At 71.7% G+C, this 55,280-nt stretch carries 45 protein-coding genes, 5 tRNA genes and 1 riboswitch (1 of these 51 only partly in view); of the genes, 26 read left to right on the top strand and 24 right to left on the bottom strand.

Going from position 1 to position 55,280, the window contains the following annotated elements:
- On the top strand, nt 1-131 hold the final stretch of the coding sequence (locus tag AC5WRL_RS25465; RefSeq protein ID WP_496090998.1) for a serine/threonine protein kinase. The gene continues 1,810 nt to the left of window position 1, outside the view; 131 of the gene's 1,941 nt are visible here — the last part of the coding sequence; its start codon lies beyond the left edge, outside the window; it ends in the stop codon at nt 129-131.
- An 11-nt stretch (nt 132-142) separates the two neighbouring features.
- On the opposite strand, the gene AC5WRL_RS25470 is transcribed toward AC5WRL_RS25465, so the two are convergent.
- Nucleotides 143-838, bottom strand: coding sequence for a maleylpyruvate isomerase family mycothiol-dependent enzyme (locus AC5WRL_RS25470; protein WP_496090999.1), 696 nt, complete (start codon nt 836-838; stop codon nt 143-145).
- 143 nt (nt 839-981) lie between these two features.
- On the bottom strand, nt 982-1,701 hold the full coding sequence (locus AC5WRL_RS25475; RefSeq protein WP_496091000.1) for a PIG-L deacetylase family protein: 720 nt from the start codon (nt 1,699-1,701) through the stop codon (nt 982-984).
- Nucleotides 1,702-1,866: 165 nt separating this feature from the next.
- On the opposite strand from AC5WRL_RS25475, the gene AC5WRL_RS25480 reads away from it, so the two are divergent.
- Entirely contained in the window at nt 1,867-2,352 is a 486-nt protein-coding gene (locus AC5WRL_RS25480) for a pyridoxamine 5'-phosphate oxidase family protein (RefSeq protein ID WP_496091001.1), read from the top strand.
- 80 nt (nt 2,353-2,432) lie between these two features.
- Here the strand turns inward: AC5WRL_RS25480 and AC5WRL_RS25485 are convergent, their stop codons facing one another.
- From AC5WRL_RS25485 to AC5WRL_RS25495, 3 genes are read right to left on the bottom strand one after another with little or no spacing between them, the layout of a single operon-like run.
- On the bottom strand, nt 2,433-2,975 hold the full coding sequence (locus tag AC5WRL_RS25485; protein WP_496091002.1) for a hypothetical protein: 543 nt from the start codon (nt 2,973-2,975) through the stop codon (nt 2,433-2,435).
- 18 nt (nt 2,976-2,993) lie between these two features.
- Complete coding sequence (locus tag AC5WRL_RS25490; RefSeq protein ID WP_496091003.1) at nt 2,994-3,692, bottom strand: response regulator; 699 nt, start codon at nt 3,690-3,692, stop codon at nt 2,994-2,996.
- Nucleotides 3,689-4,876 (bottom strand): sensor histidine kinase, encoded by a 1,188-nt coding sequence (locus AC5WRL_RS25495; protein ID WP_496091004.1) that lies wholly within the window; start codon nt 4,874-4,876, stop codon nt 3,689-3,691. The genes AC5WRL_RS25490 and AC5WRL_RS25495 overlap by 4 nt, the downstream gene beginning before the upstream one ends.
- A gap of 132 nt (nt 4,877-5,008) precedes the next feature.
- Here AC5WRL_RS25495 and AC5WRL_RS25500 point away from each other — a divergent pair, with 132 nt between their 5' ends.
- Complete coding sequence (locus AC5WRL_RS25500; protein ID WP_496091005.1) at nt 5,009-5,731, top strand: ABC transporter ATP-binding protein; 723 nt, start codon at nt 5,009-5,011, stop codon at nt 5,729-5,731.
- A complete protein-coding gene (locus AC5WRL_RS25505) occupies nt 5,721-6,494 on the top strand; it encodes an ABC transporter permease (RefSeq protein WP_496091006.1) in 774 nt (257 codons plus the stop codon). Before AC5WRL_RS25500 ends, AC5WRL_RS25505 begins: the two co-directional genes overlap by 11 nt.
- A gap of 44 nt (nt 6,495-6,538) precedes the next feature.
- On the opposite strand, the gene AC5WRL_RS25510 is transcribed toward AC5WRL_RS25505, so the two are convergent.
- Nucleotides 6,539-6,946 (bottom strand): MerR family transcriptional regulator, encoded by a 408-nt coding sequence (locus AC5WRL_RS25510; RefSeq protein ID WP_496091007.1) that lies wholly within the window; start codon nt 6,944-6,946, stop codon nt 6,539-6,541.
- Nucleotides 6,947-6,974: 28 nt separating this feature from the next.
- Between AC5WRL_RS25510 and AC5WRL_RS25515 the strand changes: the two genes are divergently transcribed.
- The gene (locus tag AC5WRL_RS25515) at nt 6,975-7,733 is read left to right on the top strand and encodes a siderophore-interacting protein (protein WP_496091008.1); all 759 of its coding nucleotides are present in this window, start codon (nt 6,975-6,977) and stop codon (nt 7,731-7,733) included.
- A 43-nt stretch (nt 7,734-7,776) separates the two neighbouring features.
- Here AC5WRL_RS25515 and AC5WRL_RS25520 read toward each other — a convergent pair whose 3' ends face one another.
- Nucleotides 7,777-8,262, bottom strand: a complete 486-nt coding sequence (locus tag AC5WRL_RS25520; protein WP_496091009.1) for a PH domain-containing protein — start codon at nt 8,260-8,262, stop codon at nt 7,777-7,779.
- A gap of 158 nt (nt 8,263-8,420) precedes the next feature.
- On the opposite strand from AC5WRL_RS25520, the gene AC5WRL_RS25525 reads away from it, so the two are divergent.
- From AC5WRL_RS25525 to purM, 3 genes are all read left to right on the top strand, one after another.
- On the top strand, nt 8,421-9,206 hold the full coding sequence (locus tag AC5WRL_RS25525; RefSeq protein WP_496091010.1) for a sterol carrier family protein: 786 nt from the start codon (nt 8,421-8,423) through the stop codon (nt 9,204-9,206).
- A 102-nt stretch (nt 9,207-9,308) separates the two neighbouring features.
- A complete protein-coding gene (gene purF / locus AC5WRL_RS25530; RefSeq protein ID WP_496091011.1) occupies nt 9,309-10,850 on the top strand; it encodes an amidophosphoribosyltransferase in 1,542 nt (513 codons plus the stop codon).
- Between the two features lie 110 nt (nt 10,851-10,960).
- Nucleotides 10,961-12,043 carry a phosphoribosylformylglycinamidine cyclo-ligase gene (purM, locus tag AC5WRL_RS25535; protein WP_496091012.1) on the top strand — a complete coding sequence of 361 codons (1,083 nt, stop codon included), beginning with the start codon at nt 10,961-10,963 and terminating at the stop codon, nt 12,041-12,043.
- 106 nt (nt 12,044-12,149) lie between these two features.
- Here purM and AC5WRL_RS25540 read toward each other — a convergent pair whose 3' ends face one another.
- Together AC5WRL_RS25540 and AC5WRL_RS25545 are read right to left on the bottom strand one after the other, a co-directional pair.
- Entirely contained in the window at nt 12,150-12,455 is a 306-nt protein-coding gene (locus tag AC5WRL_RS25540) for a DUF3073 domain-containing protein (protein WP_496091013.1), read from the bottom strand.
- A gap of 295 nt (nt 12,456-12,750) precedes the next feature.
- Complete coding sequence (locus AC5WRL_RS25545) at nt 12,751-13,884, bottom strand: Leu/Phe/Val dehydrogenase (protein ID WP_496091014.1); 1,134 nt, start codon at nt 13,882-13,884, stop codon at nt 12,751-12,753.
- A gap of 177 nt (nt 13,885-14,061) precedes the next feature.
- Here AC5WRL_RS25545 and AC5WRL_RS25550 point away from each other — a divergent pair, with 177 nt between their 5' ends.
- Nucleotides 14,062-14,979, top strand: a complete 918-nt coding sequence (locus AC5WRL_RS25550; protein WP_496091015.1) for a DUF8083 family protein — start codon at nt 14,062-14,064, stop codon at nt 14,977-14,979.
- Nucleotides 14,980-15,431: 452 nt separating this feature from the next.
- Entirely contained in the window at nt 15,432-15,638 is a 207-nt protein-coding gene (gene bldC, locus AC5WRL_RS25555) for a developmental transcriptional regulator BldC (protein WP_019431930.1), read from the top strand.
- Nucleotides 15,639-16,130: 492 nt separating this feature from the next.
- Here the strand turns inward: bldC and AC5WRL_RS25560 are convergent.
- A tRNA-Asp gene (locus AC5WRL_RS25560) sits at nt 16,131-16,205 on the bottom strand.
- A 72-nt stretch (nt 16,206-16,277) separates the two neighbouring features.
- Nucleotides 16,278-20,243 carry an ATP-dependent RNA helicase HrpA gene (hrpA, locus tag AC5WRL_RS25565; RefSeq protein WP_496091016.1) on the bottom strand — a complete coding sequence of 1,322 codons (3,966 nt, stop codon included), beginning with the start codon at nt 20,241-20,243 and terminating at the stop codon, nt 16,278-16,280.
- A 77-nt stretch (nt 20,244-20,320) separates the two neighbouring features.
- Between hrpA and AC5WRL_RS25570 the strand changes: the two genes are divergently transcribed.
- A complete protein-coding gene (locus AC5WRL_RS25570; protein WP_496091017.1) occupies nt 20,321-21,301 on the top strand; it encodes an ABC-2 transporter permease in 981 nt (326 codons plus the stop codon).
- Between the two features lie 68 nt (nt 21,302-21,369).
- On the opposite strand, the gene AC5WRL_RS25575 is transcribed toward AC5WRL_RS25570, so the two are convergent.
- The 5 genes from AC5WRL_RS25575 to AC5WRL_RS25595 form a co-directional block, all read right to left on the bottom strand.
- Nucleotides 21,370-21,443 (bottom strand) — tRNA-Phe (locus AC5WRL_RS25575).
- A gap of 4 nt (nt 21,444-21,447) precedes the next feature.
- Nucleotides 21,448-21,522 (bottom strand) — tRNA-Asp (locus AC5WRL_RS25580).
- Between the two features lie 71 nt (nt 21,523-21,593).
- The gene (gene aroQ, locus AC5WRL_RS25585) at nt 21,594-22,022 is read right to left on the bottom strand and encodes a type II 3-dehydroquinate dehydratase (RefSeq protein ID WP_496091043.1); all 429 of its coding nucleotides are present in this window, start codon (nt 22,020-22,022) and stop codon (nt 21,594-21,596) included.
- Between the two features lie 108 nt (nt 22,023-22,130).
- Nucleotides 22,131-22,206: transfer RNA gene (locus AC5WRL_RS25590), tRNA-Glu, on the bottom strand.
- Between the two features lie 78 nt (nt 22,207-22,284).
- Nucleotides 22,285-22,635 carry a metallopeptidase family protein gene (locus tag AC5WRL_RS25595; RefSeq protein ID WP_496091018.1) on the bottom strand — a complete coding sequence of 117 codons (351 nt, stop codon included), beginning with the start codon at nt 22,633-22,635 and terminating at the stop codon, nt 22,285-22,287.
- A gap of 81 nt (nt 22,636-22,716) precedes the next feature.
- Here AC5WRL_RS25595 and AC5WRL_RS25600 point away from each other — a divergent pair, with 81 nt between their 5' ends.
- The 10 genes from AC5WRL_RS25600 (at nt 22,717) to AC5WRL_RS25645 (ending at nt 34,139) form a co-directional block, all read left to right on the top strand.
- Complete coding sequence (locus AC5WRL_RS25600; protein ID WP_496091019.1) at nt 22,717-23,262, top strand: hypothetical protein; 546 nt, start codon at nt 22,717-22,719, stop codon at nt 23,260-23,262.
- Nucleotides 23,263-23,470: 208 nt separating this feature from the next.
- Complete coding sequence (locus tag AC5WRL_RS25605; RefSeq protein WP_496091020.1) at nt 23,471-25,375, top strand: DEAD/DEAH box helicase; 1,905 nt, start codon at nt 23,471-23,473, stop codon at nt 25,373-25,375.
- A 120-nt stretch (nt 25,376-25,495) separates the two neighbouring features.
- A tRNA-Lys gene (locus AC5WRL_RS25610) sits at nt 25,496-25,568 on the top strand.
- Between the two features lie 94 nt (nt 25,569-25,662).
- Nucleotides 25,663-26,742, top strand: coding sequence for a PP2C family protein-serine/threonine phosphatase (locus AC5WRL_RS25615; RefSeq protein WP_496091021.1), 1,080 nt, complete (start codon nt 25,663-25,665; stop codon nt 26,740-26,742).
- Nucleotides 26,743-26,829: 87 nt separating this feature from the next.
- Nucleotides 26,830-27,264 carry an effector-associated constant component EACC1 gene (locus AC5WRL_RS25620; RefSeq protein ID WP_496091022.1) on the top strand — a complete coding sequence of 145 codons (435 nt, stop codon included), beginning with the start codon at nt 26,830-26,832 and terminating at the stop codon, nt 27,262-27,264.
- A 36-nt stretch (nt 27,265-27,300) separates the two neighbouring features.
- Nucleotides 27,301-29,856: a caspase family protein gene (locus AC5WRL_RS25625; RefSeq protein WP_496091023.1), complete on the top strand. Its 2,556-nt coding sequence runs from the start codon at nt 27,301-27,303 to the stop codon at nt 29,854-29,856.
- A gap of 38 nt (nt 29,857-29,894) precedes the next feature.
- A complete protein-coding gene (locus AC5WRL_RS25630) occupies nt 29,895-31,286 on the top strand; it encodes an extracellular solute-binding protein (protein WP_496091024.1) in 1,392 nt (463 codons plus the stop codon).
- A 185-nt stretch (nt 31,287-31,471) separates the two neighbouring features.
- Nucleotides 31,472-31,625: riboswitch (cyclic di-AMP (ydaO/yuaA leader) on the top strand.
- An 11-nt stretch (nt 31,626-31,636) separates the two neighbouring features.
- Nucleotides 31,637-32,644, top strand: a complete 1,008-nt coding sequence (locus AC5WRL_RS25635) for a M23 family metallopeptidase (RefSeq protein ID WP_496091025.1) — start codon at nt 31,637-31,639, stop codon at nt 32,642-32,644.
- An 81-nt stretch (nt 32,645-32,725) separates the two neighbouring features.
- Nucleotides 32,726-33,655, top strand: a complete 930-nt coding sequence (locus AC5WRL_RS25640) for an aldo/keto reductase (RefSeq protein WP_496091026.1) — start codon at nt 32,726-32,728, stop codon at nt 33,653-33,655.
- Between the two features lie 19 nt (nt 33,656-33,674).
- A complete protein-coding gene (locus AC5WRL_RS25645; protein ID WP_496091027.1) occupies nt 33,675-34,139 on the top strand; it encodes a very short patch repair endonuclease in 465 nt (154 codons plus the stop codon).
- Here AC5WRL_RS25645 and AC5WRL_RS25650 read toward each other — a convergent pair.
- The 4 genes from AC5WRL_RS25650 to AC5WRL_RS25665 form a co-directional block, all read right to left on the bottom strand.
- Nucleotides 34,068-35,438, bottom strand: a complete 1,371-nt coding sequence (locus AC5WRL_RS25650) for a DNA cytosine methyltransferase (RefSeq protein ID WP_496091028.1) — start codon at nt 35,436-35,438, stop codon at nt 34,068-34,070. The two genes, AC5WRL_RS25645 and AC5WRL_RS25650, sit on opposite strands and share 72 nt — an antisense overlap.
- A gap of 142 nt (nt 35,439-35,580) precedes the next feature.
- Nucleotides 35,581-37,410: a DEAD/DEAH box helicase gene (locus AC5WRL_RS25655; protein WP_496091029.1), complete on the bottom strand. Its 1,830-nt coding sequence runs from the start codon at nt 37,408-37,410 to the stop codon at nt 35,581-35,583.
- Entirely contained in the window at nt 37,407-38,867 is a 1,461-nt protein-coding gene (locus AC5WRL_RS25660) for a ParB N-terminal domain-containing protein (RefSeq protein ID WP_496091030.1), read from the bottom strand. Before AC5WRL_RS25660 ends, AC5WRL_RS25655 begins: the two co-directional genes overlap by 4 nt.
- A 41-nt stretch (nt 38,868-38,908) precedes the next feature.
- On the bottom strand, nt 38,909-39,598 hold the full coding sequence (locus AC5WRL_RS25665; RefSeq protein WP_496091031.1) for a KpnI family restriction enzyme N-terminal domain-containing protein: 690 nt from the start codon (nt 39,596-39,598) through the stop codon (nt 38,909-38,911).
- 297 nt (nt 39,599-39,895) lie between these two features.
- Between AC5WRL_RS25665 and AC5WRL_RS25670 the strand changes: the two genes are divergently transcribed.
- Entirely contained in the window at nt 39,896-40,783 is an 888-nt protein-coding gene (locus AC5WRL_RS25670; protein ID WP_496091032.1) for a hypothetical protein, read from the top strand.
- Here AC5WRL_RS25670 and trmB read toward each other — a convergent pair.
- The gene (gene trmB / locus AC5WRL_RS25675) at nt 40,752-41,474 is read right to left on the bottom strand and encodes a tRNA (guanosine(46)-N7)-methyltransferase TrmB (RefSeq protein WP_496091044.1); all 723 of its coding nucleotides are present in this window, start codon (nt 41,472-41,474) and stop codon (nt 40,752-40,754) included. The genes AC5WRL_RS25670 and trmB overlap by 32 nt on opposite strands.
- Before the next feature lie 146 nt (nt 41,475-41,620).
- Nucleotides 41,621-43,030 (bottom strand): NsdA family TPR-like regulatory protein, encoded by a 1,410-nt coding sequence (locus tag AC5WRL_RS25680; RefSeq protein ID WP_496091033.1) that lies wholly within the window; start codon nt 43,028-43,030, stop codon nt 41,621-41,623.
- Between the two features lie 515 nt (nt 43,031-43,545).
- Here AC5WRL_RS25680 and AC5WRL_RS25685 point away from each other — a divergent pair.
- Both AC5WRL_RS25685 and AC5WRL_RS25690 read left to right on the top strand, forming a co-directional pair.
- Nucleotides 43,546-45,540: an asparagine synthase-related protein gene (locus tag AC5WRL_RS25685; protein ID WP_496091034.1), complete on the top strand. Its 1,995-nt coding sequence runs from the start codon at nt 43,546-43,548 to the stop codon at nt 45,538-45,540.
- A gap of 140 nt (nt 45,541-45,680) precedes the next feature.
- Nucleotides 45,681-49,007 (top strand): ATP-binding protein, encoded by a 3,327-nt coding sequence (locus AC5WRL_RS25690; protein WP_496091035.1) that lies wholly within the window; start codon nt 45,681-45,683, stop codon nt 49,005-49,007.
- Here AC5WRL_RS25690 and AC5WRL_RS25695 read toward each other — a convergent pair.
- Together AC5WRL_RS25695 and AC5WRL_RS25700 are read right to left on the bottom strand one after the other, a co-directional pair.
- Nucleotides 48,994-50,892: a sigma-70 family RNA polymerase sigma factor gene (locus AC5WRL_RS25695; RefSeq protein WP_496091036.1), complete on the bottom strand. Its 1,899-nt coding sequence runs from the start codon at nt 50,890-50,892 to the stop codon at nt 48,994-48,996. The two genes, AC5WRL_RS25690 and AC5WRL_RS25695, sit on opposite strands and share 14 nt — an antisense overlap.
- A 123-nt stretch (nt 50,893-51,015) precedes the next feature.
- Nucleotides 51,016-51,723, bottom strand: a complete 708-nt coding sequence (locus AC5WRL_RS25700; protein ID WP_496091037.1) for a TetR family transcriptional regulator — start codon at nt 51,721-51,723, stop codon at nt 51,016-51,018.
- A 258-nt stretch (nt 51,724-51,981) separates the two neighbouring features.
- Here AC5WRL_RS25700 and AC5WRL_RS25705 point away from each other — a divergent pair, with 258 nt between their 5' ends.
- Both AC5WRL_RS25705 and AC5WRL_RS25710 read left to right on the top strand, forming a co-directional pair.
- Nucleotides 51,982-53,349 (top strand): NAD(P)/FAD-dependent oxidoreductase, encoded by a 1,368-nt coding sequence (locus tag AC5WRL_RS25705; RefSeq protein WP_496091045.1) that lies wholly within the window; start codon nt 51,982-51,984, stop codon nt 53,347-53,349.
- Between the two features lie 61 nt (nt 53,350-53,410).
- The gene (locus AC5WRL_RS25710) at nt 53,411-55,078 is read left to right on the top strand and encodes an ATP-binding SpoIIE family protein phosphatase (RefSeq protein WP_496091046.1); all 1,668 of its coding nucleotides are present in this window, start codon (nt 53,411-53,413) and stop codon (nt 55,076-55,078) included.
- Nucleotides 55,079-55,280: the final 202 nt, after the last annotated feature.

The following is a 55,280-nucleotide window of genomic DNA, read 5'->3' on the forward strand; positions in this document are numbered from 1 at the left end:
CCAACGTCTACGTCACCGGCCGCACCAGCACCTACAACGACGCCTCCTTCTGCGGCACCGACGGCTGGACCACCTGGCAGAACCCGGACTTCCCCGAACTGGGCTACACGGTCTGCTGGCGCTGGCTGTGACCAGAGCCGGGTCAGGGCGTCAGCGGCCCCGCCAGGGCGGCGGCCCCGGCCGCACGGTCGCCGCTCCACGTCAGCGGGCCGCGCTCGTCGTCGGCCGCCATCCGGCCCCACAGCAGCAGAAGCAGCCGCTCGGCCGGCCCGGAGAGGATCGCGACCGGCTCGCCGGGGCCGTACGTCCACGCGTCGCCGGTGTCCGTCGCCGTCAGCCGCACCGCGTGCGGCGGCTCGGTGGCGGCGCCACGGCTCACCATCAGCGGGGTCATCGTGTCGAAGACCTCCGCGACACCGTCCGCCGCCGCCGCCGGATCGAACGGCTTCGGCACGCCGAGCGCGTGCTGCGCGTCCCAGCGGTGGATCAGCGTCTCCAGCAGCCGCCGCCGCTGCCAGAACCCGACGCTCCGCCGGGGGACGAACGTCCAGGCCGGCGTGGCCGGATCGGTGTCCAGCGCGGCGAGCATCGCCGCGGTCCCCTCGTCGTACCAGCGCAGCAGCGCCCCGCTGCCTTCCGGCGCGGCCGGGGCGTGGTCGCCGCGGCCCTCGGTGATGGCGGCGGTCACCCACCGGTGCCCGGTGCCCATGTGCCCGGCGAGGTCGCGCAGCGTCCACGCCCCACAGTGCTCCACCGGCGCGCCGAGATCGCCGTCCAGACAGGCCCGGAAGGCATCCAACTCGCCGCGCAGGAGCCGAAGACAAGCGGAGGAATCCATGCGGCCGACCCTACGCCCGCAGCGGTCGGGCACCACAGGTCACGGCGGGTACGGGCCACCGCGGGCGGGCGCGTACGGGGCCGGCCCGGGGCGGGGGCGGGCGCGTACGGCTGTGGCTCGTGGCTTGTGGCTGGGGCCTTTCGCTAGTGCTGCTGCCGCACTTCCCGGAACCACTCGCGGCCCAGCAGCGCCGCGAAGACGGGCGGCGGGAGGCGGACCAGCGTGCCGGGGAGCCTGCCGGTGGTCTGGGAGCGGTGGGCGGCCAGCGCCCGCTGCTTGCGGCGGGCGTAGCGGCGTACGTCGATCGCGTGGGTGATCTCCGCGCGCGGCAGGAACATCCGGTCCATCCCCGTGCCGTCCTGCCGCAGCACCCGCACCAGCCGGGCCGCCGTCTCGCGCGGCACGGTGGCCTCCAGCAGGCGTGGCACCGCGCCGAGCCGGAAGGCGAGCCGGGCGACCTCGTGGACCTTGACGTGGTCGCGGTGGCCGTAGCCGCCGTTCCGGTCGTAGCCGAGCAGCAGGTCGGCGCGCTCGCGGCGCAGCACGCCGGCCAGCCGCCCGGCGGCCTCCGCCGGGTCGGCCCGCACGAAGCGGGGCCGGTCGGCGGGGTCAGGGTAGAGGTCCTTGCCGTGGCCGCTGTCCGCGTAGCCGAGGTGGACCACCCGGTGCGCGCCGAGCACCCGGGCGGCGGCCCGCAGTTCGGCCAGCCGGGGCGCGCCGCCCTCGGGCACCTCGTCCATGTGCCCGTCCGCCGCCACCACGATCACCACCCGGTGCCCCTCGGCGGCGGCCCGCGCCAACGTGCCGCCGGTCAGCAAGGTTTCGTCATCAGGATGCGCGTGGAACGCCACCACCGTAGCCATCCCCCCATCCTGCACTCCCCGGCGGAGACCACCCATCCGCAGCGGGAGGTACGGGGGCCCACGCCTTCGGCACCGCTGACCGCAGCCGGGCGGAGCACGGATGACCGAGGCCGGCTACGACCGGGGGCCGAGGCGCCCCGACCCGGTGGCGGCCATGATCGGGGGGTGACTGATCACCCGTTCGACGTCGACGCCTTCCTCGCCCGTCCGCTCACCGCCCGCGTCTCCACCACCACTGCGGCCGGCCCCGCCGTGCGTCCGGTCTGGTACCTGTGGGAGGACGGCGCGTTCTGGACGCTCACCGGCCCCTGGGCGAAGCTCCGGCAGCACGTCGAGGCCGACCCCCGGGTGGCGTTGGTCGTGGACGAATGCGACATCGCCACCGGCCTGGTCCGGCAGGTCTTCGCCCGGGGCGGCGCCGAACTGCTGGCGTTCGACGCGCCCCGGGGCCGCCGCAAGCTCAGCCGCTACCTCGGCCCTGACCCGAGCCGCTGGGACGCCCGGTTCCGCCGCTATCTCGACTCCGACCCCGCCGAGAGCGGCGCCACCTGGCTGCGCCTGGCGCCGGCCCGCCTCACCGCCAAGGACTTGAGTTACGTTCCGGCCCGCCCGTCATCCGTGCCGTCATCCGTGCCGTCATCCGTGCCGTAATCCGTCCTGTATTCCGTCCCGCAATCCATCCGACCACCGGCCGTTCCGGATGGCCCACGGCTGACCGCTGAGCCCCGGCGTCAGCCGCCCAGCAGCCGGGACTGTTCCGCCTTCAGCTCCGTGAACCCGCGCCGCGCGTAGGCGTGGATCTCATCACCGGGGAACGGCACCACCGACAGATGCTCGCTGTAGTCCTCGCGCGCCCAGCGCGCCGCCGTGATCTCGTACCCGGACACATGCGCGCACAACTCCAGCAGCACCGGCGGCATCTCGCGCTCCCGCAGCAGGTCGGCCCGCCGGATCACCAGGTCGCGCATCGCCTGGATGTTGGGCAGGAACACGGTGGTCGCCCACAGCCGCCACTCGCTGCTCTCCCGTTCGGTGGCCGCCGCCCCGCCCTTGCCGAACGGCGAGCTGCCGTCCGCCCGCACATTGCGGTCCAGGAACTCGGCGTAGCTGCGGCTGTTGCCCTCGGTCAGCGCGAACAGCGGGCCGTAGAAGTCGCTCAGCTGGCGGTTGACGCGGGCGAGCCGTTCCTGGCGCTGGGCGAGCCGCACCCCGTTGAGGTATGTGGCGAGGTAGCCGGCGAAGGCCAGCGCGATGGTCACAGCCAGTGCGATCACAAGAAACGATCGTAGTGCCTATCCCGGGGTCTCTCCCTGCGGCGTGATCAGCCCCGACTCGTACGCCGCGATCACCAGATGGACCCGGTCCCGGGCCCCCAACTTCTCCAGCAGCCGCCCCACATGGGTCTTCACCGTCGCCTGGCCGATCCCCAGCCGCGCCCCGATCTCCCCATTGGTGAGCCCCCGCGCCACCAGCACGAACACCTCCCGCTCCCGCACCGTCAGCCCACCGGGGCCGGCCGCCGGCGGCGCGCCCGGCGCCGGGGCCGGCCGCCGGCAGAACTCCGCGATCAGCCGCCGCGTCACCCCCGGGTCCAGCAGGCTCTCGCCCGCCGCCACCAGCCGCACCGCGCGCAGCAGTTCGGCCGGCGAGGTGTCCTTCAGCAGAAAGCCGCTGGCCCCGGCCCGCAGCGCCGCGAACACATACGCGTCCAGGTCGAACATCGTCAGCATCAGGACCCGCGCCCCGCTCCCGCCCGCGCTGATCCGCCGGGTCGCCTCGATGCCGTCCAGAACCGGCATCCGCACATCCATCAGCACCACATCCGGCCGCACCCGCGCCGCCAGCTCCACCGCCCGCGCCCCGTCCGCCGCCACCCCGGCCGTGCACAGGCCGGGTTCGGCGTCGATCAGCACCTGGAAGCTGCCCAGCAGCAACGCCTGATCGTCCGCGATCAGCACCCGGATCGGCGGCTCCGTACCCACCGCACTCACGCGCCGGCCCCCAGCGGCAGCCGGGCCCGTACGGTGAACCCGCCACCCGCCCGTGGCCCGGCGTGGAACTCCCCGCCGTACAGGGCCACCCGCTCCCGCATCCCGATCAGCCCCTGCCCGGCGCCCTCACCCCGCGACCGCCCGGGGCCGCCCTCCCCGGGGCCGCCCTCGTCCGCCACCTCGATCCGCAGCGCGCCCCCGCCCGCCGCCACCAGCAGCGAACACCGCGTCGGCGCCGCATGCTTGATCACATTGGTCAGCGCCTCCTGCACCAGCCGGTACGCCGACCGGTCAAGACCCTCCGGCAGCCCGCCGAGCCCTTCGGTGCGCGGCGCCACCGCCACCCCGGCCGCCGCCGCCCGCTCCAGCAACTCCGGCAGCCGGTCGAGCCCGGGCGCCGGCCCCAGCGACCCGCCCCCCGCGTCCTCCGACCGCTCCGGCCCCTCCCGCAGCACCCCCAGCAACTGCCGCATCTCCGCCAGCGCCTGCCGGCTCGCCGTCTCGATCACCGTCAGCGCCGCCCCCGCCTGCTCGGGCCGCGCCCCCAGCACATGGTTCGCCACCCCCGCCTGCACCGCGATCACCCCCACATGGTGCGCCACCACATCGTGCAACTCCCGCGCGATCCGCAGCCGCTCGTCCGTGACCGCCCGCGCCGCCAGCTGCCGCGCCGCCCGCGCCGCGTACGCCCGCCGCTCCCGCACCGCGCGCCCCGCCGTCCACGCCATCCCGCACAGCGCCAACCCCAGCACGTAGTACGGGATCACCCCCGCCCCGGCCTCCGCCCCGGGCGTCCCGGCCACCACCCCGAGCAGCGCCACCGCCGCGCACCCCGCCCCGATCGCCCGGGTCGGCAACCGGCCCCCGACCCCGCCCCCGACCCCGTCGCCCCCGGTGGCCGCCGCCACCCAGTACAGCGCGAACGCCACCGCCACGAACGGCTCGTACACCACCCCGCCCAGCGCGCCCGCCCCGGCCGCCGCCGTGACCACCCCCAGCACCGGCACCGGCCACCGCCGCCGCACCGCCACCGGCAGCGTCATCACGCCGATCACCAGCAGCCGCACCGGCAGCGGAACACCCTCGCGCACCTGCGCGTACGACATCCCCAGCAGCACCGCCAGCAACACCCCCGCCGCCGCCCGGTCCAGCCACTCCATCCGCCCGCCGCCGCCCGCAACCATCCACCCACCCTAGGAAACCGCCCCGCCCCGCCACATCCACCCACCGGAGGTCAGCCCACGGTCGGACCCCCCGCCCCCGTCTCGCGCCCAGGGGCGACGCGCGCCCCGCCCCCCGGCCGCCACCCTCGAACGGTGATCGAAGTCCACCACCTCACCAAGCGGTACGGGCGGACCACCGCCGTCGACGACCTGTCGTTCACCGTCCGCCCCGGCCGGGTCACCGGCTTCCTCGGCGCCAACGGCGCCGGGAAGACCACCACCCTGCGGATCCTGCTCGGCCTGCACCGCCCCGACCACGGCCAGGCCCTCATCGGCGGCCGGCCCTACCACCGACTCCACGAGCCACTGCGCCACATCGGCGCCCTCCTCGACACCGGCGCCCTCCAGCGCTCCCGCACCGGCCGCAACCACCTCAACTGGCTGGCCCACACCCACCGCATCGGCCCCGACCGGGTGCGGCACGTCCTGGACCAGGTCGGCCTCACCGAAGCCGCCGACCGCCGCACCGGCGGCTACTCCCTCGGCATGGCGCAGCGCCTCGGCATCGCCGCCGCGCTGCTCGGCGACCCGCACACCCTGATCCTCGACGAGCCGCTCAACGGCCTGGACCCGCACGGCATCCGCTGGCTGCGCACCCTGCTCACCGGCCTCGCCGCCGAGGGCCGCACCGTGCTGCTCTCCAGCCACCTCATGAGCGAACTGGCCCGCACCGCCCACCACCTGGTCATCGTGGCCCGCGGCCGGCTGATCGACGACACCCCGCTGGCCGACTTCACCGCCCGGTACCCCGGCGCCTCACTGGAGGACGCCTTCCTCGACCTGACGACCGACGACGGGAACCCGCATGCGCACTGACGCCACCCTCGCCGTCGTCCACGCCGAGTGGACCAAGCTCCGCACCGTCCGCTCCACCACCGCCGCGCTCGCCCTCACCCTCCTGCTGGGCGTCGGCATGTCCGTCGTCAGCAACCTCTCGGCCCGCATCGCCATCGACCACGACAGCGACCGGCTCCGTCCCGACTTCGACCCCATCAACGCGGGCCACGTCGGCATGCAGCTGGGCCAGTTCGCCCTCATCGCCTTCGGGGTGCTGCTGATCGGCGCCGAGTACGGCAGCGGCCTGATCCGTACGTCGCTGGCCGCCGTGCCCTCGCGCGGCCGGTTCTTCGCCGCCAAGGCGCTCACCGCCGCCGCCCTCGCGCTGCCGCTCGGGGCGGTCACCGTGCTGCTGTCCTTCCAGGCCGGGCAGCTCTCCCTCGGCGGGTACGGGGTGAGCCCCGGCACCGGGGACGCCCCGCGCACGCTGCTCGGCGCGCCCCTCTATCTCACCCTGCTGTGTCTGCTGGCGCTGGGCACCGCCACCCTGCTGCGGTCCACCGCGCTGTCGCTGAGTGTGCTGTTCGCCCTGGTGTTCATCGTGTCCCCGCTCATCAACCGGGTTCCCGGGGTGCGCGAGGTCGCCCGCTATCTGCCCGACCACGCCGGCAGCCAGGTCTTCCGGGTCGGCGGCGACGCCGACCCGGCGCTCGGCCCCTGGACGGGGCTGGGGATCATGGCGCTGTGGACGGCGGCCGTGCTGGCCGCCGGCTGGTGGTCGCTGCGGTGCCGGGACGTGTGACGTCCGACCATCGGGGCGGGGCGGGGCGGGGCGGGGCGGAGCGGTCAGGGCGGCGGGATGCGGGCGTTGATGTGCTCGCGGACGTGCGGACACTCGTCCAGCCGGTACGGGCAGTCCATCCCGTGCTCGACTAACTCCTTCGCCGCCCGGAACCCGGCGATCCGGCGTTCGAGTTCGGCGACATGGCGGCGCAGCAGCTCGGAACGCTGCCGCGGATCGTCGGCCGTCAGAATCTCGCGCATCTCGGTCAGGCTGAGCCCGGCCTCCTTGCCCATGAGGATCATGGCCACCCGGTCGAGATCACCCGGCCCGTACCGCCGTTGCCCGCCCGCGCCCCGCTCGGGGGCCAGCAGCCCCACGCTCTCCCAGTGCCGCAGCACATGGGTGGCGAGCCCGAACCGCGCCGCCAGCTCACCGATGGACAGGGCCCGTTCGGCGGGGCTTGACTTCATGTCCACATTAACCAGCAGGCTGCCGGGCATGAGCAACCCTCCGCGGCTGGTTCAGGGTGTCCTGGACCGTTTTCTTCTCACTGCCACCGTCGACGGCGTCGAGCACCTCGCCCGCCGGACGCGCCGGATCCGGATCAGCGGCTCGGCGCTGCGCGGCCTGGCCTGGCGGCCGGGCCAGCACATCCGGGTCCTGGTCAACGACCAGCAGGCGCCCGGCTCCTGGACCCGTGGCCTGTTCGACATGCTGCGTACGTACTCGGTGTGGGACTACGACGGCGACGCCCGCCTTGAGCTGTGCGTCCTCGACCACCAGGGGGACGGCCCCGGGGCCCGCTGGTCCCGGCGCGTCCGCGCCGGGCAGCCGGTCTCCTTCACCCGCCCCGAGGGCCGGCTGGTGCCGGCCGCCGGCGCCTCGTACCACCTGTTCGCCGGGGACGAGACGGCGGCGGTCGCGTTCGGCGCGATCCTGCGGGCCCTGCCCGCCCAGGACCGGGTGTTCGGGGTGCTGGAGGTGGACGGGCTGGCCGATCGGCTGCCGCTGCCCCGGGCCGGCGAACTCACCTGGATCCACCGGGAGAACGGCACCGGCACCCTCATCGACGCGCTCCGCGCGCTCGAACTGCCCGCCGCCCCCGCTGCCTCCGCCGCCCCCGGCATCGCCTACCTCGCCGGGGAGGCCCGCGCCTGCCAGGCGGCGCGGCTGCATCTGCTGCACGACCGGGGGTGGCCCCGCAAGTCGGTGCTCGTCAAGCCGTTCTGGGCCCCCGGCAAGAAGGGCATGGACTGAGCCCGGACGTGAGCCCGGGGAAACCCCCGAGGAAGCCCCCGGGTCAGTCGCCGATCCGGTCCAGCGCCTCGTACACCCGGTTCTTGAACTCCTCCGGGCTGGGCACGTGCTTGAAGGTCATCTTGCCCTGCTCCGAGGCGGACTGGACGTGCAGCGTGCCGTACCGCATGATCCGCTCCCACAGCGACGCCGAGAACGACACGTCGTTCACCCGGCTCAACGGGATGCTGCGGCCGACCTTGTTGAGGAACCCGGTGCGCTTGTGCAGCCGCTTGGTGGTGAGGAAGTACACCGTCGAGCGCCACTGGAGCATCGGGATCAGCCACCGCCAGATGATCGCGATCCCCGCCAGCCCCAGCACCACCCACGCCACCGGGGACCCCAGGTCCCCGATGATCAGCGTCAGTACGGCCGCCACCGCCGCGATGACGACCAGCTGCACGAACTCACTGACCAGCGTGGTCCAGTGCTGCCTGGTCTCGTAAAGGAGTTCTTCGTCGTCGGCGAGGTAACGGTCCGCGTAAGCCATACCGCGAGCATGGCACGCGCACCGGCGGCCAAGCCGCCCTCCGGACACTTGGTTACCAGGTTGTCATGTCGTTGCCACCGCGCTCCCACCGCGCGCCCACCCCACTTCACCTCCCCAAACGCTGATCTTCCCGCCGGAATGGCCGTAAGCTCCCTCCCATGTGTGCCGTCCGGCGCAAGTCGCGCGCCTACCACCCCGACCGAGTCCGTGACGCGCTGCTGGCGCAGGTGGAACACGTACGGCTGGCCGCCCACGCCCTCACCCCCGAGCAGCTCGCCCGGCCCGCCGCCCTGCCCGGCCGTGACGTCGCCTCGCTGCTCGCGCACATCGCCGGCCAGATCGACGCCGTCCCGCGGCTGCTCGCCCAGCCCGCGCCCACCGCCACCCGCCCGGCGCTCGACCTCGACGAGTGGGCCGTGTACCCGGGGGCGGGCATCGGTGACGCTCCGGAGGCGTCCGGCGACCCGGCCGCCGCCATCGACGCCGCCGCCGAGGAGCTGGACGCGGTCCTGGAGACCGCGGTCCGCGAGGACCTGCTCCTCCCGCACCGCTTCGGTCCGATGCGCGGTCTGGACTTCACCGTCACCCGGGTGGTGGAGCTGGTGGTGCACAGTGACGATCTGACCCGCTCGCTCCAGAGCCCGGTGCGGCTCGACCGGGGCGCGCTGGCCATCGCCGTACGGGTGCTGGCCGACGCCCTCGCCGCCAAGGCCCCCGGCAACTCCACCGAGCTGCGCGTGCCCCCCTTCGTCGCCGTCCAGTGCCTGCCCGGCCCCCGGCACACCCGTGGCACCCCGCCCTCCGTGGTCGAGGCCGACCCCATCACCTGGCTGCGGCTGGCCACCGGCCGTGCGACCTGGGCCCAGACCACCGCCACCGGCCGGCTCAAGGCCAGCGGCGAACGCGCCATCTCCCTCGCCGGTCAACTGCCCGTGCTCGGCTGATGCCACAGGGTGCCGGAACGCGGCTGGTCGGCCACCCGCTGGGGGATGTCTCACAATCCGCTGGTTCTTCCCAAGCGGGGAACCTGTCCTAGACTCAACGATGTGCCTCGTGGTGATGGACTCCTCAGCCACGACCTCGACCCCGGTGAAAAGGGCCCGAAGGACGCTTGCGGCGTCTTCGGCGTCTGGGCCCCGGGCGAGGAGGTCGCCAAGCTCTCCTACTACGGTCTGTACGCACTCCAGCATCGCGGACAAGAGTCCGCGGGCATCGCGGTGAGCGACGGATCCAAGATTCTGGTCTTCAAGGACATGGGGCTCGTCTCCCAGGTCTTCGACGAGACCTCCCTCGGCTCCCTCCAGGGACATCTGGCCATCGGCCACAACCGGTACTCCACCACCGGTGCCTCCACCTGGGAGAACGCCCAGCCGACGTTCCGGGCCACCGGCCACGGCTCGATCGCGCTCGGCCACAACGGGAACCTCGTCAACACCGCCGAACTCGCCGAGCTGGTCGCGGCGCTCCCCTCCGACCACGGACGCCGGCAGCGCGCCGCGGTCACCAACGACACCGACCTGGTCACCGCGCTGCTCGCCGGCCAGCGGGACGCGACCACCGGCGAGCCGCTGACCGTCGAGCAGGCGGCCATGGCGGTGCTGCCCCAGGTCAAGGGCGCCTTCTGCTTCGTCTTCATGGACGAGAACACCCTGTACGCGGCCCGCGACCCGCAGGGCATCCGCCCGCTGGTGCTCGGCCGCCTGGAGCGCGGCTGGGTGGTCGCCTCCGAGCAGTCCGCCCTGGACATCGTGGGCGCCTCCGTCATCCGCGAGGTCGAGCCGGGCGAGCTGATCGCCATCGACGAGAACGGCCTGCGCTCCACCCGATTCGCGGATGCGAAGCCTGCCGGCTGTGTCTTCGAGTATGTCTACCTGGCCCGCCCGGACGCCGAGATCGCCGGCCGGAACGTCTATGTCTCCCGGGTCGAGATGGGCCGCCGGCTCGCCGCCGAGGCCCCGGTCGAGGCCGATCTGGTGATAGCCACCCCGGAGTCCGGCACCCCCGCCGCGATCGGCTACGCCGAGGCCAGCGGCATCCCGTACGGCTCGGGACTGGTCAAGAACAGCTATGTCGGCCGGACCTTCATCCAGCCCAGCCAGACCATCCGGCAGCTCGGCATCCGGCTCAAGCTCAACCCCCTCAAAGAGGTCATCCGCGGCAAGCGCCTGGTGGTCGTCGACGACTCCATCGTGCGCGGCAACACCCAGCGCGCCCTGGTACGGATGCTCCGCGAGGCCGGCGCCGCCGAGGTGCACGTGCGGATCAGCTCCCCGCCGATCAAGTGGCCCTGCTACTACGGCATCGACTTCGCGACCCGCGCCGAGCTCATCGCCAACGGCCTGTCCGTCGAGGAGATCGGCACCTCGCTCGGCGCCGACTCGCTCGCCTACATCTCGATAGACGCGATGATCGAGGCCACCACCATCGCCAAGCCCAACCTCTGCCGGGCCTGCTTCGACGGCAGCTACCCCGTCGACCTGCCCGACCCGCAGGCGCTCGGCAAGGACATCCTGGAGCAGGGCGACGCCCGCACCGCCCTGCCGCTGCTGACCGGCCCCGGCGCCGCCGACGCGCTGCGCCGGCCCTAGCCCCGGCCGGCCCGCGGCCAGGACCGGCCCCCCTGCGTCCCGGTCGCGAGGCCGGCACGTACCCACCGGCCCGCCCCGTACCCCCAAGTCACCCCGAAGAGAGACGCGCGATGACCACCCACCCCGAGCAGCCCGGCGCCGGCGCCAGCTATGCCGCCGCCGGTGTCGATATCGAGGCCGGCGAGACCGCCGTCGAACTCATGAAGAAGTGGGTGGCCAAGACCCAGCGCCCCGAGTCCGTCGGCACCCTCGGCGGCTTCAGCGGCCTCTTCGACGCCTCCGCGCTCAAGAACTACCGCCACCCGCTGCTGGCCTCCGCCACCGACGGCGTGGGCACCAAGGTCGCCATCGCCCAGCGCCTGGACATCCACGACACCATCGGCCACGACCTGGTCGCCATGGTCGTCGACGACCTGGTGGTGTGCGGTGCCGAGCCGCTGTTCATGACCGACTACATCTGCGTCGGCAAGGTGCACCCCGAGCGGGTGGCGTCCATCGTCAAGGGCATCGCCGAGGGCTGCGTGCTGGCCGGCTGCGCGCTGGTCGGCGGCGAGACCGCCGAGCACCCGGGGCTGCTGGGCCCCGAGGAGTACGACGTGGCCGGCGCCGCCACCGGCGTGGTCGAGGCCGACGAGCTGCTGGGCGCCGATCGCATCCGTACGGGGGACGCCGTCATCGCGCTGGCCGCCTCCGGCCTTCACTCCAACGGGTACTCGCTGGTCCGCCATGTGCTGCTGCGGCAGCAGGGCTGGGCGCTGGAGCGGGAGGTCCCGGAGCTGGGCCGCACCCTGGGCGAGGAGCTGCTGGAGCCCACCCGGATCTACTCCCTGGACTGTCTGGCGCTGGCCCGCGCCACCGAGGTGCACGCCTACTCGCACATCACCGGCGGCGGCCTGGCCGGCAACCTCGCCCGGGTGGTGCCCGAGGGGCTGCACGCCCGGGTGGACCGCGGCACCTGGACCCCGCCGCCGGTCTTCGGCCTGGTCGGGGACGCCGGCCAGGTGGCCCGCGCCGAGCTGGAGCGCACCCTCAACATGGGCGTGGGCATGGTCGCGGTGGTGCCGCAGGGGTCGGTGAACGGCGCGCTGGAGCTGCTCGCCGAGCGCGGAGTGCCGGCCTGGGTGGCCGGTGAGGTCACCGAGCGGGCGGACGGCGACGAGGCCGTGACCCTCAGTGGTGACTACGCCGGCTGACGTGGTGCGTCAGCAGACAGCGGACAGCACAGCACCCGGTCCGGTGGTGGTGGTACCGGGACCGGGTCGCGTGCTGCCGCTGCTCAGCAAAGTGCTGAGGACCTGCTCAAGTGCCCCGGCGTTTGGAGGCACCGGACGAGCCGGAGGAGCCGCCATGGGACCGGTCGGGCCCGTGATCGTCCTCGTCGTCGTCGCTGTCATCGCCGTACATCTCCGCGTACTTCGCGTACGGGTCGTTGTCCAGCTCATCGTCCAGCTCTTCGTCGTCCTTGAACTGGTCGCCGTTCGGCGGCTCGTTCGACGGCGATGCACCCAGCTCTTCGGCCAGACGTGTCAGATCCGTCCCGCCACTGCTGTACTTCAGCTGGCGGGCGACCTTCGTCTGCTTGGCCTTGGCCCGGCCGCGCCCCATTGGCTCGACCCCCTCAACGACGGAGCCCAACGGCCCCGGAGTGTTGACATCCGTTCATAAAGGAGAGCGGGCTCTCGGACGAGAGCCCGATCCATCGGGTTTCAACCGTACCTGCTTCCGCGCGCCTGCGGTACGCCGTCCGCAGGTCCCGGGTCGCCCGAACGATTCCGGTGAAACTCTCCTTGCTGGTCAGCGGCGATTTTACCTTCTTTCGGAGCGCGACTCGCCCTAGGGGTGGTGACATGTCTTACCCACGGGGCGGGCCGCACCTCCGTACGGCCGCTCCGGGCCGCGCTCAGCGGGCCGCCGCGGCGGCGATCCTGGCCTCCGCGATGCGGTCGGCGGCCACCGCCGGCGGGACCCCCTCGGTGTCGGCGCGCTGGAAGATCTCCAGGGTCGTCCCGTAGATCAGCTCGGCCTTTGCCTTCGCACGAGCGAACTCAAAGCCGTGCAGCTCGTCGGCGACCTGGATGACGCCGCCCGAGTTCACCACGTAGTCGGGCGCGTACAGCACGCCGCGGTCCGCGAGGTCCTTCTCGACGCCCGGGTGGTCCAGCTGGTTGTTGGCCGCCCCGCACACGACGGTGGCGGTCAGGGCCGGCACCGTACGGTCGTTCAGGGCACCGCCCAGCGCGCACGGGGCATAGATGTCGAGCCCCTCGGTGCTGATCAGTGCCTCGGTGTCCGCCGCCACCCGTACCCCGGGGTGCGCGCCCTTGACCCGGGCCACCGACTCCTCGCGGACATCGGTGACCACCACCTCGGCGCCCGCCTCGATGAGGTGCCCGGCCAGCAGATGGCCCACCTTGCCGACCCCGGCGATGCCCACCGTGCGGCCGGCGAGGTCGTCGCTGCCCCAGCGGTGCGTCGCGGCGGCCCGCATGCCCTGGAAGACCCCGAAGGCGGTGAGCACCGAGGAGTCCCCGGCGCCGCCCTGCTCGGGGGAACGCCCCGTGGTCCAGCGGCACTCGCGCGCGACCACGTCCATGTCGGCCACATAGGTGCCCACATCGCAGGCGGTGACGTACCGGCCGCCGAGCGAGGCGACGAAGCGCCCGTACGCGAGGAGCAGTTCCTCACTCTTGAGGGTGGCCGGGTCGCCGATGATCACGGCCTTGCCGCCGCCGTGGTCCAGGCCCGCCAGGGCGTTCTTGTAGCTCATCCCGCGGGCCAGGTTGAGGGCGTCGCGCAGCGCGGCTTCCTCGGGCACGGCCGCGCCGGGGTAGGCGTGGAAGCGGGTGCCGCCCAGCGCCGGGCCCAGGGCGGTGGAGTGGATGGCGATGACGGCCTTGAGGCCGGAGGCCCGGTCCTGGCAGAGCACGACCTGTTCGTGGCCGCCCTGCTCGGAGCGGAAGAGGGTGTCCAGGACGGAGCCGGAGGGGGCGAAGGGAATGCTGTCGGCGCTGACAGCGGCTGTTACGTCGGTCACGGTGGTGACTCCTGCGCTACGCGGCGGATGCCCTCCAAGTGGTCGGGAGGGCCTGCTGGGACGAGCCTAAGCCTGATGGTGCGCGCGGGATGCCAAGGGTGCGTCACACTGCCACGATCGAGGGGGGCGGCCGTGGCGGGGGCTCCCCGGGATCGCTGGGACGTGGAGGGAGCGCGGGTGTCGAAGGTGCCGTACGCGGCGTATCTGCGGGTGTACGAGCCGCTGGGGGCGTTTCCTGAGCCGGAGCGTTCCCACTGGGCGCGGTACGCCGAGCGCGGGGATCTGCCGGGGCCGCAGGAGGAGCTGCGGCGGTCGATCACGGAGCTGGTGGCGGTGCCGGGGCGGCTGGTGCCGCCGAAGGAGAGCGCCGACGCCTTTGTGGCGGTGGTGGACGGGGTGGTGTGCGTGTGTCCGTGGCGCACCCGGCTGCGGGCCTGGGAGGCGCTGGGGGAGGTGGGGCACTGGCTGATGCCGCAGTCGGTGCTGGACGCGGCGCTGCCGCCGGAGGCGCGGGAGCGGGCGGAGCAGGAGTACGGGCGCTGGCGGGAGCGGAATCCGGATGCCCGGCCGTGGATCAGGTCGGCGTTGTGGCATGTGCCGGTGCGCTGGTTCGCGCTGTTCACGGACGAGGAGCGGGAGTTCACGCCGGGGGAGGGAGCGGGGCCGCCCCGGCTGCGGTACCGGACGCCGATGGTGCGGGCGCGGCAGCGGGTGGCGCGCGGGTTGCGGACGGTGCGGGAGGCGGCCCGGGAGGCGGTGGCGGAGGCGTCGGGGGCGGCCGGTGCGGACGGTGCGGCGGGGGAGGAGCCGGGGGCACCTCCCGGCCGGGGGCTGGGGGAGGGTCCGCTGGCGGCGGCGCTCACCGATGTGGGTCGTTGGCTGGAAGAGTTTCATCCCCGGTCACTGGTCGAACTGGACTACGGGGGATTGATCTATACGATCACTGAGGAACAGCTTGCGGCCGATCGCTCGGCCGCGGAGGTCGCGGCCGGTCTCGCCGCGCTCGCGGCGGGCGATCTGGAGCGGGCGGGCAGGCTGTACGAGGAGCTGACCGATCGCTGGATGACCGTCCGGGAGCGGCAGTTCGCCAACTGAGCGCCGGCCGGGACGTCCGGGCCACGGGACTAAAGGCCCAAGCGTGATGGAAGGCACTCTAAGGAAGTCTTGTCAGCAACCCGTCTCCTCGTGCCAAAATAGGACAAGGAGCCCGATCGGGCTTCTTCTATCCGTCGAAGGGCGGATAGATCGGTAATGCACTCCTTGGTGTGGCAGATGCTGACTGATCACGATAGTGACTGATTGTCACTCGTCGATGACTGTCCGCTATGGCATGGTCCATCGGCTTCCGTCGAGGTTGGGCACCTGAGAGCGCAATTCCATCGGTTTGGCCGACCCGGCTGGACGGATGGTGTAGTTGTAGTGCCGAGGACAAGCCGTTCGTCCTATAACCGACTCGGCCCGCGTCTGCCATTTCGGGCAACGCGGGCCAAGGTGCAGAATTTAGAGGAAAGAACCGTGATGGTTCGGTTCTCCCGAGGAGGCCGCTCATGACCGCTCGCACCCCTGATGCCGAGCCGCTGCTGACCCCGGCTGAGGTTGCCACGATGTTCCGCGTCGACCCCAAAACGGTGACACGCTGGGCAAAAGCGGGCAAGCTCACGTCTATCCGCACGCTCGGTGGGCACCGCCGCTACCGCGAAGCGGAGGTGCGCGCACTGCTGGCGGGCATCCCGCAGCAGCGCGGCGAGGCCTGAGCCAGCAGCACAACCCAAGCAACACCTGGCTACACCCAGTAAAACCCCAGTACAACCCAGGTTTCGGGGCCCCCACCCCGGCCTCCTGGTCATAGATCGCGTCGGACTCCGCCGGGTCCGGCGCGATCTGCTTTTTCCGCACGGCCGCCCGGCGGCCGGCTTCCGGGCCCTTCCGGCATCTTTCGGAGGATCTTCCGGAACCCCACTGGGGGGAGTGCAATTGCACATATTAAATAAGCGGGTGTCTCTGCGGGGTCGAACCAGCCCGCTGAGCGATCGTTCCTGGTGACTCCCGTCACACCGGAAAAGCCTTGCCCGCAAGGCTGCTGATGAGGTAGTGCGAACCGCCTCCCCGGGTCGCCCCGCTCCTCCGCCGCGCGCGCCGCCCGGACCCCTGCCCCTCTCCTTCCCACCAACTCCCCTTTTTCATCGGGGTAGTTGAAAACGTGACACAAAAAAACCGGACCCCCTGTGGGGGTCCGGTTAGCGGTGCGGTCCTGACGGGATTTGAACCCGCGGCCTCCACCTTGACAGGGTGGCGAGCACTCCAAACTGCTCTACAGGACCTCGCATCTCGCGTCGGTGACTCTACCCCACCCAGGGGGCAGGGAGCCAATCGGTTGATCAACCCGCCCCGGTTCAGCGGGCGGGGCCCGGCACCAGCGCGTCGATGGCCTTCACGATCCGCTTGTCGGAGACCGGATACGCGGTGCCCAGCGCGTGCGCGAAGTAGCTCACCCGCAGCTCCTCGATCATCCAGCGGATCTCCCGGGCCGCCCGCGGGACCGGCCGCCCGGCCGGGAACTGCTCCAGCAGCCACGCGTACTCGTCCCGCATCTCCGCCACCTTCGCCAGCCGCGCCCGGTCCCGCTCCGCCTGGTGCGGCAACTGCTGCAACCGCCGGTCCACCGCCGTCAGATAGCGCAGCAGATCCGCCAGCCGGCCGGCACCGTGCGCCGTCACGAACCCCGGGCACAGCAGCCCGTCCAACTGCTGCCGGATGTCCGCCACCGAGGACGCCAGTACGGGGCTGGTGGTGCCCTTCAGCCGCCGCTCGCACGCCTGGCCGGCGACCAGCACCTGCCGCACCTGCCGCACGATCCTCAGCGTCAGCTCGACGATGTCGGCCCGCACCGCGTCGAACAGCTTGGTGAAGCCCTCCTGATCCCACACCACCCCGCCGCGCTCCGCGATCAGCCGGTCGGCCGCCGCCGTCACACAGTCCGCCAGCAGGGCCTGCACACTGCCGTGCGGGGAGGCGGCCAGCGCCAGCTTCGCCGCGTTGTCCAGCTTGCCCACCGCGAACTTCGCCGGATCGGACGGCAGATTGAGCAGCACCAGCCGCCGTACCGCCGGCCACATGGCGGCGGCCTGCTCCTCCTCGGTGTCGAACAGCCGCACCGCGACGCTCGATCCCTCGTCCACCAGCGCCGGATACGCCTGTACCGGCTGCCCGCCGCGCCGGGTCTCGAAGCGGCGCGGCAGGGTCCCCACCGTCCAGGAGGTGATCCCGCCGCGCTGCTCCAGGGCGGCCTGTGAGGTGTCCTGGCCGGCCGCGGTGCCCACCGCCTTCCCCGACGCCTTGAACGCCCGTGAGATGGCCTCCTGGGTCTTCGGTTTGAGCGCCAGCCGCAGCGCCTCCAGATCCTTGTCCTCGGCCAGCGCCTTGCGCCGCTCGTCCACCACCCGGAAGGTGATCCGCAGATGCCCCGGCACCGCCTCGGGGGAGAAGTCCTCGGGGGACACCCGTACCCCGGTCATCCGCTGGAGCGCCGCCGCCAGCTCCGCCCGCAGCGGACGATCGGTCGGCGCGCCCTCCGGCAGCCCGGCCAGGAAGCGGCCGGCGAAATTCGGCGCCGGTACGCAGTGCCGCCGGATCGGCTTGGGCAGCGACCGGATCAGCTCGGTCACCAACTGCTCGCGCAGCCCTGGGATCTGCCAGTCGAAGCCGTCGGGGCGTGCCTGGTTGAGGACCTGGAGCGGTACGTGCACGGTGACACCGTCCGCGTCCGTACCCGGCTCGAACTGGTACGTCACCCGGAACGAGAGCCGGCCCTGCCGCCAGCTGTCCGGGTAGTCCGCCTTGGTGACGCCCCCCGCCCGCTCGTTGATGAGCATGGACTTCTCGAAGTTCAGCAGATCCGGCTCGTCCCGGCGCTTGAGCTTCCACCAGGAGTCGAAGTGCGCCCCGGAGACGATCTCTTCCGGAAGCCGCTGCTCGTAGAAGTCGTACAGCGTCTCGTCGTCCACCAGGATGTCGCGCCGCCTGGCCCGGTGTTCCAGCTCCTCGACCTCGGCGAGCAGCTTGCGGTTCTCCCGGAAGAACTGGTGCTGGGTGCGCCAGTCGCCCTCCACCAGGGCGTTGCGGATGAACAGATCCCGCGAGATCTCCGGGTCGATCCGGCCGTAGTTGACCTTGCGCTGGGCGACGATCGGGATTCCGTACAGCGTGACCCGCTCGTACGCCATCACCGCGGCCTGCTTCTGCTCCCAGTGCGGCTCGCTGTAGGTGCGCTTGACCAGATGCTGGGCGAGCGGCTCGATCCACTCGGGCTCGATCTTCGCGTTGACCCGGGCCCACAGCCGGGAGGTCTCCACCAGCTCCGCCGACATGACCCAGCGCGGCGGCTTCTTGAACAGCGCCGAGCCGGGGAAGATCGCGAACTTGGCGCTGCGGGCGCCCAGATACTCGTTCTTGTCGGTGTCCTTGAGCCCCAGATGGGAGAGCAGCCCGGCCAGCAGCGACTGGTGGACGGTGACCGGCGCGGCGCTCTCCTCGCCCGGCACGATCCCCATGGTCTTCCCGACGGACCGCAGCTGGGCGTAGATGTCCTGCCACTCCCGTATCCGCAGATAGTTCAGGAACTCGGTGCGGCACATCCGGCGGAACGCGGAGGAGGACAGCTCCCGCTGCCGCTCGCGCACGTAGTCCCAAAGGGCGACCAGCGCAAGAAAATCGGACTCCTCCCCCGGCCCCTCCCGGAACCGCCGGTGCTTCTCGTCCGCCGCCTGCTGCTTGTCGGCGGGCCGCTCGCGCGGATCCTGGATGGACAGCGCGGCGGCGATCACCATCACCTCGCGGGCGCAGCCGTTGCGGCCGGCCTCCAGCACCATCCGGGCCAGCCGGGGGTCCACCGGCAGCTGGGACAGCTTCCGCCCGGTGTCGGTGAGCGCGTCCCCGCGCAGCGCCCCCAGCTCCTCCAGCAGTTGCACACCGGCCTTGACGCTCCGGTGGTCGGGAGCGTCGATGAAGGGAAACTTCTCGACCTCCCCAAGACCGGCGGCGTTCATCTGGAGAATGACGGAGGCGAGATTGGTGCGCAGGATCTCGGCGTCGGTGAACTCGGGCCGGGAGAGGAAGTCCTCCTCGGAGTACAGCCGGACGCAGATGCCGTCGCTGGTCCGCCCGCAGCGGCCCTTGCGCTGATTGGCGCTGGCCTGGGAGACCGCCTCGATCGGCAGCCGCTGCACCTTGGTGCGATGGCTGTACCGGGAGATGCGCGCGGCGCCCGGGTCGATCACGTACTTGATGCCCGGCACGGTGAGCGAGGTCTCGGCCACATTGGTGGCGAGCACGACCCGCCGCCCGGTGTGCTGCTGGAACACCCGCTGCTGCTCGCTGTGCGAGAGCCGCGCGTACAGCGGAAGAATCTCGGTGAACCGCAGCCGCCGCTTCTCCAGCGCGTCGGCGGTGTCCCGGATCTCCCGTTCGCCCGAGAGAAAAACGAGAATGTCCCCCGGCCCCTCCCCCTGAAGCTCATCGACGGCGGAGCAGATCGCGGAGACCTGGTCGTCGTCCTCCTCCAGCGGCCGGTAGCGGACCTCGACCGGGAACGTACGCCCGGACACCTCGATGATCGGCGCCGGCTCGCCACCGGGGGCGCGGAAGTGCCGGGCGAACCGCTCGGGATCGATGGTCGCCGAGGTGATGATGATCTTCAGATCGGGCCGGCGGGGGAGCAACTGCGCCAGATACCCCAGCAGAAAGTCGATGTTGAGGCTCCGCTCATGAGCCTCGTCGATGATGATCGTGTCGTACTTCAGCAGCTCACGGTCGTGCTGCACCTCGGCCAGCAGAATGCCGTCCGTCATGAGCTTCACCAGGGTCGAGTCCCCGACCTGATCGGTGAACCTCACCTTCCAGCCCACCGCCTCACCCAGCGGCGTGTTCAGCTCGTCGGCGACCCGCTGCGCCACGGTACGGGCCGCGATCCGGCGCGGCTGGGTGTGCCCGATCAGCCCCCGCACCCCGCGCCCCAGCTCCAGGCAGATCTTCGGGATCTGGGTGGTCTTCCCCGACCCGGTCTCACCCGCCACGATCACCACCTGGTGATCGCGGATCGCGTCGCGGATCGCGTCCTTCTTCTGGCTGACCGGCAGCGCCTGCGGATAACTGATCGCCGGCAGCGCCGCCCGGCGGCGCTCGACGCGCAGCTCGGCCTGGTCCATCGCCTCGGCGATCTCGCCCAGCACGGCCTGCCGGGCCTCGGGCTTACGGATCCGGCGGGCACCGTCGAGCCGCCGGCCGAGCCGGCGCTCGTCGTGCAGCATCAGCTGGGGCAGGCGCTCGGCAAGGGCGGCGTGGGAAGCGGAGTGCGTAGACATACGCCCCCAAGAGTCTCACCTGGGACCCGGGAGCGGCGAACCAATATCGGAGAGCTTTGTCCCTTTAGGGTGCGTCTGTGAGTCGCTGGCAGGCGTTCAAACACTCCCCCTACTACGCGGCGGTGGTCATCTCCCTGCTGTCCGCCGTCGGCGCGGCCCTCTTCGCCGGCTCCTACACCTACGCCCTGGCGAACCCCACTCCGCACCGGATGCCGGTGGCGGTGGTCGGCGAACCGGAGACGGCCAGGACGGCGGAGTACGTCGCGGCGCTGGAGAAGGGACTGCACACCTCGCTGCGCATCCACGACTACCAGAATTATCCACAGGCTGTGGATGCCGTGGAGCGGCAGAAAGTCTTCGCGATCGTGCGGGAGCGGGACGGCGCGATCGACCTCTCGGTCTCCAGCGCGTCGGGTGCCTCGGTGGCGGAGCTGCTGAAGACCGCCGGCCCGCCCGCCGGAGCGGCCATCGGCGCGACGGTCACCGTCACCGACCTCAAGCCGTTGCACTCCGGCGACCCGCGCGGCCTGGCGCTCTTCTACATCACGCTCGCCGCCGTGATCATCGGTTTCCTCGGCACCATCCAGCTGAGCATCCACGCCGCCCGCCTCACCCCGGCCGAACGCATCGCGACGGTGGCCGCGTTCTCCGTACTGGGCGGCTTCCTGATCGCCGCCACCGTGGACTGGATCCTGGACGCCGTCCCCCTGCCGCTGATCAGCTGGCTCCAGCTCATGCTGACGATGTTCGTCGCCGGCATGGTCTTCACCGTCTTCAACACCTTCTTCGGCCGCTGGGCGATCCTGCCCACCTGGGGCCTGCTGGTGATGCTGGGCAACCCGGCCTCCGGCGGCCCGGTCTCCTGGCCGCTGCTCCCCTCGGCGCTCGCCTTCCTCGGCCGCTGGCTACCACCCGGCGCCTCGGTCAACGCCCTCCACAACGCCGTCTACTTCCCCCACCACCAGCACCTCCAGCCCTATCTGGTCCTGCTGGTGTGGGCAGCCCTGGCGACCGGCACCTTCTGGCTCTTCCGCACCCGCCACCCCGGCGGCCGGTGACACAGGGAAAACACAAAAAAGGCCCTGGCGGCGGATGCCGCTGGGGCCTTCTTGCTGGTGAAGGAAGGTGGCTGGGGCCGGGGTCGAACCGGCGACCTTCCGCTTTTCAGGCGGACGCTCGTACCAACTGAGCTACCCAGCCGAAGCGGTCCTGACGGGATTTGAACCCGCGGCCTCCACCTTGACAGGGTGGCGAGCACTCCAAACTGCTCTACAGGACCTGGCTTGTGCGACCGGCTTTCCCGATGTCGCTGAAGCAGCGTATCACGGTGCGGAGACCCTGCTGAGCGGGCTATTTCAGCAGCCGGCAGACCCGCTCCACCGCGAAGGCGTACCCCTGGACGCCGCAGCCGACGATCACTCCGGCGGTGGCCGCGGCCGACACGTACGAGTGATGCCGGAACGGCTCGCGGCGGTGGATGTTGGAGATGTGCACCTCCGCGATCGGCAGCCCCTCACAGGTGCTGAGCGCGTCCAGCAGGCCGATCGAGGTGTGCGAGTACGACGCCGGGTTGATCACGATGCCCGCGTGGTGTTCCCGGGCCTCCTGGATCCAGTCGATCAGCTCGCCCTCGTGGTTGCTCTGCCGGGCGTCGACCGCGAAGCCGTACCGGGCGGCCGTCTCCACGCACAGCCGTACGACGTCGGCGAGGGTGTCGGTGCCGTAGATCTCGGGCTCGCGCAGGCCGAGCAGATTGAGATTCGGTCCGTTGAGCACCATGAGTGACTTCTCGGTCACCGGGCATCACTTCTCTCGTCCAGGGCCCGCAGATAAGGCGTAAAAAGGCGAAGAGCCACCCACAGGCGAAATGCTGCGGATGGCTTCGGGTGGTGCCCCCAACGGGATTCGAACCCGTGCTACCGCCTTGAAAGGGCGGCGTCCTGGGCCACTAGACGATGAGGGCCTCCTGCGCACCGACACATATCAGTCGGTGAACGCGAGAAGCATAGGCGATGCCCGAACGGATCACCAACACGGTTCCTCACCCCCAGCCCAGTTCGTGGAGCCGGTCCTCCTCGATGCCGAAGTGGTGGGCGATCTCGTGGACCACGGTCACCGTCACCTCGTGCACCACGTCCTCGGCGGTTTCGCAGTAACGCAGCGTCGGGCCCATGTAGATGAGGATCCGGTCCGGCAGCACGCCCGCGTACCACTCGCCGCGCTCGGTGAGCGGTGTTCCCTCGTACAGGCCGAGGAGTTCGGGGTCGGACGGGTCGGGTTCGTCCTCGACGAACACCGCCACGTTGTCCATCAGCCGCGCCAGTTCCGGGGGGACCTGGTCCAGCGCCTCGCTCACCAGTTCCTCGAATGACTCACGTGTCATCTTCAGCACCCGTCCATTGTCCGTGACCCGTGGGCCCGGATGGCAGTTGGGCAGGGCGCCCATCCGTCCCCGGCCCCCAGGAGCGCCGCCGTGCGTCCACGTGTTCCCGCTGCTCTCAGCACCCTCTCCCTCACCTCGGTGCTCGCGCTGTCCCTCACCGGCTGCCTGAGCGTGGACCCCAAGGCGCCCGGCGGCGACCCCACCGAGGCCGGGAACACCTCGCCGCTGGTCGAGGACGCGGCCGGGGAGGGCGGGGACGGCATCGAGGGGGGTACGGAGCGGGGTCCCGGCCCGGCCGGCGGGCCCGGGTCGCCCGAAGAGGCGGCGGGCGAGGACCGTACGGCCGATGACGCCGACGGAAAGGGCACCGGGGAGCGGGCGCGTGAGGAGCGGGCCCCGGTCGCGGACGCGAAGCCCAGCCCGTCCCGTACCCCCGCGTCGCCCACCGCCCGGCCCGGTGCGGTCGTACCCCCGGCCGCCTCGCCCGGCGGCGCCTCCCCGCCGCCCGCCGAGCCCGTACCGAGCCCGCCGCCCCCGCCGGTGCCGCCGGCGCCCGAGCCCACCGGCCACGAGCCGTCGCCGCCCGGACAGGACCCCGAGCCGGACCCGGAGCCGGAGCCGGAGAGTGACGGGTGAGGGGTGCTGGGTGAGCGCGGTTTGCGTCCGCACGGGTGCGGTGCGTATGCTTGTAGATCGTTTGATCCCACTTGCCCGGCGCCCGATTGCAGCGCGCCGTGTGGCGCGTTCCTCGTCAAGCCGTGGCTGACCGCAAAGACAGGCGGTCGTGAGCACCTACGGAGCTAAGGCGCGTGCCGACCAAGACTCCGGAAGGGTCTCACTTCGCATGTCCGTAACAACCGCTGACGCCATCCTGCCCCTGGATGAGCCGACGACCACCTTCGCCGACCTCGGGCTCCCGCAGTCCGTGGTGCGCAAGCTCGCCGAGAACGGCGTGACCACCCCGTTCCCCATCCAGGCCGCCACCATCCCGGACGCGCTGGCCGGCAAGGACATCCTCGGCCGGGGCCGTACCGGCTCCGGCAAGACCCTGAGCTTCGGTCTGCCGGTGCTGGCCCGCCTCGCCGGCGGCCGGACCGAGAAGAAGAAGCCGCGCGCGGTCATCCTGACCCCGACCCGCGAGCTGGCCATGCAGGTCTCCGACGCGCTGGAGCCGTACGGCCACGAGCTGAACCTCCGCTTCAAGGTGGTCTGCGGCGGCACCTCCATGGGCAACCAGATCTACGCCCTGGAGCGCGGCGTCGACATCCTGGTGGCCACCCCCGGCCGGCTGCGCGACCTGATCGCGCGCGGCTCCTGCTCGCTGGACGACGTCGAGGTCGCCGTCCTGGACGAGGCCGACCAGATGGCGGACCTGGGCTTCCTGCCCGAGGTCACCGAACTGCTCGACCTGGTGCCCCCGGGCGGCCAGCGGATGCTGTTCTCCGCCACCCTGGAGAACGAGATCGACACCCTCGTCAAGCGCTACCTGGTCGACCCGGTCAGCCACGAGGTGGACGCGGCGCAGGGCGCGGTGACCACCATGACCCACCACGTGCTCGTGGTGAAGCCGCGCGACAAGGCCCCGCTGACGGCGGCGATCGCGGCGCGCGAGGGCCGCACGATCGTGTTCGTGCGGACCCAGCTGGGCGCCGACCGGGTCGCCGAGCAGCTGCGCGAGTCCGGGGTGCGCGCCGACGCGCTGCACGGCGGCATGACGCAGGGCGCCCGTACCCGCACCCTTGAGGACTTCAAGGGCGGCAAGATCAAGGTGCTGGTGGCCACCGACGTGGCGGCCCGCGGCATCCATGTGGACGGCATCGACCTGGTGCTGAACGTGGACCCGGCCGGGGACCACAAGGACTATCTGCACCGCTCGGGGCGCACCGCGCGGGCCGGGCAGTCCGGCACCGTGGTGTCGCTGGCGCTGCCGCACCAGCGGCGCACCATCTTCCGGCTGATGGAGGACGCGGGCGTGGACGCCTCGCGGCACGTCATCGGGCGGGGTGATCTCTTCGACGAGGAGGTCGCCGAGATCATCGGGGCGCGTTCGCTGACCGAGGTGCAGGCGGAGGCCGCCATGGGCGCGGCGCTGTACGCCGACCGTGAGGTCGGCCGGCTGGCCCGGGAGCTGGAGCGGGCCCAGGAGCGGGCCGGTGAGCTGCGCTCGGAGGCGGAGAAGCTGACCGGGCGGGCGGCGCGGGAGCGCGGCGAGGACCCGGCGGAGGCGATCGCGGCGGCGGCTGCCGCGCAGGCGGCGGCTGAGGCCGAGCGGGAGGCGAAGCGGGAGGCGCGGCGCGCCGAGCGGGCCGCGAAGGCGGCCGAGGAGGAGCGCGAGCGCGCCGACCACCGGGACCGGCGTGATGACCGGGACCGGCGTCCGTACCAGGGCCGGCGTGATGACCGGGGCGGCAGCGGCGGTGGCTTCCGGCGTGATGACCGGCGCGATGACCGCCGGGGCGGCGACCGTGACCGGGACCGGCGCGATGACCGTGGCGGCTACCGGGGCTCCTTCGACCGGGACCGGCGTGATGACCGGGGCGGCAGCGGCGGCGGTTTCCGGCGTGATGACCGGGACCGGCGTCCGTACCAGGGCCGGCGTGATGACCGGGGTGCCGGCAGCGGCACCGGTGGCAGCGGCGGCGGCTTCCGGCGTGATGACCGGCGCGATGACCGCCGGGGCCCCGGCGGCACCGGCGGCACCGGCGGCGGCTACCGCGACGACAAGCCCCGCTGGAAGCGCGGCAACTGACAGCGTGACAGCCGCCGGGGTCCGGGCCACCGCGCCCGGGCCCCGGCGGCGCGCACCCGGCCGCGTCCGTGCCGTATCGCCTGCGAGCCGCGCCAGGGGTGCGACTATGCTGCTGTCTGCGGGCCGTTAGCTCAATTGGCAGAGCAGAGGACTTTTAATCCTTTGGTTGTGGGTTCGAGTCCCACACGGCCTACCTGTGATCACCCGCCGATGATCGACTCGCCCCCCGGGGTCGGTCGCGGCAGATTGGGTGTGTGTACCCGACACCACGTGTCCCATCCCGAGGGGTGGGATACGTACGCCTCGTGCCCGCCCTGCTGATCGTCGGCGGGTTGGCGCTGAGTGCGGCGACCCCGCCGCATCTCACCTTCACCCCGCTGTTCGTGGCCCCGCCGGTGCTGGCGGCCCCGGTGATGAGTTTCCGGGGCACTGTTATCACTGGGATCTCCGCCCTGCTGGCGTCGGCGCTGCTGGTCTTCACCGGCCGGACCGCGATCAGCGGTCAGGAGGTCATCACTTTTCTCACGGTGCTGACCGTCTCCGTGCTCGCCGTGCTGATCAACCGCATCGTCGCCCAGCGCGACCAGTGGGTGGCGTCGGCGCGCGGGGTGGCCGAGATCGTACAGCGAGCGGTGGTCCCGGAGCCCCCCGGCCATGCCGGGCCGCTGCTGGTGGCGGCGCGCTACCGGGCGGCGCAGCGCGACACCCTGATCGGCGGCGATCTGTACGCGGTGCGCGAGACCCCGTACGGCGTACGGCTGCTGGTGGGCGATGTGCGCGGCAAGGGGCTCGGCGCGACCGAGATGGTGTCGGTGATTCTCGGTACGTTCCGGGAGGCCGCCGAGTACCAGGAGGATCTGGGGGCGCTGTGCCGCCGGCTCCAGGCGGCGGTGGAGCGGGAGAAACGGTCCCGGGGGGCGATCGATCCGCAGGAGGAGTTCGCCACGGCGGTGGTGGTGGAGGTGCCCAGGGCGCCGCCGCACGAGCTGCGGCTGATCAACCTGGGCCATCCGCCGCCGCTGCTGCTGCCGCCCGGGGACGCTCCGGCGCGCTATCTGGAGGTGGCTGATCCGCAGCTGCCGCTGGGGCTGATGGATCTGTCCGGCTGGACGGGCCGCCCGCAGACGTTCGCGTTTCCGCCCGGGGCGCAGTTGCTGCTGTACACGGACGGGGTGAGCGAGGCGCGGGACGGGCGGGGCGTCTTCTTCGATCCGGCGGGCGCGCTGGACGCGGAAGTGTTCGGCGATCCGCAGGAGTTGCTGGATCGGTTGGTCTCGGAGGTGCTGCGGTACACCGGTGGCCGGCTGAACGATGACATGGCGCTGCTGGCCGTCTCCCTCCCGACCGGGAACCACCGGAGCGAGTGATGCGTGGACCATTGATGTGTCGCACGTCACTCATACAATCGGGTGACGGTTTGTCAGTGTGTCCGGGGGAAGGGCGGGAATGCGGCGATGACGGCCACCGTACGGATTCGGGTGGATGGGGCGGCAGCCACGGCGGATGACATCAGGCAGCTACAGCTGTGGCTGGCGGCCGATCCGGAGCTGAGCGAGGTGACGGCGCGGATCAGCCGCCGGCCGCACCCGGCGGACAACGCGATGGGGGCGTGGGACGAACTGCTGCTGGAGCTGGCGAAACGGGCCGCGGTGGTGGGGATGGCGGCCCTGCTGCGGTCCGTGTACAACTATCTGCGCAACCGGGGGCGCGGCGAGCGGCGGGTGACGATCGAACTGGCGGACGGCAGGGCGCTGACGCTGGCCGGGGACCGCCGCTACACGCGGGGGGAGCTGGACGAGCAGGCGCGGCGGGCGGCGGAGGCGATCGATCCCGATCCCGACCCCGGTCCGGGGGCGGGGGCCGGACCCGCCCCCGTTCCCGGTCAGTGACGGGGGGCCGGTGAGTGACACGGGGGTGACACCGGGGTGAGCTACCAGCCGGAGGCCGGCCGGTCCCGAGTGGTGCTGATCGGGGTGGCCGAGTACGAGGCCGAGGCCGAGCATCAGCCGTTGCCATCGGTGCGGGCGAACATCGAGCAGTTGTACGAGGTGCTGGGCGACGACGCGCTCGGCCGGCTGGGGCCGGCGCTGCTTCCGCCGCTGCACTCACCGAGCCGCGAAGAGATCATCAGGACCGTCGAGCGGGCTGCGGCGGAGGCGCAGAGTCTGCTGCTGTGCTACTTCAGCGGGCACGGCAAGCTGCTGGAGGAGGACGGCAGGCCGGACCGGCTGCTGCTGCTGCCCCGGGAGGCGAGTGCCCGGGAGACCGGGCTGCACGGCATCCGGTACGCGGAGCTGCGGGATGTGCTGTGCGGCACCCGGGCCGAGCGGGTGGTGCTGATCCTCGACTGCTGCTTCTCGGGCAACGCGCGCCTGGAGCCGCCCCCTACGGAGGAGGTGCCGTTCGCGCTGATCACCTCCTCCCGGCCGCTGCGGGGGCAGGACGCCGGGAACGGCGAGGGCCCGACGCCGTTCACGGCCGCGCTGATCGAGGTGCTGCGGGAGGGCACCGGCGGGCGGGACGGCGGCCCGGTGACGATCGCCGGGCTGCACGAGCCGATGCTGGCCCGGGCGAAACGGGACGCGGAGCGGGCGGACGAGAACGGCGATCCCGACGACTGGCACCCGACCGTCGTCTCGCAGAACGTCTCCGGGGACACGGTGCTGTCGCAGGCGATCTCCGACCCCGGCGGGGACCGCGCCCGCCGGGCGGCCCGCGCGGTCCGGGCGGTGTCGGCCCGGGCGGCGCTGGCGGCGCGCCGGATCAGGGACCGGCCGGTGCGGGCGGCGGCGGTGGCGGTCGCCGGCCTGCTGGTGCTGACCGGCGTCGCGTGGCTGGACCGGGTGCTGAACCCGTCACCCGCCGACTGCCCGGTCCCGCTGGAACTGCGGGTGCTGACCAGTCCCGAGTACGAGCAGCCCCTCGCCCGGGCGCTGGAGGTTTTCGAGGGCTCGGCGCCGGCCAGGGCGCCGATCGGCGGCCGGCCGCAGGGCTGCCGCCAGCTGAACGCCTTCGTCTACTCGGCCGCCGACGGGGACACGGTCGCGGCGTTACGTCGTTCGGCGGCCTGGGCGGAGCCGGAGCGTACCTGCGCCGGGCTGCCGGCGGTGGCGGAGGAGTCGGGCGAGGAGTGCCCGGCGCCGCTGCGCGACATCGGGCCGCGCCCCGATGTGTGGCTGCCGTCCGCCTCGATCGCCGTACGGCAGGTCGCGGACGATGTCGATGCGGCGGAGAGCGCCGCGTACCTGGGGGAACCGGTCACGGTGGCCACCTCGCCCGCCGTCGTCCTGATGCCGGGGGACGCGGGGGTGGCGCGGACGGGGGAGCCACTGGAGCGGCTGCTGGCGGCTGCGACGGCGCTGGAGTGGCCGGTGCTGCGGGCCGGCCCGGCCACCTCGGCGGCTTCCGTGCTGCACGGGATGGCGGCGGGCCCCGGCCGGATACCGGCCCAGCCGCTGCCGCCGCCCGACGACGCGGCGCTGCTGTGTTCGCTGGGCCGCCCGGCGGGTGCCGCGCCGGTGCTGCTGGTGGCGGAGCGTACGGCGGTGGACCTGGTCCACGAGCGGCGGCGGCCGGCCTGTCTGAGCGGGGCGGTGCCGGCCGGCCGGCTGGATCAGCTGACGTGGGACCGGCAGTACCGCGCGTACTACCCCGCCGACGTACCGCAGCTCGATCTGACCTTCGTCCCGGTGCACTGGGAGCACGCCGGCGCCGACGACGCGGGGCGGCGTACGGCGATCGCCCGGCTGGGCGAGTGGCTCGGCTCGGCGGAGGGGCGGCGGGCGCTGGGCGAACAGGGATTCCGTGACCCCGACGACGAGCGGCGGGCGCTGATCGAGGCGTCGCCGCTGAACCACGAGGCGTTCGTGGCCGAGCCCGGGTCGGGGCTGTCGTCTCCCCCGGCGCCGGACGCGGCGGCGGTGGCGGAGTATCTGCGCGAGGAGGAGCGGGAGCGGGGGCCGCGCGATGTGGTGTTCGTGGTGGATGTGTCCTCCGGCTCGTACACCCGGGCGGCGCAGTACACGGCGCTGTTGCGGACGGCGATCGATGAGCTGGGGCCGGAGGACCGGTTCGCGCTGCTGGCCACCCCAGGCGACGGCGGGCCGGCGCGTACCGTGCTGGACCTGGAGTGGCACGGCGCGGGCGTGACCGGGGCGGCGATCGACGGGCTGGCCCCGGTGGAGCGGCATGCCGCGATCACCCCGGCGGTGGAGGCGGGCCTGGCGCTGCTGGCGGACGCCGGGGACCGGGGGCGGCTGCTGGTGCTGATCACCGATGACGAGGACAGCTCCGGCCGGCCCGGGCTGCCGGCCGGCACCGCGGCGCCGGTCGCGGTGGTGTCGTACGGCTCGCTGGGCTGCGCCCACCTCTACAACGAGATGCTGGTCGCCGAGGGTGCCCTGTGCTTCGACGGTTCCCCGCCGCAGGGGGCCGCGCTGGCCGCCGCGCTGCGCGGGCTGACCGCGCTCCGGGAGCGGTGATGGGGCGGCGGCGGGCAGATCGGGCCGGGCGGTGCGCGGTGCTCACGCTGGTGCTGGCGGTGGTGGCCGGCTGCACCGGCGGGCCGTCCGGTGCGGGGCCGCCCGGTGGGCGGCCGGACGACGGCCGGCCGCTGGTGGTGGTCAGCGGCGCGGATCTGACCAGCAGGGAGGGCGAGGGGGTACGGCAGGCCCTGATCGACGCGTGGAACGCGGACGGGAACAACCGGCAGGCCCGGCTGGTGGAGCTGCCCCGGACCGATGACGGTCAGCACAGTGAGCTGATCGCGGCGCTCCAGTCGGGCAGCGCCGACTTCGACGTGGTGAACCTGGACACCACCTGGGTGCCGGAGTTCGCGGCGGCCGGTCTGATCAGGCCGCTGGACGACGCGCTGCTGGAGGCCGACTTCCTGGCCCAGGCGGCGCGGGCGGGCCGCTGGGAGGGGCGGACGTACGCCGTACCGTTCAACACCGATGTCGGGCTGCTGTACTACCGCGAGGATCTGCTGGCGGAGCTCGGCCAGGAGGTGGGCGGGCTGCTGGGCGAGGAGACGCTCGGCGAGCTGATCGCCGGCTGGCGGGGCGGGCAGGAGTACCCGCTGTATGTCACGCAACTGCGCCCGTACGAGGGGCTGACGGTCAACGCGCTGGAGGCGTTCTGGAGCGTGGGCGTGGAGTTGGTGGACGAGCGGGGCCGGTACCGGGGCAGCGAGGCGGAGTTGCGGCGCGGGCTGGCGGAGCTGCTGCGGATCACGGACAGCGGGAAGCTGAGCGAGCGGGCCCGGGAGGCGGACGAGACCGTCGCGCTGCGGGAGTTCACCGGGGCGGACGGGGCGGACGGCGGCGATCTGTCGGGGGTGGTGCTGATGCGGAACTGGCCGTACGCGTACCAGCACGTGGACGCCACGCTGCCGGCCGGCGCGGGGTTCGGGGTGATCCCGCTGCCGGGGGCGGCGGCGCTGGGCGGGCAGTCCCTCGCCGTGTCGGCCGACAGTGTGCGGGCGGCGGACGCCGAGCGGCTGATCCGGTTTCTGACGGCGGAGCCGGACAGCCAGCGCAAGCTGCTGGAGGCGGGGTTCGCGCCGGCGCTGCGTGACGCGTACGGGATCGGGGAGCCGGCCGATCTCGACTGCGCGGCGGTGGCGGGGACGGCGGTGCGGCGGCCGGAGGGCAACCCGGCGGAGGGCGCGGCGCGCGGGGTGCCGGCGGGGTATCCGGAGCTGCTGTGGTGCGCGCTCGAAGCGGCGCGGGCGCGGCCGGCGAGTCCGTACTATCCGGCGTTCTCACGGGAGTTGCGGCTGGAGACGGGGCGGCTGCTGGCGGGGAACGCCTCGTTGGAGGCGGCGGCGGAAGCGCTGCATCAGACGCTGGCACTCGCACTGGAGGGCCGGATCACCGTGAGTGATCGGGGGGCGGCGCTGGATAACAACTGACACACCGTCAGAATTCTCTGCCATGCTCCCGCCAAGAACGTATGCCCCAATTGGATCGCGTCTGACACGATTTACCGCCCAGAAGAACGAGACCTATTTCCCGGATCCACTTGGAATTACGGCGGCCCGTCTATTAACGTTCGATAACGCAGCGCGGTCGTCTCCGCCGTCGCCACGACAGCGGTCGTGCTGCACCGCCTAATCCACGGCACGCCAACAGCGCGCCGGGGAACCGGGGAACCACCACTTGGGGTGCATCGGACGGCCCACCGCCGCCCGTAGGAGACCTTCCTGCTCCGAACCCGTCAGCTAACCCGGTCGGCGAGAGGGAAGGAAAGGAGTGCGCCTCCGTGGCGTCGAACCGGTATGGGTCCCACCCCGTCTACTACGGGCCGCAGACCACTGACGACGAGCCCCGTACCGAGTGGAACCCCAGCGCCGAGACGCTGCGCCCCGTACGCGGCCGGCACCGGGTCGCCAGGCAGCGCGGCGGCACCATGGCTCGCAGCCGGGCGGTGCTCGGCGTCGGCGTGATCGCCGCGGTCGGCGCGGGCGGCATGGCCACGGCCCAGGAGGGCGGCGCCGGCTCCGTACCCGGCCTCGACTCGGTGCGCTCCATCCCCGACCACATCCCCGTCGTCAACAACTTCATCTCCTCCTCCGCCTCGGATGCGCAGGAGGAGCCCGGCGCCGAGGAGACGGTGACGGCGACCCCGTTCACCGAGGCCCAGGACGCCGGCGAGGCGCTGCGCGCCCGGATTCTCCAGCAGGCCGAGGAACAGGAAGCCACCGCCCAGGCCGCCGCACGAGCCCAGGCCCTGGACGCGGCACAGAGCGACGCGGTCGCCGTCGCCGCCGAACTGGCCGAGACGGAACGCCTCGCCGAGGAGGAGCGGCAGCGCGCCGAGGAAGCCGAGCGGCAGCGCCTGGCCGAGGAGCGCCGGCTGGCCGAACTGCGCGCTAGCTACACCCTCCCGCTGACCAGCTACACCCTGTCCTCCGGCTTCGGCGCCAGCGGCTCCATGTGGTCCTCCACCCACACCGGCACCGACTTCGCCGCCCCCACCGGCACCCCGGTGAAGAACGTGCACACCGGCACGGTGAAGGAAGCGGCCTGGGCCGGCTCGTACGGCTACCGCATCATCATCGAGCAGGAGGACGGCACCGAGCTGTGGTACTGCCACCTCTCCTCGATGAACGTCACCGCCGGCCAGTCGGTCGACACCGGCGACACCATCGGCCGGGTCGGCTCCACCGGAAACTCCTCCGGGCCGCACCTGCACCTGGAGGTCCGCCCCGGCGGCGGTGACCCCATCGACCCGCTGACCTGGCTGCGCGGCAAGGGCCAGGCGGTCTGACCACCCCGACCATCCCCCCACACCGCCGACGGCCCTGGTGACTCCCCCCGACGCCAGGGCCGTCGGCATACCCTGGCCCGCATGAACACGATCGGCGATCTTCAGGTGTCCGGGCTCTGCCTGGGCGGCAATGTCTTCGGCTGGACGGCGGACGAGGCGGAGTCCTTCGCGGTACTCGACGCCTACACGGCGGCCGGCGAGAACTTCATCGACACCGCCGACGCCTACTCCGCCTGGGTGGACGGCAACAAGGGCGGCGAGTCGGAAACGGTGATCGGCCGCTGGCTGGCCCGCCGCGGCCGGCGCGACGACATCGTGGTGGCCACCAAGGTGGGCGCGCACCCCGAGCTGCGCGGCCTGTCCGCCGACACCATCAAAACGGCGGCCGACGCCTCGCTGCGCCGCCTGGGCGTGGACCACATCGACCTCTACTACACCCACTTCGACGACGAGTCGGTGGAAGTAGCGGAGATCATCACCGCACTGGACGACCTGGTACGCGCCGGCAAGGTCCGCGAGATCGGCGCCTCCAACATCTCCCCGGCCCGCCTGGAAGCCTCGCTGGCCTTCTCCGCCCAGGAGAACAAGGCCCGCTACACGGCCCTCCAGCCGCGCTACAACCTGCTGTCCCGGGACAGCTACGAAGGCCCCCTCGCCGACCTGGCCGCCCGCCACCACCTGGCGGTCCTGCCTTACTCGGCCCTCGCCAGCGGCTTCCTGACCGGCAAATACCGCCCCGGCGCCCACGTCAAGAGCGCCCGCTCCACCTCGGCCGCCCAACACCTGGACACCCCGCGCGGCCAAGCGGTCCTCGCCGCCCTGGACGAGGTGGCGACCACCCACAACACCGAACTCTCCACGATCGCCCTCGCCTGGCTGGCCGCCCAACCGACGATCACCTCCCCCATCGCCAGCGCCCGCACCCCCGACCAGCTCCCCCCACTCCTGAAGTCCACCACCCTGCCCCTGACGGACGAGGACCTCACCACCCTGACAAACGCCTCGGCCTGACAGCTGGGAAACTTGTCCCATGTCTGAAGGGGAGCAGTGGGAGCCACCACCCGGCTCATGGGCGTCCAGCGCGGCCCGGCGCCGGAATATGCAGGCGATCAAGGCCAGGGATACCAAGCCAGAACGTCTGATCCGCCAGCTCCTGCATGCCCGGGGCCTCAGATACCGGGTCGCTGCCCGTCCGCTGACCGATCTCCGCCGGACGGCTGACATTGTCTTCCGCCCGGCGAAGATCGCCGTCTTTATCGACGGCTGTTACTGGCACGGCTGCCCGGAGCACTATGTGTCCCCGAAGACCAACCCCGGCTACTGGTCAGGGAAAGTAGCTGGCAACATCGCCCGGGACCGGGACACCGACAAGCGTCTCACCGAAGCAGGCTGGCTGGTGCTCCGGTTCTGGGAGCACGAAGACTCAGCAGTCTGCGCTGACAAGGTCGCTGCCACGGTGATCGCCCGCCGGGCGGCGCTGCACCCGGGGCTCTGAGGGAAAGGGAAGCGGCTCATTCCGCTGCTGCGGCAGTTCTGAGCCCTCTTTGCATTCCAGGACGTACTTCTCAGCGAAGGAGGGAGCAGTGTCCGGCCGGAGGACAGCCAGGACGGCCCGGCCGATGGCCTCCGCGACGGGCGGCGGAAAGGCGTTTCCTACCTGGCGATATCGGGCTGTCTTTCCACCCCGGAATCTCCATTCGGCTGGGAAGCCCTGGATCAAGGCCGCCTGCTCCACGGTCAGCATGGGACCGGAGTCGCGGAACAGATCCCGCTTGAGATTGCACTCTTCAGGGTCATTGGCCACGCCAGAAGCATCGACTCCGAGCGCTTCCCAGGCTCGCTTGGCACGGGTTGGTCCCAGGTCAGGGCCCCCATGCTTTTTCGAGCCGCCAACCAGGGTGGGTGCGATGCCTTCGGTGGTGCTGGCCATGGCTTTTGCCGCGCGGTCAGACCAGTCGCGAAAGATAATTTCTCCGGTGCGGACACCCTTGGCTTTCCTGGCCTCCGAGACGGTCTTCCCGTATTCGTCCTTGTCCCAGAAGGGCCGACAGCGGGATTCCATGCTTTCAGTGAGAGTTTCCAGAACAGATGGCGCGGGGCCAGCTTTCCGAAGCGGCCACCTGAAAGTGCGATCCTCGGCCTGGTCGCTGCGGATGGCCACAAGAATGGCTCTTGGGCGGAGCTGGGGAACGCCGAAATCGCGAGCATCCAGGCGCCGCCAGGATCTCCTCATGAGGGCATCCTGCTCGTCTGCGGATGCAAGCTGCGGAATCTCAGGGACGGCATACCCGTACTCCCGAAGCTTTTCGATGACGCCGATTCGGTAGTCGATGAAGACTTCCGGTGGTTCCAGGATTCCGCGAACATTCTCAATCATCACCGCTTTGGGGCGCAGACGGTTGACGATATCGAGCATATCTGGGAAGAGGTCACGTTCATCATCGCCGCCGAGCTGTTTGCCAGCCAAGGAGAAAGGCGGGCAAGGGACGCCGCCGGCCAGGAGGTCGAGTTCGCCTTCCGACAGGCCAAGGCCATTCAGGAGTTCTGACTTATCAAACCCTTTGACGTCGGTCGGCTGGATCTGGCCGGTTTTTTCAGCTGTCTCCCAGCCGTGCCAGCGGTGTGCCTGAACATTCAGTCTGAGCGTTTCCACCGCATGGGGATCGAGTTCGACCAAAGCGAGATGATCGAACCCGGCGCGATGCAGCCCCAGTGCCTGGCCCCCCGCGCCAGCGCAGATTTCGATCGCGGTCGGCCGATCGTGGGGCTGCTGACCCTCATCGCTGTCGCCCATCGGCGTGGTCCTCCTGCGTGCGGTGCAAAAACAGATGCCCAAGTGTCGCAGAGGCGGCACTGGGTTGTTGTCTCATCACCCAGGAGTTTCGCAGTCCGCTCTCCCGCTGGCGCAGCGGGGCTGGCCAGCGGGAGGCTGATGTTCAGATACCTGGCCTCCTGAGGTGCTGAAGCAGAGTCTCAACATCGCTGGGAGCCAGGCCAGCCGCCACGGACGGTTCTTCCTGGAGGTCGGCCAGCTGCTGCACGGCCGGGTCATCGAGGACACGCCCCATGAACTCAAGCTTCTTCTCAAGCCTGACCTGGACGACCTCGTCGATGGTGTCACGCACCGCGAGCACTGTCACTCTGGTCTCGGTGTCCGGATGCAGTCCAAGCCGGTGGATACGGTCCAGGCTCTGAAGGAACCTTCCTGCCATGAAATCGCGGTCTACAAAGACGGCGTCGTGGCAGTCCCGGTGGAGGCTGATGCCCTCGCCGAGAGTTGCCGGGTTCGCCAGCAGCACCATGCAGCCGGGATCTTCCCGGAACCGCCGGATTTCTTCGTCCCGGTCGGGGGTGCCGCCGTGCACCATGGCCGGCCCGAACTTTGCCAGCAGCTTCTCCAGCGTCGTCAAGCTGCGCACGAAGGTGGTCCAGACCAGAGTCTTCCGCCCCTGCTCCGCGTTGGCGGCCACAATGCCCGCTGCCTCCTGGTACTTCGGCGACAGCTCGTAGTCCGGGAGGTCCCGCAGCAGGGCCAGCAGCGAATCGCCTGCCGGCGCCTCCAGCGGTGGGAGCTGGTAGATGAGCGGCTCATGCTTCTTGTCCCCTTCCAGAAGCAGGGGCGGGCTCGTCGCGGCCATCAGCAGGCGGAGTGCCGTCCTGCCGAGTGAACTGAGATCGCCGCGCGCGTCACCGATGCCGATCCCACCGACCAGAGACTCGTAGATCTGCCCGTGCAGGGGAGGCATGCTGACGTAGCGCATCCGCAGTTCCATCGGCGGAAGACCCAGCTCCTGCTTGGTGGTCCGGGTGAACAGAGGCCGCAGTACCTGGCTCGCATGGGCCAGATCGCCGCCGGCCACCGCCTGGGAAACAGTCCGCTGACCGTGGCCCGGCCAGACAAAGCCAAGCAGATTCTCCAGATCCTTTGAGCCGTTGGGCGCCGGGGTCCCGGTGAGGATCAGCCGCCGCCGGGCCAGCGGGCCCAGCGCCATACAGGCCGACCCGTATGTGCCACGTACACCGAGCTTCATCCGGTGCGCCTCATCCAGGATGATCATGGAAGGGGCGGCCTTCAGCCATCCGGAGAGCGTAGCCAGGGAACGCTCCAGCCTCTCGTAGTTGACAATCAGCACCTCAGCCCACTGGTCGAGCGAGCGCTCCAGCACATGAGAACGGAGGGGTGAGCTGAAACAGGCGCCGGTCTCGTACTGCCAGGACTCGTAAGCGGATTTGGGGCAGACCACCAGGAGCCGGCTGACCTTCCCCTGTGTTTTCTGGGCCGCATAAACTGCCAGCGCGACCCGGGTCTTGCCGGCGCCGGGCACGCTGAAGTTGGCGCCGTGCTGAAGCGAGAGCAGCTTGGCGATATCCCGGAGCTGGAAGCCGCTCAGGTCGGCAGTCCAGTCCTGCCCCAGCTGTGCCTGCACTTCCCCGGGGGCGCCCTCGGATTCCGCCGCGCCGGGCGGGTTCTCCAGACGCTGCTTGACGGCATGGGCGTCCTGGAGTACCCCGGTGACGAGTTCCCGGAGGTCAGCTGCCCATTCGACGCTGGCCGGAGCCGGCCAGCTGCCCAGAAAGTGCAGGCCGCCTAGGAAATCAGAGAGTTCGACGGAAGCGGAGAGCTGGCCGAGCTGGCCGCCCGTACGGAAACGGGCGGTCAGCTGCAGCAGATCACTCTGGTGTGCTCCGGTGGCCTGGAGGAGCACCTTGGTGCGCGTCGTGTCAAAACCCAATTGCAAGGAAGGGCTGACGGCAGTCTCGGTCACTGGGAACCGTCCGCAGAGGCGGCAGCGATCAGCCAGGCGACCCCGTCCCCGGGTGTCGGCAGTCCGCGGGCCGCCTGCCGAGCGAGTTTGTGCAGGCTGACCTGGAGCTTCTTGATGGCGTCGTCAAAGGCCTCCTCGTCCAGGGTCCGGGAAGTCCTGGCCTGGACGAGATCAGCCACGCAGTGGTCGATGGCGGCGCAGGCTTCAGCGATCCTGGCCGGCGCCTGCTGCTTCCGCTTCCGGACCCGAGCGTCCCTTCCCGCCCGCTCGATGGCGGCGTCGAAGGCTTCCTTGGCACTGTCCACTACCTGCTGAGCGTTTTCCTGAGCAGCACTGGCCAGCCCGCCGTCCACGTTTACCGCAGTGGCCTTCGCCTGCAGCACCCGGTTGCTGAGAGTCTGGGCAGCTGCCACGGTGCTAGCCGCGGCGGGCAGCGGCATGTCAAGTCCAGGGACCAGCATGACCTCACCGGAATCACTGGCGTCCGGCCCAGATTCCGCAGTGGACTTCAGATCAACGGGCAGTACATCGTCGAGATACTGCTGATCAAGAAAGTGTTCGTCGATGTGCCGGACATCGGTTTTGGAGAACCCGAGCAGGATCGCGGTGATCCGGTTCTCTTTCAGGATCTCTGCCCTGTCCCGGTCCGGGCCTTCCAGTTTGGCGTAGGCCCGCTGCATCTCCTTGAGACTCTCCTGGTGGTTTTCGAAGTCCACCAGACGCAGAGCCGTACCGGCCGCCTTCGCCCTGCTGCGCTCAATAAACTCCCGGATGACGCTGAGAATCCACCGATCCTGGTGGTAAGTGGCCTTCAGAGTACGGAACTCCTTGGCGATGGCCTCGGGAGTACGTCCCAGCGCAGCCTGTTCCTCCATGGCCAGCAGCCGGTTGATGTAGGAGTAGTCGCGCTTGTGCTCTTCCCGGAGCTGCAGCGCCAGCTCGATGGAGTTGATGTCGGCCCAGGTCAGGGACTCGGGCAGCACCGCCAGTCGCATGGACTGGACACCATGTTTCCGCAGCGCCGCCAGCCGGGTGTTGCCATCAACCATGACACCGTGATGTGTCACCAGCCCCGGATTGTTCTGCCCGAACTCCGCGAGATCTTTCAACAAGGTCTCAAAGGCCGGGTCCTGCCGGTCAGGATTCCCAGGATCGGCCTGGAGCAGCGCCCGCATGTAGTCCTGAGCCCGATCGCTGTACGGCTCTTTGCTCAGCGCCTCATCGGCAACCGGGTCGTGGCTGCGCTGGGCGCGGACCCGGTGCGTGCCGGGGTTGTAATAGAGCCCGTCCAGCGGCAGATCGATGACGTCGAGATTCAGCCGCTGGCCGTGCAGGTCGACGGAGGTGGTCTCGCGCGTCCCGCCCGCACCGCGAGCCTCTTCCACCTTCTTCCGGATCAGCTCACTGAAGTCGCTGGCCCGGGGCGGCGGCGGAAACTCCTGGTACATGGTCTGCATTACCCCTCCCACTTGCGCCACTTGACCTTTCCGTTTCGTGTTTACTCGGACTCACTGGTGATGGCTTGGGCGATGGATCGGCGCGACTCTTCAGGAAGAGTCCGGAACTCGCCCCACAGCCTCTCCAGAAGACCCCGCTCCCGTTGATCTTTCTCGACCCAGCCGGCGAACACCGCACGCTCCAGAGGAGCCAGACCGCTGATCCTCTTGCGCAGTTCGCCGACATTCACCTTCAGTCCCGTCGTTCCCGACGCGCATCGGCGGCAGCTGGTGACGGGCTGGGTGGCGGAAGTGCCATCGGCGAGCAGAATCTTGCGCCGGGCGATGTTCAGTACGGCCTGCTCGATCCCATCGTCATAGGTCTCGCCAGCACCGATGCCGCAGGTGCGGCACAGGTAGCTATCAGCCTGATGGATCTTGGCACGCTGCACGGCGGACAGGCTGCCCTTGTGCTCCGGCCCCTTTGCCTGCCCGGGATCCCAGACGGGGGCGCCCTGCTTCACGAACCGCTGCTCCTGCTGGCTGAGCGACGGATCGTGACGGTTGGTATCAATCTGCCAGCCGTAATCCCGCAGATCACGCACCCTGCGGTCGATTTGAGTGGACTCGGGGAAATCTCGGCGCAACTGCGCCTTTGTGAAGATATTGCCCACGCCTACCACGCCCACCAACCAGAGCCCGGCGCGAGACTTGCCTCCGAGCTTCTTGTCCTGCCATGACGGCAGCGTCATGAGCGGCCTCCCGATCTCAGCGTCGTGTGACTGTCATGTTTCGCATCGTGAATGCGCACGGAAATGTTCGCGCAAGGGTGCGGCAGCAGTAGCGGCATGAATCTGAGGCCACCCACTGCTGACGTTGGTTGGCCATCTGAGCACACTCGGCCAGGTAAGTCTAGAACTGTTGGATATTGCAAGCAGATTGATCAAAATCCATGACGCATGGTGGCTGGCAGCAGCTGATGGCAGGATGACAGGATGAGATGAGCATTGCGGATGAGCGACGACGGCGGCTGAGAGAAGGAGTCCCAGATGCGGGCTGGTCATGTGGGGTCAAAGGTCAGCGGCGATGACGTGCCCCCGGGGCGTCAGCGGCTCGCCGAGGTGCTGCGCATCCTGTACAGACAGATGGCGGCTGCCACACTCGCAGAGGCGGGCGAACGCTTCTCTTCCCGCGGATATGCGAAGGATCCCGGTCAGATCTCTCGGTATCTCAACGGAAAGACCGTGCCGCCTGAGGACTTTGTGCGCGTGCTGTACACCTTCGCCGTCGAGCGTGCCGGTGTCGCCAATGTCGCCTTCAGCTGGACCGAAGTACGGCAGGCACATGGGGCAGCCGAACGCACGCTGTGCAGCCGATGCCTTCAGCTCAAGGCCGAAATCCACGCCCTCCGTGAGGCGACGGAGGCGCAGCGCCGCAATGATGCGACCAGTGCCGACTCCGCGAAACCTGTCATTCCAGTCGCTGCCGTCGCCGCAACCGGCGAGGTTGCATCCACTCCTGCAACATCGCTGCCGGTCCCCAGCGCCGCCGGGGACCGGCAGTCTCAGCAGAGGGACGAGCTGGCGGCAGAGGCTATTGCCGCTGGACTGGTTGCTCGCGCCGGCGCGCTGATGAAGCAGCGGAATCACCCTGTCCTTCTGGAGCTGTTCCAGGGGGCCATGGGGTCTCTTGTGCCACCCGAATGTGCGGCTGCGATTGCTGACTTCAGGAGACAGGGCACTGCGGACGGCTCGCTGCTCGCCGACACGCTCTCCAGGATCTATGGGCGGGAGCGGCCGGCTGAGGATGTCATGGCCACCGCGCTGGAACTGCTGCGCCGGCATGGCCTGCCGACGGATGCTGCTTCCTTGATGGAGACCGCATTGGGCGACGCCTCCGCCGCGCTCACGGCTCGTGGCGGAAGAGGAGGTCTTTGACCTGGTGGCCCTTTTGGAGGCCCTGGGATTCGAAGCGGGTTTGGGGGCGGTGGGGTGGGCGGGGGGTGAAGTCCGCGGTGGGGGAGAGGTTGGTCAGGGTGGGGGTCGCGGTCAGGGTTTCCAGCATGGCCTGCGCGTACGGTTCCCAGTCCGTCGCGCAGTGCAGCACGGCGCCGGGGGTCAGGCGGGTGAGGGCCAGGTCGATGAACTCGCGCTGGATGATGCGGCGCTTGTGGTGGCGCTTCTTGGGCCAGGGGTCGGGGAAGTAGACCCGCAGGCCGGCCAGGGAGGCCGGCGGGAGCATTTCGCGGAGCAGGATGATCGCGTCGCCGTTGGCCACCCGGATGTTGGTCAGGCCGCGGTCCTCCGCCAGGCGCAGCAGGTTGCCCTGGCCGGGGGTGTGCACGTCCACCGCCAGGATGCCGGTGTCCGGGTCGGCCGCCGCCATCTGCGCCGTGGCCTCGCCCATGCCGAAGCCGATCTCCAGCACCACGGGCCGGCCCGCGAACAGGGCGCCGAGGTCCAGGACGGACTCCCCGTCCACCTCCAGGCCCCACTGGGGCCACAGCCGCAGCAGCGCCTCCCGCTGGGCGGTGGTCACCCGGCTGCGGCGGGGCTGGAAGCTGCGGATGCGGCGTTCGTGGCGGTCGCCGGCCGGGTCGGGGGCCGGGCCGGTGCCCGGTGCGAACATGGTCCGGGGGGTGTCGGACGGCGAGGGGTTTGGTTCGTTCAGCACAGTGCTGTCATGGTACTTCTGGCGCATATGTGAGGGGGGTCACTGCTTCCCCCGGCCGTTCTCGGCCATGCCGGGGGCCAGTGCCGCTGTCATGTGCGATCTCACGCGGGAGCGGCCAGGAGCGGGCGGGCCTGCTCCTGGAGTTCTTTGACCAGCGGTTCATTGCCGTACGGGGCCAGCCGGTGCAGCAGGTCGCGTACGTAGTCGGTGGTCCGCGCCGAGGAGATCCGCGCCGCCACCTCCACCGCCCGCGCGCCGACCGCCACCGCCGCGTCCAGATTGCCCGATTCCAGCTCCGCCACCGCCGCGACCACCAGCCGCAGCCCGTGTGAGCGGACGAATTCCTCGGTGGGTTCTTGCAGGGCGCGTTCCGTGAAGCGGCGTACCTGGCCGGGCAGCTTGAGGTCGCTGTAGCACTCGGCGGCGTCGGCGGCGAGCCGGTCGTACGCGTAGAAGGACAGCCAGCTCGGGTCGCCGTCCCCGGGGCGGGAGCGCTCCAGCCAGCCCTCCGCCGCCGACAGTGCCGAGCCGCAGCCGGCCGCGTCGTTGGCCTTGGCCAGCGCCCTGGCCTCCACCAGGTGGAAGAAGCTCATGGTGCGGGCGGTGGCGAGGGAGCGGTTGCGTTCCAGGGCCGCCTGGGCCAGGTCGACGCCCTCCTCCGCGAAGCCGCGGTAGGTCGCCTGGAGGGACATGGACGCCAGGACGTAGCCGCCCAGCGGTACGTCGGCCGCCGCCTTCGCCAGCCGCAGCGCCTGGATGTAGTACCGCTGTGCCGCCTCCTGCTGCCCGGTGTCGAAGGCCATCCAGCCGGCCAGCCGCGTGAGTTCGGCGGTGGCCCGGAAGAGTGAGCGGCCCACCTCGTCGCTGTAGCTGCCCAGCAGCAGCGGCGCGGCGTCCGTCCGCAGGCACTCCGGGACCATGGAGGAACGCCAGTCCCCGCCGCCGTACTTGGAGTCCCAGCGGCGGGCCTCCTCGGCGGCCTCCTGGAGTTTGGAGACGTCCGAGTGCCCGACCCGCCCCCAGCCGCCCTCCCGCGGCCGTTCGGCCTCGCGGGTGACGCTGGCGTCCGCCGGGCGTATCAGCCAGCGCGATACGGGGGTGGCGTACGCGCTCACCGCGAAGGAGCCGGCCAGCGACTGCCAGATGCCCTTCCCCGGTGAGGAGTCCAGCCGGTAGAGCTCGGTGGCCGACTCCACGGCGTGCGCGACCTTGCGCGGGAACGCCAGGCCGACCTCCGGCGCCGGGTCCGTGTCCGCGAGGCCGATCTCGTGCAGCGGCACGGGTCTGCCGAGCTTGCTGCTGATCGCCGCCGCGATGAGATGGGGGGCGGAGCCCTGGGGCACCATCCCCTTCGTCACCCATCGCGCGACGGAGGTTTTGTCATATCTCAGAGTCAATCCCCGCTGCGAGCCGAGATCGTTCACCCGGCGTGCAAGACCGGCGTTGCTGATCCCGGCCAGGGCGAGGATCGTCCCCAGCTTCTCGTTCGGCCCGCGTGCTTCCCTGGACATCCGCGCACCCCTGACCCACACCGACGCCTTCCGCCAACCCAGCGTAGTTCGGTGCCTGCTGACCGTTAAGGGGTTTGTTCCCGGATGGCGGAATCATGTCCGTACACAGATTCGAGCGCTTCCCCCCTTCTGGATTGTGCTCCGGGCATGTGGCCGTGCGCCCGGGTGTGCGCTCTGGGCAGTCGGCGACGGCGGCGGTTCGATGGATATCGCGTGGGTCGGCCCGTTGGCCCTCAAGGTTCCGGCGGGCCGGGGGAGCCGCCGTCTCATTCCCCGCGGACGGCGGTCTGGTCCGGGAGACGACCAGCGTCTCCCGGACCACAACATCTTCTGCCCGTCGGGCGCCCTCCCAACGGCCTTTACCCAGCCAGAGTTTGGCCGAAAGACACCGGTTTTCTGGGGCGGGTGCCAGCGCCGGTGAGTTTCGCATGCCTGCCGAACACCGCCCCGGGTATGTCCCGTTCACCTCGCTCCCATGGCAGCATGGGGCTTAAGGTCCAGTGGGGGAGGCGGCGATGCGGTGGTTGGTCGGGTGGTGCGGCGCGTCGGCCAGCGCTGCCCGCGACATCCAGCCCCTGGGCGCACATCTGCTGTGGGACGGCCCCGATCCGCTGTGGGCGGTGGGGGATTGGCGTCCCGACGAGATCCGCCTCGTCTTCGCGGACGGCGACACCCATCTCGCGGTCTTCGGCTACTGCGGCGCCACCGATGAGCAACTGCGGCGCTCGCTCGTGGCCGCGCGCGCCGGCGCGCTGCGCCAGCTCACGCTCTGGTCCGGCAGCTACACGGCCGTCGCCCGCTTCGGTCGGCGCACCGTCATCCCCGCCGACCTGGCCGGCACCCGGCCGGTCTTCCACACGGACTGGGCGGGCGGTACGGCGTACGCCACGGCGGCCCTCCCGCTCGCCGACCTGACCGAGGCGCAGCTGAACGTGCCGCATCTGGCGGCCGTGCTGGCCTGCCCCGACACCCCCGAGGCGGTCGGCGACGGCACCCCGTACGTCGGGGTCAGCCGGGTGCCGCCCGGCCACGCGCTCAAGCTGCGCGAGGGTGGCAGCCGCGGCACCGTCGACTACGAGCCCACCGCCCCGCTGGTCGTCGCCGCCCCGCCCATCGCCGGCGAGGACGCCATCGCGGGGGTACGGGACGCCCTGGTCGAGGCGGTACGCACCCGGCTCGCCGCCCCGCGCCACGCCGCCGTGACCGAGGGCGGGGGTACGGCGCCGGGGGTCGGCGCCGACCTGTCCGGCGGCAGCGCCTCGGCGACGCTCACCCTGCTGGCCGCCGGGCTGCCCGGCATGCCCGGCACGGTCTTCGGCACCGGCGCCACCCAGGCCGGCGAGCGGCTGCTCGCCGTCACCTTCAACGACCTCACCGGCAGCGGCAGTTCGCCCGTCGAACTGGAGCGCGCCCGGGCGATCGGCGAGAACCCGCGGCTGCACCACGTGGTGGTCACCGGCGGCGAGCACGCCCTCCCGTACTCCGACCTCGACAACGGACCGCTCACCGACGAACCCGGCCCGTCGCTGGTCAGCGCCGCCCGGCACCGGCACCGGCTGGCCGCCGGCAGCGCCGACCATCTCATCGGCAACGGCGCCCGCCAGGTCCTCGACGCCCACCCGGCGCGGCTGGCCGACCTGCTGCTCGACCGGCGCCGCCGGCATCTGCTCAGACCCGTCTCGGCACTGGCCAAGGCATCCTCGGCGGGCGGGCTGCTGGTGCCCTTCACGATCTACCGGGCCGCCCGGCGGCTGGCCCGCACCCCGTACCCCGAGGGTCTGACCAGCGCCGCGCTCCAGCTGCGCCGGCCGCCGGAGGACGGCGGGGCGCTCGGGGCCTCGCTGGCGGCGCTCGCCTGGAGCCGGCCGGGGCCGGCCGCGCGCTGGCTGACCGGGGAGTCGCTGGCGGAGGTGTCCATCCGGCTGGAGGCCGCCGCCGCCCGCCCGCCCTCGGGGTCCGCCGTCGGGCGCCCCGGTGTACGCCGGGCGCGCGCGGCGCTCGCGCGGCAGGCCGCCGATCACCGGGTCTTCGAACAGGCCACCGAGGTGCGCAACCAGCGACTCCACGCGCCCTTCTACGACAATCAGGTGGTACGTGCCTGCCAGGCGCTGCCGGAGAGTCTCCGCGTCCAGCCGGGGGCGCGCGCCCAGGTATTGCGCGCCGTGCTGGAGGGCGCGGGTGTACGCGACCTGCCGCCCGGCTGGGGCGCCGCGAGCCACCCCGCCCCCACCGACCCCGCACGGACCGGGCTGCGCGCCAACATCGGCCACCTCATCGACCTCTTCGACGCCCCGCTGCTCGCCGACGCCGGGCTGATCGAGGCCCGGGTGGTCCGCAAGGCCCTGCGGGCGGCGACCGAGGGCGAACCGCTCCCGCTGGACGGCCTGGCCGAACTCGTCGCCACCGAACTGTGGCTGCGCCGCCTGCTGACCCGCCGCGGCTCCTGCTGGACGGCCGAGGGCCACCACGACCCCCGAGCGGTGACCAGCGGCGTCGGCCCGCTGGCCTGAGCCTCCGAGGAGCCACCCCGGCCGCGCGCGCGGCGCCGGTCGTGGCGATGGAGGAGGAGCGGTCGCGCGCGGGCGAGGCGGTTAACCGGCGGGGGCGGGCGTTTCCACCGGGGGGAGGGGTGAGCCGGACAATGGGTGGCGTGCGGTATTTCATCCTGGGTGCCACCGAGGCACGCGACGAGGAAGGGCGTGGCATTCCGCTGGGCGGGCCGCGGGTGCGCGCCCTGCTCACGGCGCTCGCCCTGCGCGCCGGCCGGCCGGGCCCGGTGTCCGTCGGCACGCTCATCGACGAGGTCTGGGGCGACGCCGACCCTCCCGCCGACGCGCCCGCCGCGCTCCAGGCGCTCGTCGGGCGGCTGCGCCGCGCACTCGGCCCGGACGGCAGGACGCTCATCGCCCATCACCGGGCGCCACCCGGCTACCGGCTCACCGCCGACCCCGACCGCGTCGATCTCTTCCGCTTCCAGCGGCTGGTGCGCGAGGCCGAGGCGGCCGGTACGGACCCGGCCGCCGTGGCCCGTACGCTGCGCGCCGCCCTCGCGCTGTGGCGCGGCCCCGCGTTCGCCGATCTGCCCGAGACGGTACGGCGCTCCGCCGCCGCCCGCCCCGAGGCGCTGCGCCGTACCGCGCAGCGCCGCCGGATCGCCGCCGATCTCACGCTCGGCCCCGCCGAGCCGCTGCTCCCCGAACTGCGCGAGCTGATCGACGCGCACCCCCTGGACGAGCCGGTGCGCGCCCTCCACATCCGGGCCCTGCGCGCCGCCGGCCACCCGGCCCAGGCGCTCGCCGCGTACGAGGCGGTACGGACCACCCTCGCCGACCGGCTCGGCACCACCCCGGGGACCGAGCTGCGTACGCTGTACGCGGAACTGCTCGCGCCGCCCGCCCCGCTACCCGCCCCGCTACCCGCCGCCGTCGGCAACATCCGGCCCCGGCTCACCAGCTTCGTCGGCCGCGAGGACGAACTCACCGCACTGCGCGCCGAACTCCCGCACGCCCGGCTCATCACCCTCACCGGCGCCGGCGGGTCCGGCAAGACCCGGCTCGCCGAACAGACCGCCCTCGCCTCCGGGACCACCACCGACTACCCCGACGGCACCTGGATCGCCGAACTCGCCAAGCTCGACCACCCCTCCGCCGTCCCCGGCGCCGTACTCTCCGCGCTCGGCCTGCGCGAGACCACCCTGGAGCACCACCACGACCCCGCCGCCCGGCTCCTCGAATACTGCGCGGGCCGCCGGCTGCTGCTCATCCTCGACAACTGCGAACACGTCATCACGGCCGCCGCCACCCTCGCCGAGACGCTGCTCACCCACTGCCCCCGGCTCACCGTCCTGGCCACCAGCCGCGAACCCCTCGGCGTCCCCGGCGAACTCGTCCGCCCCGTCGAACCCCTGCCGCCCGCCCCCGCCCACCGGCTGTTCACCGAACGCGGCGCCGCCGTACACCGCGACGCGCCGCCCGCCGACGACGCCGCCGTCGCCGAGATCTGCCGCCGCCTGGACGGCCTCCCGCTCGCCATCGAACTCGCCGCCGCCCGGCTGCGCTCCCTCACCGCCCGGCAGATCGCCGCCCGCCTGGACGACCGCTTCCGGCTGCTCACCCACGGCTCGCGCACCGTCCTGCCCCGCCAGCAGACCCTGCGCGCCGTCGTCGACTGGTCCTGGGACCTGCTGACGGAGCCCGAACGCACCGTGCTGCGCCGGCTGTCCGTCTTCGCCGGCGGCTGTACGCTCCCCGCCGCCGAGGCCGTGTGCGCCGACGACGGGAGCACCGTCGCCCCCGCCCAGGTCCTGGGCCTGCTCGGCTCACTCGTCGACAAGTCCATCGTCCTGGCCGACATGGGCGGCGGCACGCGCGGCGGCACCGGCGAAGACAGCGCCGGCGACGGCGGCGGGGACAGCGGCGGGGACAGCGGCGTCCGGTACCGCATGCTGGAGACCATCCACGAGTACGCCACCGAACGCGCCGCCCAGCACCCCGCCGACCGTGCCGCCACCGAGGCCCGGCACACCGCCCACATCCTCGGCCTCCTCCGGCAGGCCGAACCACGACTGCGCGGCCCACACCAACTCCACTGGTTCGACCGCCTCGAAGCCGACCTCGACAACATCCGCGCCGCCCTGCACCGCGCCGTGCGCGACACCGACCGCGCCACCGCCCACCAACTCGTCCTCGGCATGGGCTGGTTCTGGTATCTGCGCAACTACCGCGCCGAGGGCATGGGCTGGATCCAGCACGCCGTCGCCCTGCACCCGGACGCCGAGAGCGACAATCTGCCGACCCCGCCCCCCGGCGAACCCTGGCCGTCCGACCCCTGCTACCTCGACCGGCTGGAACTGCGCCTGCTCGCTGCCTTCCTGATACAGGATCAGTACGGCGACAGCGGCTTCGACCGCACCGACGAGACGCTGTACCGCCAAGCCCGCCGCATCTTCACCGCCTTCGGCGAGACCGCCCCCGAACGCGGCCTGCGCTTCCCCGGCATCATGTGGCCGTTCACCGGCTTCATGATCGGCGAGACCTTCAGCACCGTCGCCGACCGCATGACCCACTCCCTCGCCCGGCTGCGCGCCCGGCCCGCGGACGCCCACGGTGACACCCGCTGGGAGCTGGCCCTGATGCTGCTCTTCCACCTCCGCACCACCCTGGAACTCCCCGGCAGCCACACCGCCGACCACCACATCACCGCCCGCGCCCGCGCCAACCTCGCCGAACTCGAAACCCTCGCCCACCACATCGGCGACCGCTGGCTCAGCGGCCAGACCCACGGACTGCGCGGCGAACACGCCGCCCTGATGGGCGACTACCCCACCGCCGCCACCGAGTTCGAGAAGGCCATCGCCATCGCCGAGGAGGTCGGGGCCCATGCCGAACAGCCGTTCTTCTCCGTACGGCTCGCCGAGGTCCGCTACTTCGCCGGCGACACCGCCGGCGCCCGGCAACTGCTCACCGCCACCGCCGCCCGCGCCGAGGAACTCGGCCTGAACGACTGCCTGGGCCTTTGCCAGTACCTCGGCGCCGTCATGGCCCTGGACCGCGACGACCCCGCCACCGCCCGCGACCTGCGCGAACGCTGTCTGCGCCAGCTCAAGGGCGGCACCCCGGCCCCCATGTTCGAGGTCCTGATGGGCGTCCTCACCTGCCGGCTGCTGCTCGCCGAGGGCGCCCCGTGGCGGGCCGCACTCACCGAACTCCACCACGCCCTGTCCTACGGCAGCATCATGGACTGCACCGACATCCTCTTCAGCCAGGCCGTGCTCGCCGCCGCCCACACCGTGGCCACCGGCGGCCGGACCAGCGCCGCCGCCCGGCTGCTGACCAGCTCCCTCGCGCTGCGCGGCGGCATCCCGCCGTGCCCGACCGAGCGGCGTTTCCTCACCGGCCTGCCGGCGCCCAGCACCGAGCCGCCCCTGGACCGCGCCGCCGCGCTCGCCCTGATCGGCGCCCTGCTCAGCGACAGCTGATCTCCGACCGCGCCCAACTCGCCAGCGCCAGCGTGCTGAGCGGCCCGTCCGGCGAGGTCTCAAGACGGAGCACCGACACCCCGGTCAGCGGCACCTCGACCGCCGCCGCCGTATCCCCGGTGCGCAGCGCACCGGAGGACCGCCACAGCCGGGCCCCGTCCCCGTACACGCTGAACGTCGCCGAGCCGAGGCCGAGGACGTTCATGTCGTCCATCCCGGCGACCGCCCGGTAGGAGGTGCACTCCCGGTTGAGGTCGATGGTCACCGAGGACCGCCCGTACACGGTGATGCCGTGCGGGTAGGAGCGCCCGCCGATCGACACGTCCGAGCGCTGCCACACCCAGCCGCTCTGCCACAGCCGGATCGCCGGCTCCGTGCCGTCGCTGAACAGATCGAAGCTGAGCGACCGCAGTTCGTACGGCTCCGGTTCCGGCTCGGGGGCGGGCTCCGGCTCCGGTTCGGGCTCCGGGGTGGCGGTGGGCGAGGGGGCGGGCTCGGGCGCCTCCGGTTCGGGCTCCGGGACGGGAGCGGGTTCCGGCGGTACGGGTACGGGCTCGGGTTCCGGCTCCGGCTCCGGCGCGGGCTCGGCCGGGGACGGCGGCTCCGGTACGGGCGCCGGGTCCGGCTCCGGCTCGGGTTCCGGCTCCGGGCTCGGGTCGGGCGCCTCGGCGGCCGGCGGCATCACCGGCGCGGCCGGCGGCGGATCGGCCGCCCGCGGCGACTCCTCCTCGCCCGACCCGGCGATCAGTGCGAACGCCAGCACCGCCGCCGCCGCCGCGACCACCACCACCCCGGTGGCGGCCCCGGCCTTCGCGGACGAGCCGAAGCCCTCGCCGGCCAGCCCCGCACCGCCCTTGGCCACCGTCCCGCCGACCCCGCCGGCCGCCGCGGCGGCGCTCGCCGACGCCCCGGCCCCGCCGGCGCCCAGCAGCAGCGCGCCGATCTTGCCCGACGAGCCCGCCGCGAACCAGCCGATGACCGCGATCGGCAGCACCGTACGGATCGTCTCGTTGAGCTTCTTCACCTCGGAGGCGGCCAGCCGGCACCTGGCGCACTCCTCCAGATGCTTGCGCAGCCCCCGCTCCGCCCGGGACCGCAGCTTGCCCCGGGCGAACGCGCCCAGCCGGTCGGCGAATTGCGCGCAGTCCCCGCCATCGGCCGGCACCTGGCCGACATGGGCCTGCAAGTACGCCTGCTTGAGCCCCTCCCGGGCCCGGTGCGCCAGCACCGCCGCCGCGTTCGGCGTCAGCCCGAGCAGCGGCGCCACCTCCTGGGGCGAGGACTCCTCCACCGCCGTGTGCCACAGCACCGTCTGCCAGCGCTCCGGAAGCGACCGGAACGCCTGGACGGCCAGCGACGCCTCGGCCTCCCGCATCGCGATGACATCGGGGCCCAGATCGAGGGTGTCCTCCTCGCTGGCCCGCGCACCGGCCGCCGACACCGCGAACACCGCGAAGTCCTCGACCAGTTGCTCGCGCCGGGCGGTCCGCGCCCAGTCGGCGGCCACCCGCCGTACCGCCGTCAGCAGATACGCGCGCACCGCCGTCTCGGGCCCGGCGCCGCCGCGTACCGCCTGAAGAGTGGCCGCGAACACCTCATTGGTCAGATCGTCGGCGGTGTCGGCGTCCCGGCAGCAGGTACGGGCATACCGCCGCACCGGGTCCCGGTGCCGCCGGTACAACTCGTCGTAGGCCGCCGCGTCGCCCTGCCGCATCCGCTCGACCAGCTCGATGTCGGCCGGACCCGGCTCCTCCGCCTTGTCGCCGGCGGGGCCGTGTTCGCGCTGCCGGGGCACCTTCGAACCCTCCGCGACGCTCTCGCGCCCGCGCTGCTCTCCCGAGCCATCCTGAGCCTCATCAGCGCCGGCGCCGGCGTCAGCACTCATACGGGAAAGCCCCCCGGTATTGACATACATGTCAGCGACAGGGGTCAGGTTGCCACACGTTCGGCCTACCCAGGCCGAAGTTCACCGTAGAACCACTCTTCCGAGGGGCGGCACGAACACACATCAGTCAGCTCGGTCAGCCGTCGCCCGGAGCCCCCGTAACAGCACCTCCAACAGGCGCTCCGCCGCCGCCTCCTGACGCCCCGGATCCGCCAGCCGGGGCGGCGCCGCCGCGATCACCAGCATCACATCCGCCACCGTCACATCCGCCCGTAACTCCCCGGCCGCCCGCGCCCGTTCCACCAACTGCCCCACCGAACCCAGCAGTTCCAGCGTCACATGACTGTCCTCATCCGCCGCGCCCCCGGCTTCCCCCGCGCCCCCCGTGCCCCCCGCACCATTCGCCGGCCGCTCCCAGCTCTCCCGCTGCCTCGGCACCCGCCCCCACCACAGCTCCGGCGGCAGCAACCGCCCCGAACCCGATGCCGCCGACCCACGGACAAACCCCTCAAGCCCCCGCCACGGCTCCCCGCCCGACGCCACCGCCAACGCCTCCGCCGCCCGCTCCGTCAGCCACTGGGTCTGCTCCGCCGCGATGTACCGCACCAGCGCCTCCTTGCTCGGAAACCGCCGGTACACCGTGCCGACCCCCACCCGGGCCCGCCGCGCCACCTCCTCCATCGGCGCCCCGTACCCCTGCTCACCGAACACGTCGCGCGCCGCGCTCAGCACATGCCGCAGATTGCGCTGCGCGTCCACCCGTAACCCACCGGACCGCCCGCCGGCACCCTGCCGCCGCCCGCCCTCGTCCTCGAACCGCATCCCGCTCATATGACCGGCCACCCCCGTCAACGCCCCTCCGTCAGCTGTCCCCCGAACATAGTTCAGCCCACTGACACTGAGAAGCACCGCGCGGCCACACACCGACACCCACCCAGACACCCACCCCGGCACCACCCCGGCACGCACCGGCACCCCCCGACCGCACAGCGCGACCGCCACCGCCGACAACCGCCCGTTCGGCGCAGCGTCCTGTCCGACCTGTGGACAACACCACGCCACTGAGTGCCTTATGGACAGGTGACCAAGGTGACCAAGGACGCCACGAAGCCCCCGCACATCCTGATCATCGGAGGCGGCTCGGTGGGCCTCTACACCGCCCACCGCCTCCAGCGGCACCTGCGGCGCGAGCTCGGCCGCGGTGACATCCGCATCACCATGGTCAGCCCCGACCCGTACATGACGTACCAGCCCTTCCTCCCCGAAGCCGCCGCCGGCAACATCTCACCCCGGCACGTCGTCGTCCCGCTGCGCCGCGTACTCAACCGCTGCCGCTTCCTCGCCGGCGAGGTCACCGCCGTGGACACCACCCGCCGGGTGGCCACCATCCGCACCGCCGCCGCCCAGGAGGGCGGCGCGCCCGCGCTGGAGATCGGCTACGACGAGCTCGTCCTCGCCCCCGGCTCCGTCTCCCGCGTGCTGCCCATCCCCGGGCTCCCCGCGCACGGCATCGGCTTCAAGACCGTCGAGGAGGCCATCGGACTGCGCAACCACGTCCTCGAACAGCTCGACATCGCCTCCTCCACCCGCGACACCGCCATCCGCCAGGCAGCCCTCACCTTTGTCTTCGTCGGCGGCGGGTACGCGGGGGTCGAGGCGCTCGCCGAGCTGGAGGACATGGCCCGCTATGCCTGCCGCTACTACCCCAACATCCGCCCCGAGGAGCAGAAGTGGATGCTCATCGAGGCCACCGACCGGATCCTCCCCGAGGTCGGCCTGGACATGGGCCGCTACACGGTGCGCGAACTGCGCGGACGCAACATCGACATCCGGCTCTCCACCCGCCTGGAGACCGTCGAGAACCGCGTCGCCGTCCTCAGCGACGGCTCCCGCTACCCCACCCGCACCCTGGTGTGGACCGCCGGGGTCAAGCCGCACCCCGTCCTGGCGAGCTGTGGCGTGCCCCTCGACGAGCGCGGCCGGATTCGCTGCACCGCCGAGCTGCGCGTCCTGGACACCCCGCATGTGTGGGCGGCCGGCGACAGCGCCGCCGTCCCCGACCTCACGGCGGACGACCCCACCGCGCTGTGCGCCCCCAACGGGCAGCACGCGGTACGCCAGGGCCGGCACGTCGCCCGCAATCTGCTGGCCACCCTCCGTGGCACCCCGGTCACCCCGTACCGGCACGCCTATGTGGGCTCCGTCGCATCACTGGGCCTGCACAAAGGTGTCGCACAGGTGTACGGGCGCAAGCTGAAGGGCTTCCCCGCCTGGTTCATGCACCGCACGTACCACCTGAACAAGATGCCCACAATCAACCGGAAGGCGCGCGTCGTCGCGGAATGGACCCTTGCGGGATTGTTCAAACGTGAGATTGTCTCTCTCGGCTCCCTGGAACACCCGCGAGCCGAGTTCGAGGAGGCGGCCGGCGGCACCCCCCGCCCGGAACGCCCCTGACGCCCGCATGTGACCATGGGTGGGCGGCGGCTCACACAAGACCACGAATGATCGGATGGCAGTGAACTTCACGCGCTGGAGTATCCGGCTGCCCGGAGCGCAGCGGCGCAACGCCGCTGCCCGGGCGGAGACGGGCAGTGTTCCCGCGGCGCGCACGGAGCAGCCCCAGCCGGCCACCCCGCCCAGGGCCCCGGCCGGCGGGCGCGGGGTCAGCGCCGCCGCCGTCCACGAACTGCTCGGCCAGGTCCCCGCCCCGGTCGCCGTCGTGCACGGCTCCGAGCACCGCCTCGTCTACAGCAATGACGCCTACACCGCCGTCTTCGGCTCCCGCGAGCCGGGAAATCCGGTCCGTGAGTCGCTGACCGAGCTGGTCGACGTCGGCCTGCTGCCCCTGATGGACCAGGTACGGCGCAGTGGCACCTCCCGCACCCTCAAGGCCCGCCGGATCGACGGCACCGCCACCGCCGGCGCCCGCGAGCGGGACAGCTTCTACACGTTCACCTGCACCCCCGTCGAACTCCTGACCCCCGAGGGCGGTACGGCCACCGGCGTCCTCGTCTTCGCCTCCGACGTCACCGACCACGCCGCCTCGGCCGAACGGCTGCGGGAGAGCGAAAGCCTCCAGCGCGAGGCCGCCGTGACCCTCCAGCGCAGCCTGCTGCCGCAGAAGCTCGAACAACCCGACGACCTGCGGGTCGCCGCCACCTACCAGCCCGGCGGCATCGACGCGGCGGTCGGCGGCGACTGGTACGACGTGATCACCCTGGGCGCCGGCCGCACCGCCGCCGTGATCGGCGATGTGATGGGGCGCGGGGTACGGGCCGCCGCCGTCATGGGCCAGCTGCGTACGGCGGTACGGGCCTACGCGCGTCTGGACCTGCCGCCGCACGAGGTGATCCAGCTGCTGGACGGCCTGGTCGGCGAGATCGCCCCGAACCAGATCGCCACCTGCGCGTACACCGTCTACGACCCGAACGAGGGGACCCTCACGTACGCCTCGGCCGGCCATCTGCCGCTGATCGTGCGGGACGCCGACGGCGAGATCCGGCGCGTGACCGATCCGACCGGCCCGCCGCTGGGCACCGGCGGCTGGCTGCACACCTCCGGCTCCGTACCGTTCGGGCCCGGTGCCAGTGCCGTGCTGTACACCGACGGCCTGGTCGAGCGGCGGGACGCCGACATCGACGTGGGCCTCACCGCCCTGGAGCGCGCCTTCGCCGGATCGGGCGACAGCCCGCAGATCGTCTGCGACCGGCTGCTGCGCGCCCTGGGCATCACCGGCGACCACGACGACGATGTGGCGGTGCTGGTGCTGGCCTGCCCCGAACGGGACGGCGAGGAGGCCGACCTCTTCCGGGGCGCGGCACTGGAGCTGCTGGGCGGGGTCGAGGCGGCCTCGCGCGCCCGGGCCTTCGCGGAGGGCGTGCTCACCAGCTGGCGGTTCCCGGAGGAGCTGCGGGAGCTGGGCGTGCTGACCGCCAGCGAACTCGTCGGCAACTCCCTCAAGCACGGCAAGGCCCCGATGCGGCTGCGGCTGCGCAGGACCGATCGCCGGCTGATCGTGGAGGTGACGGACGGGGACGAGCATCTGCCCCGCCGGCAGCAGGCGGACGCGGCGGACGAGACGGGCCGGGGCATCGCCGTGGTGGCCACGATCGCCACGGAGTGGGGCTCCCGGCGGCTGCCGGAGGGCGGCAAGGCCGTGTGGGCCGAGTTCGAGTTGACGTGATGCGGGCCGGTGCGTAATGTTCTCCGAGCTGTCCACCCCTCGGGGGTTCGGACGGCGACTCTCGCCGCCGGCGATCACTTGATCGTTCATGCGGCACTCACTCGAAAGAGAACGAACCCGCGAGGGCCTTATTTGGCTTGCCCAAATACGGTACTCGGGCCCGGATTTGAAATCCGGCGGGGAAATCCTCTAAAGTAGTGAA

Source organism: Streptomyces sp. NTD107 (assembly GCF_059510435.1).

Excerpts from the sequence above, each read along its gene's own strand:
- AC5WRL_RS25540 (WP_496091013.1), bottom strand. The coding sequence starts at position 12,455 with ATGGGGCGCGGCCGGGCCAAGGCCAAGCAGACGAAGGTCGCCCGCCAG.
- AC5WRL_RS25685 (WP_496091034.1), top strand. The coding sequence starts at position 43,546 with ATGCGGTGGTTGGTCGGGTGGTGCGGCGCGTCGGCCAGCGCTGCCCGC.
- AC5WRL_RS25525 (WP_496091010.1), top strand. The coding sequence starts at position 8,421 with ATGTGTGCCGTCCGGCGCAAGTCGCGCGCCTACCACCCCGACCGAGTC.
- AC5WRL_RS25640 (WP_496091026.1), top strand. The coding sequence starts at position 32,726 with ATGAACACGATCGGCGATCTTCAGGTGTCCGGGCTCTGCCTGGGCGGC.
- hrpA (WP_496091016.1), bottom strand. The coding sequence starts at position 20,243 with ATGTCTACGCACTCCGCTTCCCACGCCGCCCTTGCCGAGCGCCTGCCC.
- AC5WRL_RS25515 (WP_496091008.1), top strand. The coding sequence starts at position 6,975 with ATGAGCAACCCTCCGCGGCTGGTTCAGGGTGTCCTGGACCGTTTTCTT.
- AC5WRL_RS25645 (WP_496091027.1), top strand. The coding sequence starts at position 33,675 with ATGTCTGAAGGGGAGCAGTGGGAGCCACCACCCGGCTCATGGGCGTCC.
- bldC (WP_019431930.1), top strand. The coding sequence starts at position 15,432 with ATGACCGCTCGCACCCCTGATGCCGAGCCGCTGCTGACCCCGGCTGAG.
- AC5WRL_RS25605 (WP_496091020.1), top strand. The coding sequence starts at position 23,471 with ATGTCCGTAACAACCGCTGACGCCATCCTGCCCCTGGATGAGCCGACG.
- AC5WRL_RS25620 (WP_496091022.1), top strand. The coding sequence starts at position 26,830 with ATGACGGCCACCGTACGGATTCGGGTGGATGGGGCGGCAGCCACGGCG.
- AC5WRL_RS25660 (WP_496091030.1), bottom strand. The coding sequence starts at position 38,867 with ATGCAGACCATGTACCAGGAGTTTCCGCCGCCGCCCCGGGCCAGCGAC.
- AC5WRL_RS25475 (WP_496091000.1), bottom strand. The coding sequence starts at position 1,701 with ATGGCTACGGTGGTGGCGTTCCACGCGCATCCTGATGACGAAACCTTG.
- AC5WRL_RS25520 (WP_496091009.1), bottom strand. The coding sequence starts at position 8,262 with ATGGCTTACGCGGACCGTTACCTCGCCGACGACGAAGAACTCCTTTAC.
- purM (WP_496091012.1), top strand. The coding sequence starts at position 10,961 with ATGACCACCCACCCCGAGCAGCCCGGCGCCGGCGCCAGCTATGCCGCC.
- trmB (WP_496091044.1), bottom strand. The coding sequence starts at position 41,474 with ATGTTCGCACCGGGCACCGGCCCGGCCCCCGACCCGGCCGGCGACCGC.
- AC5WRL_RS25695 (WP_496091036.1), bottom strand. The coding sequence starts at position 50,892 with ATGAGTGCTGACGCCGGCGCCGGCGCTGATGAGGCTCAGGATGGCTCG.
- AC5WRL_RS25680 (WP_496091033.1), bottom strand. The coding sequence starts at position 43,030 with ATGTCCAGGGAAGCACGCGGGCCGAACGAGAAGCTGGGGACGATCCTC.
- AC5WRL_RS25495 (WP_496091004.1), bottom strand. The coding sequence starts at position 4,876 with ATGGTTGCGGGCGGCGGCGGGCGGATGGAGTGGCTGGACCGGGCGGCG.
- AC5WRL_RS25505 (WP_496091006.1), top strand. The coding sequence starts at position 5,721 with ATGCGCACTGACGCCACCCTCGCCGTCGTCCACGCCGAGTGGACCAAG.
- AC5WRL_RS25470 (WP_496090999.1), bottom strand. The coding sequence starts at position 838 with ATGGATTCCTCCGCTTGTCTTCGGCTCCTGCGCGGCGAGTTGGATGCC.
- AC5WRL_RS25665 (WP_496091031.1), bottom strand. The coding sequence starts at position 39,598 with ATGACGCTGCCGTCATGGCAGGACAAGAAGCTCGGAGGCAAGTCTCGC.
- aroQ (WP_496091043.1), bottom strand. The coding sequence starts at position 22,022 with ATGGTGCTCAACGGACCGAATCTCAATCTGCTCGGCCTGCGCGAGCCC.
- AC5WRL_RS25670 (WP_496091032.1), top strand. The coding sequence starts at position 39,896 with ATGCGGGCTGGTCATGTGGGGTCAAAGGTCAGCGGCGATGACGTGCCC.
- AC5WRL_RS25510 (WP_496091007.1), bottom strand. The coding sequence starts at position 6,946 with ATGAAGTCAAGCCCCGCCGAACGGGCCCTGTCCATCGGTGAGCTGGCG.
- AC5WRL_RS25700 (WP_496091037.1), bottom strand. The coding sequence starts at position 51,723 with ATGAGCGGGATGCGGTTCGAGGACGAGGGCGGGCGGCGGCAGGGTGCC.
- AC5WRL_RS25650 (WP_496091028.1), bottom strand. The coding sequence starts at position 35,438 with ATGGGCGACAGCGATGAGGGTCAGCAGCCCCACGATCGGCCGACCGCG.